The sequence below is a fragment of the Candidatus Bathyarchaeia archaeon genome (assembly GCA_038873195.1).
Lineage (GTDB): Archaea > Thermoproteota > Bathyarchaeia > Bathyarchaeales > Bathycorpusculaceae > DSLH01.
In genome coordinates this window covers 55,824-113,494 of sequence record JAVZEV010000001.1, presented here as the reverse complement: position 1 = coordinate 113,494, position 57,671 = coordinate 55,824, and the positions used below count along the sequence as shown (strand labels likewise).

Sequence of the window (57,671 nt, the reverse complement as noted above, 5' to 3'; positions counted from 1 at the left end):
TAAACTTCCAAAACCTTCGGAAGGTTTGAACCGTCAGTTCTTATGACCCATTCTCCACGCTCTTCCGTAACAAGGACACGCTTTATACCGGATACTCCTTTAATGTGAAAAGCAGAAACTTTACCAAGCAGCCTCTTTAGGGCTTCAGCTTTCTTGGGCTTTATATGTATGTGATTTCCCTTCATCTTCACAGTGGAATTCTGAATCTGCAGTTTTTCCTTCAGTTCCTGTAAAGTCACTCCACGATCTTCCATCATTGTTTTATTAAGCTCAACAACTATTTCCTCATTCACCGGATCTTCATAAATTGCTTGGGCTAAATCCTCTAATGTAGTGTAAATGATACTGCGTGCAATTTTTACGGCGGATTCCTTGCTTTTTCTGTGCACTTCGTCTAAATATATCGTCATTATGGGTGTGGATGGAATTCTCCTAGCATCTACAATCTCTATAAGCCTTGGCAGGCCTAAAGTCACGTTTTGCTCTCTAACTCCAGCGTAGTGGAATGTTCTAAGAGTCATCTGCGTGCCTGGTTCGCCTATTGACTGCGCTGCAACTATTCCTACGGCTTCGCCGGGCTCCATTAAGGCTCGTTTATAGTTTTCAACAGTTAACTTAATCGCTTTATCCACGCACGCCTTGCTAAGTTTCGCTTTAGTTAAACTTTGTTTAAGCTCATCAACAAGTATAGGAGTAAGTTCATTCTCAACTTCCTCTAGTTGCTTCTTAATGTAATCTTCCGGCGCTGGCTTACCTTTTTCTTCAGCTATCCTAAGTTGCTCAACTAGTCGGCTCACGTTCACAGCCTTTCCATGGTCGCTTTTTGCAGGGTCAACTCCATCCTCGCCGTACCTGAACTGAATTATATCGCCTGCAGAGTTTCTTACTGTTCCGTCATACTCCAACCGTATATGTTCAAGTGCGTTAATCAGTCGTCTTTGCATGTATCCGCTTTGCTGTGTTCTAACGGCTGTGTCCACAAGTCCTTCACGACCACCCATAGCATGGAAGAAAAATTCAACCGCGTCAAGCCCGCTTTGATAAGATGAATACACGAACCCTCTCGCTCTTGGTGTCGGGTCGCCAGATTTGAAGTGGGGCAGAGCGCGACCTAGATACCCACGCAGTATTCTTTTGCCACGTACTGATTGTTGCCCTACACATGCGCTCATCTGTCCAATGTTTAGGCTTGAACCTCTCGCGCCAGTTCGAGTCATAACTATGCCAGCATTTTCGATAGTAAAATCTTCGTCAGCGATTTTTCCAGCGTCGTCTCTGGCTTTGGCTAATTCATTCATTACATAAATTTCGAAAGATTCCTCGAGTGTCTGCCCCGGAAGTCTGGGCAGAGTGCCCTTGCGGTAGCCTTCTATTAACTCCTCAACTTTCTTCTGAACCCTTTCCATTGTTTTGTTTATTTTGTTCTCCGCGGTTGGAGATAAAACGAGTTGTTCGTATGAATATGTGAAGCCACGCATTGATATAAAAAGTTTCAACAATCGAGTTATCTTGTTCAGAAATTCGCGTCCTGCTTTTGTTCCATAATCCTTTATTATTCTGTGAAGAAGACTTTCGGATTGTTCAGCACCTATCGAACGTCTATCTATGACACCGCTCACAAGTTCACCATTTCTGACGACCACATAAGCATCATATTTGCAATCTTCCTCTTCGCACTTGGAACACCCTTGACAAATGTTTGCCTTTAAAACATAGTTCATGTCTTTTGGTAGGAACAGACTGAAAATTTGTTTGCCCGTCCAGAGAGGTTGTGGTTCTTTGATTTTTGGCTCTGGTAAAGGTCCATCGTAACCTGCTGCAAGCAGCAACCTGTTGACTTCTTGTTTTGTTAAATAGTTTGATTTTCTTGTAAACAAATATGCGCCGGTTATAAAGTCTCGAATGGCTCCGATTATCGGACCTCCAAATCTTGGAGAGAGTATTTGGTCTTGGACTTGCATTAGCAGAAGTGCTTCTGTCCGTGCTTCTTCACTTTGTGGTATGTGTAAGTTCATCTCGTCTCCGTCAAAGTCCGCGTTGTAAGGCGGACACACGCACAGGTGCAAGCGGAATGTTTTGTAGGGCAAAACGCGCACGTAATGAGCCATTATCGACATGCGGTGAAGTGAAGGTTGACGGTTAAAGATGGCAATATCACCGTTTTTCAGATGCCTCTCAACAATAAAGCCAGGCTCTACAGCTTCAGCAATCTTTGTCCTATCAATTACAAATTCAAGTCTTATGCGTTTGCCGTCATGTCTAATGATGTAAAGGGCGCCAGGGTATTTTTCAGGTCCATTTATGATAAGCTGGCGCATTTCCTCAATGTTCCATTCAGTCACTTTTTCAGGCACAGACAAGCGCATGGCAACTTCAAGTGGAACCCCAACCTCATTTATGTCAAGGTTTGGATCTGGAGAAATAACTGTGCGCGCTGAAAAGTCAACTCTTTTTCCAGAAAGATTGCTTCGGAATCTTCCCTCCTTGCCCTTAAGCCTCTGAGAAAGCGTCTTTAATGCTCTTCCAGAACGATGTCGCGCTGGCGGTATACCAGAAGCCTCATTGTTAAAATAGGTTGTAACATGGTATTGGAGAAGTTCAGACAAGTCTTGAATTATAAGCGTAGGAGCCCCAGCTTCCATGTTCTCTTTCAACCGTTGGTTTATGCGAATTATATCCACAAGCTTGTGAGTGAGGTCGTCTTCTGAGCGAATGCCCGATTCCAAAGTTATTGAAGGGCGAACGTAGACGGGAGGAACCGGCAAGACTTGTAAAACCATCCAAGCTGGACGCGCGGCTTTGGGATTGAAACCCAAAAGTTCAAGGTCTTCGTCGGGTATGCGTTCTAGTCTTTCGCGAACCATGCTTGGTGTTAAAGGTTCAGAACCGCTTTCTGGGATTTGTTCACTAAACTTTGTGGGTTTTTCAAAGACTATTTTATACTGGATGGCACCACAATGAGGGCATTGTTTATTCTTTGTTTCTTGAATGATGACTTTGTAAACTTCGTCTGGAACAACGCCGAGAAGTTGGCGAGTTCTATCAACTCTTGCGTGAACTCTCTTAATGGTCTCATCAGGTAATAGTATGCGTCCACAGTTTCTGCAAGTTGCCCTCAAAAGATCATGTATTATTTTCGTAAATTCAATGTGTATTATTGGAACTGCAAGTTCGATATGCCCGAAATGTCCAGGACAGCGAACTGCAGTGTTACCGCATGTTTTACATCTTTGTCTAGGTTCAAGTGTACCGAGTCTGCCATCCATTAGTCCAGCAGTGATGGGAGCACCGTCTTCGTCGTACGTGTCTGGCGTTTGAATCTCGACAACTGAGAGTTTGCGCATGTCTTGTGGAGAAAGTAAACCAAAATAGATTTCGTCAACAACTTTATGGATTACTTCTTCTGTTGCCATGTTACGCTTTCTCCTTAAGTTTTAATTTGGGCGTTATACAAAGGCTCATTAATTCTTGTAAGAGAAGTTTGAACGCGTAAGAAACTATTACTGGAGAGATCTTAGCTTTGTCTTCGCAAAGTCTGCAAAGATATTTTCTCTGTTTCATATCATAATAGGCTATGTGACCGCAGTTTTCGCAAATGTAAAGCGTGTATTTGTCTGACTCTTCTAATAATCTGTCTTGAAGGAGCATGGCAGCGCCATGTCCTATTAAGCAGTCACGCTCCATCTCGCCGAATCTTAAACCTCCACCTCTTGCTCTTCCCTCAGTTGGCTGTCTTGTAAGCATCTGCACTTGTCCTCTAGCTCTAGCATGTATTTTGTCAGCAACCATATGATGCAATTTTTGATAATACACGATACCAACAAATATGTCGGCAACAAACTTTTCGCCGGTCGCACCATTATAAAAGACTTCACTGCCAGTGTGGCTGAACCCCAACTTAATTAACGCTTTTCTAATTTCGTCTGGTTTTTCGCTGATGAAAGGCGTTCCATCAACTGGTTTTCCTCTCATAGCTGCAACTTTTCCAGCCATCGATTCTATAAATTGTCCAATAGTCATTCTTGATGGAATAGCATGCGGGTTGATTATTATATCGGGGACTATGCCATCTTCGGTGAAGGGCATATCTTCCTGTGGAACGATTAATCCTATGACGCCCTTTTGTCCATGACGAGAAGCAAACTTGTCGCCTAATTCTGGAATGCGCTGGTCGCGAACTCTAACTTTCACAAGTTTACTTCCTTCTCCCGACTCCGTTATGAAAATCGCATCTACAATTCCAGTTTCTGAAGGGCGCATGTCCACAGATGTGTCTCGCATTGATGGTCCTTTTACTTCAAATTCTTTGTATTCCTCAAGAAATCTTGGCGGACTTATCCTGCCGATGAGAACGTCTCCGCCTGCAACGTTTGCTTCGAGGCTTATTATTCCGTCAGGTTCTAACAGTCGATAATATTGTTCTCCTCTGAATCCACGTGTTCCAGGCTCAGGTAAGGTAAACTTGTCTTTTAATCCGCCTAAGTATTGGCGACATTCAGCTTCGTAGATTCTGTAAAATGTTGAACGTCCTAAGCCTCTTTCTATTGACGCTTTATTGAAGATTAAGGCGTCTTCCATGTTATAGCCTTCAAAGGAAAGCACAGCTACAATGCAGTTTTGTCCTGATGGACGCAGTTTATAGCCCATTGTTTCCATTAATGCCGTTTCCAAGAGTGGGACTTGTGGATAGTGTAGAATATGTGACCGTGAGTCTACACGTTGGTTAAAGTTTGTTGCATAAAATCCTAAGGCTTGTTTTGCCATTGCTGCTTGATAAGAATTGCGCGGTGACTGGTTGTGTTCTGCGTATGGTATTGTTGATGCGCAAATTCCAAGGATTGTGTAGGTGGCAATTTCTAAGTGTGTGTGTTCTGGGGTTACTTCTGCAGGGCTTATTGCAACGTAAGCATTTTCTTCTTCTTCAGCGTCTAAATATTCAATTATCCCGTTTTTGACCAGATCTTCCCATGACCATTCTCCAGAAGCTATTTTGTCAATGTGTTCAGGTTGAAGCTTGGGAGAACCTTTTTCAACGATTATGAGGGGTCTTCTTACTCTTCCTTCGTCGCAGTTAACGTATATTTCTTCTCTTTCGCCGTGGATTTTTGAGAAGTGAACTATATTTACTTCTGTTGAGATTTCTCCTCTTCTGCGTCTTTCCCTGAATTCTCGTGTTAACTCTTCTGGGTTGTTGCAGTATCCAATAATGTTGCCGTCAACAAAGACTTTTGCTCCAGAAATCTTCAGTGCTTCGCTTGCTTCGTATACGGACACAACGCCCATGCCGTAAAGTACTTGCTTTACTTTTTCTGCGTTAACGCCAACGGAGATGCATGCAGATAACGCTAAGTTTTTGACCAATCCACAGTTTGAGCCTTCAGGAGTTTCATTTGGACACAAGCGTCCCCAATGAGTCGGATGTAAGTCTCTTGCTTCGAAGTTGGGTTGGCTTCTGCTTAAGGGCGATTGTAATCTGCGTAGGTGACTCAAGGTGGAGATGTGGTTAGTTCGGTCCAGAAGTTGAGTTATGCCAACTCTTCCTCTTCCCCAATTTCCTGTGGCAAGTGCATGTTGGAATCTTTCTGTTATTATTCCAGGGCGGACTGCTGCTGAGACGGTTATTATTGGGCCTTTTACACCTATTCGTTCAAGTTGATATTTTATGTCTCTGCATAGGTTTCTAAAGGCTACACGGAATAAATCAGCAAGTAATGGACCAGCAAGCCTAAGCCTTTTGTTTTTGAAGTGGTCTTTGTCGTCAGTTTGTCTTCTCCCCAGCTTCAGTTCGATAACTCTGCACACCATCTCGCCTAAGAATAGAGCCTTATCTCTTCTGCTTTGGCTTGTCCTGCCGATGTGAGGCAAGAAGTTCTTGTCTAATGCAGTTTCAGCCTTCTGTATTCGATATTCTTCAACTTGTCCGTGAGCCACACGGTTGCCAATAAAGATGATTGCGTCCTTTGCGGTGTCAACGCCTATTGCTTTTTCAAATGAAGGTTCCAGTTCACTTTGGATTTCCTTCTCTAGAGAAACTGCTTCAGCAATTTCTTTATCTGATTCCAAGCCCAAAGCACGCATTATCACAACAAACGGAATTTCTGTGGGCACACCTGGCATCGTAACATAAATGGCTTCATCCGACTTCATCTTTAATTCTGTTCTAGCCCTAAAGCCAACGGTTGTCGAGAATATTTTTGCTTGGTGTACAGGTGCTGCTCCCTTCTCGTCTATGTCAACTATTATGCGGTTAGGCGCTAAGTCTTCCATCGCTACTATTACACGTTCTGAACCGTTGACAACAAAATATCCACCAGGGTCGTCTGGGTCTTCTCCACAAGCTATAAGCTCTTCGCGGGAAAGCTGTGATAAAAAGCACAGTTTTGATTTCAGCATCACTGGAATATTTCCAATGTAGACGAGTTCTGTGTCTTGCTCTCTCCCATCTATCACAGGCGTCATTTCTAGGGCTATTGGCGCAGCGTAAGTCAGGTTTCTTAGTCTAGCTTCCATAGGATAAATTTCGTGTTTTGTGCCATCAACTTCTGTAGTGTAGGGACCAGTGATTCTTGTCTGTGGGTCAATTATCCAGACTTGACCAAGTTTCACTTTATAGGGGCTTTCAGGAACTTCTATTGGAATTTCGCCAACTTCATCTATTACTTCCTGCAAGCCGTGGTCTATAAACTCGTTGTAAGAATCTAAGTGCTGGCGAACTAGGCCTTTTTCTTTAAAGAAGGCTTTTAATAGTAGATTTGTGTCTTCTTTTGAGAATTCAGTCAATTTCAGCTAACCCCCGCAATTTTAAATTTAAACATACGTTAATGAACTTGTGTGATGCGGGTTTTTTCAAACTTTCAATTTCCTCCAATTGTCGGGTCATCCAACCGAAAAATGGTCTCCAATCTTGAAGAGCTAGAAACGTAAACCACACAGCTCTCTAATAAACTTTTTCATGTAATATTACACGTTTCCGCACATCCAATCATTTTTCATTTAGCTTCCGAACTTACTACGGCAACTAGACAGCCACAGTTTCGGGAAATAATTAATAAGAAAGACCCATGGCTTGTATTTGTGTGTGCAGCGGTAGCGAAGCCAGGTCTAACGCGGAGGACTCAAGATCGGAGCTGCTGGCAATAGCAATCCCCTATGAGCCATCCTCTCCCGTAGGGGTTCGCCGGTTCAAATCCGGCCCGCTGCACCATTTTTGTTGCATGAGTAGTGGGATATGCGCCAAGTTTCATGGTCAGTGGAGGAATGGCGTGGGTGTGGTAAAGGTGAGGTTGCTTCCTGGGCAGAGGGAAGTTAGGAAGGTTCTGTTGCGTCATTTTGGTGTTGTTCTGAGTTTTGAGAATGTGAAGGCGTTGCCGAGTGTTGTCTGCGTTTCTGATTTTCATTGTGTTGAAGAGTGGAATTTCCTTCGAAGTTAGAGTTTGGTTATTGGGAAAAGCGGAGTTATAATAATACGGCTGATCCGTGGAAAGAAGATAGATGCGTAAAGTAGTTATGGTTTATTTGTTGTGCGTGGAAAGCTATAGCCCCCCTTATTTATAGGTTGAATTTTTTGGTGAATTGTGTTTGGGTTTGTGTTGTTGTTTTGTTGGACGTTTCTACCACAATGTTTATTAAGACTTGCGATTTAATAGGGTGAAACTTTAAGGTGGATGAAAGAATGAAAAAAAGACCAGACACACATCAAACCGAAAGAAAAGACGACCTAAAATTCGAAGTATTAATAGACGAATTATTAGCATATGAAGCCCTAATCAGAAAAAAGACAGTTTAAAGGAAGAATAGGGCACAAGACGCCTCTAATTTTTTAAGTTGCATTCTTATTTATTCGGAAACAAAAACGAAGGAAAATGTAGAATGATCAACAAGAATCTTGTAGGCAGATGCGGTTTATATTGCGGAGCTTGCGGAATTTACAGAGCTTACAAGGACAATGGTGAATTTTTAAAGAAACTTGCCGAAGGATTCAAATGTCCTCCAGAAAAAGTAAGATGTGAAGGATGTATGGCTTTAACGCCGGAATGTTGGGGAAATGGCTGCAAAATTGTGCAATGTCTCCAAAGTAAAGGTTTGGAATTTTGCTATCAATGTAGTGAGTATGAGAAGGGCTCTTGTGAGAAATTTGGAAAATTGGCTCAACGTTACGCGAAAATTGGTGTAGATGTAAGAGCAAATCTTGAGAGAATAAGGAAAGGCGAAACAAATGAATGGTTAAGGGAAAGCGAGAAAAAATACAAATGCCGTTCGTGTGGAAAGCCATTACCTGTGTATGGAACAGAAGGAAAATGTTACCACTGCAGAAAAGACATTCCAGAGCAGTTCATTTAAGAAAAGCATGATTGAAACGTGCCACTAAGCAAAGAATATATTCTCCCGTTTAGTTAGAAAACTCTACAACGTTCAGATGATAACAGTGCAAAGACAAAATTCAGCAACATTGATCGACAAAATACTCAAGCTGAAGAAAGAGAAGAAAGCTGTAATTTTAGCCCATAATTATCAGAGACCAGAAATACAAGACATAGCAGATTACGTCGGCGACAGCATAGAACTAAGCCGAAAAGCCATGAACGAAAAAGACGCTGAAATAATAGTTTTTTCAGCAGTGGATTTTATGGCGGAATCAGCGGCAATTTTGAATCCAGAAAAGAAAGTGTTGTTGCCAACTCCTGGTGCACGTTGTCCCATGGCGCAGATGCTTACAGTAGATGAGATTAAAAAATGGAAAGCAGTTTACCCGCTCGTGCCAGTAGTTCTGTATGTTAACACCTTAGCTTCGGCTAAAGCTTATGCTGACGTATGCTGCACATCTGCAAACGCCTTAGAAGTTATAGAATCTTTGAACGCTGAAACCGTTCTTTTTGGACCTGACCGTAATTTAGCGGAATATGTGCAAAGAAAGACAGGGAAGACCATCATTCCGATTCCAGAATGGGGTTTCTGTCCAACTCATTTGCTTTTCCAGTCTGAAGATGTGCAAGTTCTTAAAATGAAGCATCCAGATGCGGTTGTCATGGTTCATCCAGAATGCACTCTCGAGATGCAAGAGACAGCTGATTTCGTTGGAAGCACATCGCAAATGTGCCGTTACGCAAAGGAGAGCAACGCCAAAACTTTCATCGTGGCTACTGAAGAGGGACTTTTGCACCGCCTAAGAAAAGACAACCCAGAAAAACAATTCATTTTAGCGTACGAGGAAGCCGTTTGTCCAAACATGAAGTTGAATACACTGGATAGGCTTTACATGGCTTTGAAAGAAGAAAAATATAGGGTTACAGTTCCTGAAACTATAGCGAAAAACGCTCGAAAAGCTCTAGAAAAAATGTTTGAAATAACAAAATGAATGGTTTAAACAGGAACAATCATTGTTTTAAGTATTTTTACTCCTCTCCTAGCAGCTAATTCATCGCTTAATTTTCGAATTTCGGCTGCGTTACCTTTTACAGCTATTGCTTCTAGGCAGTCGTGTTCGCTGAGGTGAGTGTGCATTGTCGAACAAATTATGTGGGCGTGACGGTGTTGAATGTTTGTTAATGCATCTTCAAGTCCTCTAGCGTCATGGTCATAAAGTAACATTAAAACGCCAGCTTGGTTTCCTCTTTCTCTCATAAGCCACTTCTTCTCGGAAACAAACATTCTCACCGCATCCTGAACTGCCTTGGAACGGTTTTCATAACCCATTTTGCGTATGATTTCATCAAAATCTTTGAGCAAGTCTGGAGGAAACGTTACTCCTACACGTACTATTTTTGTCATACAGTTCCCATCTTTAAGATTAAGGAATAGCCATAAAGCTTTTATGTGTGGCGGTAACACTAAATTTCACAAAAGTGTTACGAAGGCGGCATCATGCACATTCCAGACGGATATTTAAGCATGGAAATCTGCGCTTTAACCTATGCAATAGCCATAGTATTCTTAGTTTGGTCATGGAAGAAAGCAAAAGCTACATATTCACAGTCGATTGCGCCTTTATTGGCAATTTCAAGCGCGTTTGTCTTTGCAGCGCAAATGATAAACTTTCCAATAACTTATGGAACAAGCGGGCATTTGGTGGGAGGAATTTTCCTCTCGATGCTTCTTGGACCTTACGCGGCGATTTTAAGCATGACAATTGTCTTGATGATGCAAGCAGTATTTTTTGCGGACGGCGGCATATTCACCTTCGGAGCAAATGTGCTCAACATGGCGATTATAGGCGTGTTAGGCTTTTTCCTAATACAACTGCTTATAAAAAATTCGAAAAGGAAAAGCTGGTTTTTCTCGAGTGTTTTCGTTGCATCATGGCTTTCCGTGGTTTTGGGAGCATTAGCGTGTGGATTAGAGATAGGTTTCTCTCCGGTCTTTTATGATGCAGGCGGCATAGCAGTTACGGTTCCAGCCATGCTTTTTTGGCATGTTCTAATAGGATTAGGAGAGGCAGCGATAACAACAACTCTCATTTCGCAGTTGCATAGGCTGCAAACTCCCCTTCTCACTGGTTTAACATTTCTTAGAGGAAGCAAACAAAATGAAAGGATACCTTAAAGCGTTAATTCTCACTTTGGTCTGTCTTGCAATCCTAATACCATTTGCTTCAAACGCTCCAGACGGACTGGAAAGCGTGGCTGAAACTCTTGGAATAGAAAAACATGAGCCAATCTGGAGCGGACTAATGCCGGATTACAGCATACCAGCAATCGACAATCCATATTTATCAACGCTTCTAGCCGGCATAGCTGGAGTCTTTCTAGTTTTAGGTGTCACTTTTTTGCTTGGCAAAACAATCACTAAAAAGTGAAAGGAAAATGAATAAAGCAAAACATTTTACCACAGTAGATATTGCGTTAGCTGGCGTTTTCAGTGCTTTGTGGGCAACTCTTAGCTTGACATTGGGAAGGTTGAGCTTTGTTTGGTTTCAACTTCCGATACTCTGCGATTTTTCAGCATTCTTAACACTTTTGCTTGTCACGTGGGCAACTGGCAAGTTCGGAATAGCCTCTCTCATTGGTATTCTAGGCTCGTTGATAGTTTTATTATTCAATCCTTCTCCACACATAATCGGTTTTGCAGCTTCAGCAGTGCTTTTTGATGTTTTAATGCTTATGAGCCGTCACAAAATAAATGTGAAAATACGTAGTATGACCATCGCTGCTTTGGTGACTGCAATATCTGCTTATTTTGCTGGTTTGGTTATAGGCATCTTTTTCATGGGAAAACCGCTTGACGGAGCAACGCTGCAATGGGCGTTAACCGTTTGGGGTGCGTGGCATTTAGTAGGCGGCGTAATAGGCATAGTGACAGCATTGCCAATCATAGCTATTCTGGAAAAAGCGCATGTAAGGAGAATTAAAGATGTGTAGTGAAGAAGAGAAACTTAGGTTGCTGATAAGAGACGCAGAGAAATTTCATGGACACTTAGGACCCTTGCTAGTCATAGGAGTTAAAATGGGAAGGTTGGCTGAAAAAATTCTAAAGATAGAAAGAAACAAAAACGCCAAGTTGCAAGTGCACGTAAAGCTCCCGCTATTAGCGCCGTTCTCATGCGTTCTTGACGGAATCCAAACCACAACAAAATGCACGATTGGAAACCAGAAGCTCAAGATAGAAAACTCACAAAAAGAAATAACCGCACATTTTATACTGCAAAGACCGAACAAGTCGCTGAAAGTAACTGTTAACCAAAAAATAATAGAGGAACTAACTAACAAGATTTCAGAAGGCTTCTCCAACGAAGAACTAGCATGGGAAACGGCTCACGCACCCGAAAATCAACTATTCATAATAGAAAGGCAATAGGAATTTATTTTTAAAATACTACATTGAGAAACTGAAGCGGTATGCAAGATTTAGAAATAGCCAAAAAACATCTGAAAGAAAAAAATCTGACACTCTCCATAGTCAAAAATAAAGAAACACTTCTTGAGACAAAATCGCATGGAATTTCCGGCTTTTTAGCAGCCATTGAAACACTTGGAAACAAGCTTGACGGAGCTTCTGTTGCAGACAGAATTGTTGGAAAAGCAATTGCTTTGCTGTGTGTATATGCAAGAGCCAAAGCAGTCTATGCAGTGACTATGAGCAAAGAAGCCAAAAACGTGTTTGAACAGCATTCAATTTTTCACGAATGGACAAACTTGGTTGAAAACATACTAGACGTCAACAAGGCAAAAGCATGCCCATTTGAAAGCCTAGCAAAGGAAATTTCAAATCCAAAAGACGCATACATAAAACTTAAGACTTTACAAAACTCCCTAAAAACAGCCGGAAGAAACTCACATGAATAGTGAACACGAACACTTTATATCAAAGGAAAACGAAGAATTGGAACGTATCAGAAAGAAGAAACTAAGAGAACTCGCAGAAAAGAAGGAGAAAAAACAAGAAATGAAAACAGAACCTGTTCACGTGACAGATTCAAACTTCAACGAAATAGTAAGCAAAAACCAGTTGGCTTTAATTGACTGCTGGGCGCCATGGTGCGGTCCATGTTTAGCTTTAGCGCCTACAATTGAAGAATTAGCCAGAGAGTACGCTGGAAAAGTGCTAATTGGAAAACTTGACGTCGACGAAAACCCGAGAACCGCAGAATGCTTCCAAATTTTCAGCATCCCAACAATGTTGATAATGAAGAACGGAAAAGAAGTTGACAGAATCGTGGGACTGGTTCCAAAGAAACACATCGAAGCCGCATTAAAAAAGCATTTAGGATAGGATACTCATGGACATTTCAGAACGTAGAGTAATAGGCGCGCTACTACTTCTTTTAGGAATATCTTCCTTAGCCGTAGCCATCCACACAAACCAGTTAAACATAATAGTAGAAATGTTAAAAACCGCCTTTAAAACAGTCATCATCTAAAACCCTTAAAAGCTAACGCCTAATAGACTCTTTCTGAATAACTCCTCACCTAAAAGGTAGTGAAGAAAATGAACCCGCCAATAATTGAAAGCCAAAAAGCAGAAAAAGAAGCATTACTAGAAGCAGCCAAACTTATGCTCATATCCTCAAGAACCGCGCCAAAAACAGCCGGCATAGACGACACCTTAACCTTGATTGTCTACGGCAAAGAAAAAGACGCAATAGCCCAAAAAATGGAAGAAATAGCGGAAGAACGAAAAATCGAAGGCTTTCGACGAGACGCAAAAAACGTCAGAGACTCAGAAGCTACAATACTAATTGGTGTTAGAGGAAACAAGAGCGTTGGAATAAACTGTGGAGCCTGCGGCTACGCAAACTGCAAAGAATTTGAAAATGCAACTAAAAAGCTTGGGCAAGATTTTACTGGTCCAACATGCCTCTTCAAAACTTTAGACTTGGGCATAGCGTTAGGCTCAGCCGCAAAAACAGCCAGCATACTAAACGTGGACAACCGCATAATGTACCGCATTGGCGTGGCAGCATTCAAACTAAAAATGTTACCAGAAGCTTCGGTTATTATGGGAATCCCAATTTCAGCTAAAGGCAAAAGCATCTACTTTGACAGAGCCAGATAACTTCCTAAGTCTGGCCTTTCATTTTTTCATACATTTTCTCTAGCGTCCAGCGGATGCTTGATTTGAGTTCTCTTATGCGTTCTTGATCAACATTCTTAACGTTTATTTCACGGATTATGTCGCCTTCTCTAACAATATTATATGAAAACAGTTTTTCGGCAGTTAATTGTCCAGTTCTAACCAGTTCGTTGTCTTTTTCTTGCATTCTTGCAAGAACCTTGTCCACCAGAAAATGAGTAAAAGGCGGCGTGTTAACATTAAAATTTTTGCCTTCCGCTGGCACTACTCGCAAAGAATCTTCACTCACGTAAAGATTTGCTAGAAGTTCACCTGTAACAGTCTTGAGTGGTGTGACATTTTCATATTCAGTCAAAAATTGTGGAGTAGAAGGTTCCGCTATTGCCTCTTCTTTAGGTGGAGAAACCTCCGCTTCCGCAGGTGGCTTGACAATTTCAGCCCGTTTAAATCCTTTCTCTAGCAAAACCGAGTTTACTGCCTCAAGCATTGCTTGCAGTTCTTTAAGTTCAGAATCCAGTTCTTCAACTCTTTTTTCAAGTTTTTTCTTAAACGCTACAAGCCTTTTTATTTTTTCAGAGTCTTGAGACATTGCTCTTTCACAAAGAGATATTTAGAAAGCTTCCCTTTATCAAATCTTTGAAATGTTCAGCAGTGCGAATCATGCGAGTTCTGCAATAGTATAGTCTTCTGTGCTTGTCTTAGAGAGCGAAATTGGTTTGAATTTAACCTTCAACTCTTTCTTCAGAAAACTTTCGAACTCTTGAAAAACAGGACTGTCTGTATAGTTTACTTTAACACACAGGTTTTTTCCTTCTAGTAAGGGACTCAAATCGTAGAGTGCTATCCTTTTAGAAAAGTCAGGGTTTTCGAAAACTGAGTGAACTAAGTCTTCAGAAGGTGTTTCCATTAGAAGACATGCAGTATAGGATGCTTCAACAACACGGTAGGATAAGCCTTCGCGAACAACACATTTTCTATTTGAAGCTATTTTCTTAAAGGATGAAGGGTGAATTTCTCTAGCCCATAGAAAATTGTGATATTTATCGTCAATTTCGACCCAATCTTCGTTTTCAGAAGTTTTCCAACCGCGAAATCTGCAACAATCCTTAAATTTCTTCAGAATTTCCCAAACTCTAGACATTTTCATCTTTTCAAAGCAACTCCTACTGAGAGAATCTTCTAGAACAATATTCTATTACGCGAACATAAATTTAAACTTATTTGTCATTTTACTCGCAAAAGTGTAGGCAGTTGGGCGTTAAAAATGAAAAATTGTAGGTAAAATTATGTTTTGCCGACAAATTTACGGAGAATACGGACCGAAAGATTTAAAGAAAAAATCCCAGATTTTCTACATTTTTCCGATAGCAAACAATAAATCCACTCAAATAGAAAATAATAACAAAGAGGAAAGAGGTTGAAGTTAAAAAACAACACTTTAACCTTAGACACTACAGACTTGAAAATTCTGGAAGCCCTACAAGAAGACGCGAGGCAAACTTACACGGATATAGGCAAACACTTAGGAATAGCCCATTCAACAGTTTACGACAGAATAAAAAGAATGGAAAAATACGGAATAATCACGAAATACACGGCGGTTATCGACGCAGAAAAAGCTGGAACAAAAGGCATAACAGCAATAATGACCGTCTACACAGACCCAAAAGAAAGCGAAAAAGTGGCAGAAAAACTTTGCCAAGCACCACAAGTCATTGAAGTCTACACGTCCCTTTCTGAAGAACTCCAAATAATAGCAAAAGTCATTGCTGAAAACCAAGAAGATTTGCATGCATTTATCGCCAACAGAGTGGCGCCCTTGTCTGGTGTTTTGAGAATTCGCACGTCAATAGTGACGAAGAAATTTAAGGAAACCCAATTTTCAATAATTAATAATCCGAAAAAGTTAACATTTATAAAGGGAACATATAATATAAAGGAAGAATCTAAATGAGTGTGGATGTTTCGAAAATTTTGAGAACCGTCCCGCGGGAAAAAGCATTCTACTTTTTCACATCGATAGGAAATTATACGGGCGTAAGCGCTTCTTCCTTGAAAGAGTTTGTAGAGAAAATAAACGAGGTAAACGTGAAATCCTTAGAGTTTCACCTTTATCGTGGAGACTTCGAAAAATGGATAGATGAAGTTTTGCAAGACAAAGAGCTTGCTGAGGGAATCAGAAGACTCCAAAAAGTTAATTTGGCAGGCGAAGTTCTCCGCAACCAATTACATGCAACAGTTTCTAGACACTTAAAGTGGTTGACAAGCCAAATCTAAAATTTTTCGTTTTAAACACGTAAAGGTCATGCAAAGGACAGGCGCCAACTTAAAAGACGAAATCGCCCCTTGAAGATTCGAGGAGGCTTTTGCTTCCTCGATTAGGTCGGATATTTTCAAATTGCCGATTACATCTGTATGTGGATAAAAGGTCATGTGACTTCCTGGAGGAAATGTCCAATCTGGAGCGACACCGCCAACGGCATCTGCAATTGACTTTTTTTCTTCCAATAACATTCTAAGTAATCTTACAGTCTCTTTATCCGAGTGCCCTATGTCCACCTCTTCTGTCCAACCAATATATGCGGTCGCACCTTTTTGAATGAAAGCATTCGCCATTCCTTCATATTCTGGCTTCAAACTCCAGCAACCCATCGCAATAATTATGCTTTTGGGGAAAGAGCCGTCCAGATGCTTTATGAAGTCAGGAGTTATGGCAAAATAGAATTTACCTGGTTCCCATGTATAATTGCCTCTAGAAACATAGTCGTAGACGCCGTCTCGATATTCTTCAGAAGTAAAAATGTCCACTTCGCTTTCAGAACTTCTCTTCGCATAATGTGCACGTAAAATTATTATTCCATAATCGCGCTTGGCAAGCTCCTTAAAAAAGCTCACTGTCACGGTTTCATGTCTATGATAGGTCACGTTGAACCCAGCTTGTTCTAAAATGCTCGTTGAAGTTTCATTGAATTCTTGAGCCATCGTAGAATTCGAAGGGAAGTTTTCACCTATTTGGTCTATAACCGCCGCGTTTAGAGAGAATTTGTTTGGTTTTTGAAGAAGAATAAAAGATAGCACTAAGCCCAAAATTATTATGGAAGTAAGAACTGTTGAAATCAGCATAAGCTGTTTGTTTGAGAACCGCTGCTTTCCCTTCGAAACAGCAGCCTTGATTTTACTCATTAAACAGCGTCTCCAATTCGCAATAAAAGAAAGATATAAGAAAAAGCTATTTTCTTTTGCGCTTTACAATTATCAGTGCCGCGGCAAACGCAACCAGAAGACCAGTATATGCCACGAAGTAAGATGCTGGAGCCTGTTTGCCAAGCAATAACGAGTAACCTCCGACACCAGGCTTTGTAACAGACACAGTAGCTACATTAGATTTTGCACTCATTCCACCAGAATCTGTCACGTTTACATACACGCTATAAGTGCCAGTAGCTGAGGGAGTGAACGTCCACGTCGAAGAAGTTGCACCGGAAACAGGAACACCATTAAGATACCATTGATAGCTATATGGCGAAGTCCCACCGCTGACTGTAGAAGAGAAGGTTACAGACCCACCTATAGGAATAGATGTGGAAACGGGGATTATTGAGACTGAGATTGAGGGCGGAGTCGGCGCTGACTTAAACACTGCCTTTAAGGTATGGTCACTGTTCATAGTGACAGTGTATGATGTGGCTGAGCTAACGTTTACGCCGTCTAACTGCCAAACATCAAACACATAACCAGTGCTTGGCGAAGCAGTTACTAGAACCATAGAGCCCGCATCATAAGTATACGTGCCTGGCGCAGGATTCGTAGTACCGCCAGCAGTCGTTTGTATTGTTAACGTGTAAGTTACCAGTATGAAAACTGCGCGGAGAGTGTGGCTGCTGCCAACGTGAACAATAATTGGATTTGCCGAGCCTATATTGTTACCGTCAAATTCCCAGTGGTCAAAACGATAGTTCGCGTTTGGAATAGCCGTTACAGTAACGTCTGTTGGATAATCATACACGTAGGTTCCTGGAGCGGGATTGGTTGTGCCGCCCTGCGATACGCTAATTACAAGCGTGTGCGTCTCAGCAAACACTGCCTGCAAATCGTGGTTGGCGCCCATAAACACGTGGATTGTTAAATCTGAACCCGCATTAGAGCCGTCTAAAACCCAATGGTCAAATCTGTAGCCAGCATTAGGAATAGCAGTCACGTCGACAGTTGTTCCACCATTGTATACATATATGCCAGGAGCAGGAACCGTTGTGCCGCCTACCGTTGTAGAAATTGTCAGAGTATAATTGATGCGCGCGAAAATCGGTTGTAAAGTGTGGTCGTCTGTCATTAACACAGAAATTGGGTTGGCTGAGCCGACGTTGATGCCGTCTAACAACCAGTAATCAAGCATGTAATAAGCGTCTGGGATGGCGTCCACGAAAACATTTGTCCCATTAACATACACGTGCGTTCCAGGTCCCGGATTTGTACTGCCGCCTGTTGAGCTTAAAATGGTTAACCTGTAAGTTAGTTGCTGAAAAACAGCATGCAAAATGTAGTTGGCATCTATTGTTAAGGTAATTGGATTCGCTGAGCCTGCGTCGCTGCCGTTAAGCTGCCACTTAACAAACTTGTAGTTAGCATTTGGAATTGCAGTAACAACCATTGAGGAACCGTTGGCATAGACGTATGTTCCGGGCGCTGGGCTTGTAGTGCCGCCTGTTGAAGCTGTTATCGTAAGCGTCCAATTGATTAAAGAGAAAACCGCTTGCAGATTATGGTTGGTGTTCATGTAAACGCTGATGGGATTAGCCGAGCCAGCGTTGGAACCGTCCAGAACCCAATGGTCGAAGAAGTAGTTTGCTGAGGGGACAGCAGTAACTTCCGCGTATGAACCAGAGGGGTACGTGTAGGTTCCTGGCGCTGGGTTAGTTGTTCCGCCTGCCGTTGAGGTTACGGTTAACGTGTATGTTATCAATGCAAAATATGCTTTCAACTCGTAATTATTGTTCATTGTAATGGTGATTGGATTGTTTGAACCAATGTTTGAGCCGTTAAGTTCCCAATATGCAAGTTTATAGTTTACATCTGGAACTGCTGTAACTTGAACGTCTGTTCCTTCATTGTAAGTGTACGTTCCAGGAGCTGGTGTTGTTGTTCCACCACTTGTTGCTGTTATTGTAAGCTTGTATGTTCTTGGGTTAACTGTAACTTCAGCTTCGTTTGAAAGCTGGGTTGCAGATGCAGCGTCAGTCACTTTCAAAGATACTAGATAATAGCCAACAGAAGAAGGCGTAAAAGTCCAAGTTGAAGAATTCGCTCCCTCGACTTCAGTGTCGTTGACATACCATTGATACGTATAAGGAGGAGTGCCCCCGGAGATTGTTGAAGTAAAGTGCACAGAACCCCCTATTATAATGACACTAGATGTAGGCTGGATAGAAACAGAAAGAGCGGGATTAACGGTGACTTGGGCAATGTTTGATTTCGCTCTCTCGCCAACATTATCAGTGACGTTAAGGTATACTTGATAAGTGCCCGTTGATGTCGGCGTAAAAGTCCAAGTGTTAGAATTTGTTCCAACCGGCGTTCCATCAAGATACCATTGATACGTATAAGGTGGAGTGCCGCCAGAAACAGAAGAAGTAAAAATAACTTGTTGACCTAAATCAATAACCGCAGAAACAGGGCTTATAGAAACAGACAGCGGTAATGGTCCCGCTTGGTATAAAACCGTCGAATCTTCCGAATGTGGAGACCAAGTCACCTGAGACCAAGAAATTGGTTCACAAATGTGACCATAAGCATCAAAATGTATTCTCGCGTCTATCGCGCTAGAAAATGTAACGGTAACTTCCAAAGTTTTGTAGCTTTTAGGCAAGATTGTTCCAACATTAATGTAGGTATCGTTAAACCATGTTGGATAAACGCAGCCGTTGGGCCAATATTTTGTGCCGTAAGGTTTAGGTTTGCCATATTGAAATGCCGTCTTTGGTATTGATGTGCCATTTATTGTTAAGCTTAAGAGATTATTGTAAGCGGCGTCATTCAAAGCTACAATCAAATGGGTGTCATCAGATTTTAGGCATTTGCTAGTGTCGTAGATTTTAACTATAAAACTCCAAGAGTTTCCAGTTCTATTCAAAAGCCATCCTTCATCTATCCACGGGTCGCCAGTATACTGTTTTACCCATACTCCTTCAGGCAAAGAAACCCGCAGAATCGCAGGGTCTACCACTTCTATAATTTGCGTCTCAGTATCAGTTAATCCGTCATTGTCTGTAACTGTTAGGGTTACTGTGTAATTGTCATACATTAAATATGTATGTTCAATCGTAGGTGTTGTAACGGTTGTTACATTTCCATCGCCGAAATCCCAAGAATACGTTAAAATTGACCCGTCAAGATCGAAGCTTAGAGAAGCATTAAAAATCACCGAATCATTCGCGACGGGATAAGTAGGTGAATAGGTGAATGATGCTGTTGGCGGCGTGTTCTCATAAGTCACCTCTAAATATGGGTCTTGAGCCGTGCCTACAGATTCTTTGCTGGCGAAATACCTTGCCAAGTTTGGGTTATCTTGGGCCGGATTGTCCAGAAGAAGCTTCACAACTACGCTTAATATTTTGTCTCCTGAATACTGAGCTTCTCCGTAAGGTGTAATGTCCCAACAATAATACTGTCCAGTTCCACCAACAGAAATGCTCGTGATAAACGCGCCTACGGCTGGCGCATTATTCCAAGTTATACTTGCCTCATTCCAGTTGTCACCGGTCTCATGCACGTAAATCTCAACGCTTGGATTAGCATCCATATAGGTGCAGTACAAGTAAAGCTTAACAGAGGTTATTGTCTTACCGGCAGGAACAGAATTTAAGTCAAATTTTAGATAACTTCGTCTAGTCCTAGAATCAGACCTAACACGTAAGCTCGTTTCTGAGCCATGATTATCGTTTGGAAATTCAGCTTCAACCCAAGAATCATGCGTTGGATAAAGCTTTGACGTATAAGAAGATTCAGCTTGAAACACAAGCAAAGGAGAACATAATAGGATTATAATTAAAAGCACAGCTACTACTGAATTAGCGTTAAACTTCACGCTGCCTTCTCCCCTCAGCAAAATAAAATATTACCACAACGCATTTAAAACTTACGGAATTATCTTCTATAATAAATTATTATACTCTCTTGCTTGCATCATACGAAAAATGCAGTAGTAAAAATTTCAAACTTTGAAAATATACAAGATATAAAAATAGATAACAGTTAATAGAATACAAGACCCGGAGATAACACTTCGATTACAAATGGCATATTACAAATCTAAACACGGAATCTCATGCTTATTATATTGTTAATCAATCCTGCTTCATTGAAATAGCGTACTAGGTAATCTTTTATTTCGGTATACTCAACATTTCTACCTACAACTATGCAGCTCAAATCAGGCTTGGGTCTTGAACGAAATTTTGGCTTTATCAAGTTTGGGCTTACATTGTATTTCTTTATTATTTTAATTTCAAATCGTTCAAGTCCATGCTGAGGGCAATGCATTTCAATCTGTATGCTGGTCAAGCATCATGCCCCTTATTATTATTATTGAACAAGAAATATAAATTGTTGTTGTTTTAAAATGTTGCGGAAGAATGTTCTAGAAGGTTAAAGATAAATTAGAGACACCCCTAAAGCAAATAGGAGAATTATAACACCAATTACAACGTAAATAGCCTCTGGTTTGACAGAACCTCCCGTCTTCTTTACGAGTATAAACAAGATTGCATAAACTTGTAGTACTATAAGACCACACATCACCATAGCCATTCCCATAAGTTGAAGCAGTGGATGCAAAGTGTTCACCAAGGTAAGTCTAATGTTTTACATACATATGTGTTTACCCATTTAGTCATTTCAACAACGATTCCTTAGAGTAATCTAATCTTTAAGTAAAATGCATAGACAAGAAATATTATGCCTATTGCTGCTAACACCAGTGCTACAGAACCGTATCTTGGAGTTGCTATGGCCTCTGTCTTGTAACCTGGAATTGCGTACATACGGTTTATGTGTATGGTAGTTGCTTCGGTAACCATCTTAATATCAGTTATTGTATAGACGACTACGGCGCTTGTTAGTAGAATTATTGAAAGTGAAACGCTTATTACGTAGACCTTCTCAATTAACACGCTGTCTCTACCAACCTGTGAATGAGCTAAAAAAGCAGCTATGAAGAAAAAACCTCCTAAAGAAAAGAATATTGTTGATTCAAGAGAAATATAGTTATATGGTCGCATATAGGCAAAGCCTAAAATTTCGCAGATTATTGCAGGTGCCAAACATGCGGCAGTCACCATACTGAGTTTCATTTCGATCCTCTAGAGTTTTTTCCATATCTTAACTAAGATATATTCTTAACTCTGTGGGCATACATGTCTTGAAAGATACATAAAAGAAAAAAATAGGGTTAATTTAGCTTCTTGCGGAATTTTCGCCTTGTTGAGACCATCATGATCGTTGTTGTCATGATCATAAAGAGGAGGATTAGTATGATCGATGAATATTCTGGAATTACGGTATAAGTGAAGTAATCGCCGGCATTATCGTTTACAGCGTAGTTCTCTGCGTTGTCATAGGCTTTTATTGTATATTTTACTTGTATGCCTTGAGCATGTCCTGGAATAGTGGCTTCCCATAGACCACTTGTGGAGTTGTAGACCATTTCAACACTATACCATGAAGTGTCGTTTGTGTAGAATAGTGTAACATTTTTAACTCCGCTAGTCAAATCTGTTACGTTCACTGTGATTTTTACTTGCTGGTTTGGTTGAACATTGTTTTCCGTTGGATTTTGTGCGGGAGCGTTTATAACGGGAGGCGTATTGTCTATAATGAATGATACGGTATCTGAGCCAGTGTTTTCAGCCAAGTCCATGAAACTCACAGTTACTGCAACTAGACCGTCGCCGATAGCAGTGTCATTGCTAAATGCAAAGGCGCCACTCACCGAGTCCCAATATGTTAAACTGAAACGAGTGTCATTGATTGACGGTTCAAGAGTTCCTTTGTTTTCCTCGGTTATGGTGCCATTTATCCATATGGTTGCTCCAGAAATGTACGCTCCTTCGGTCGGGTAAGTTATCTCAACAACAGGAGCTGTATTGTCAATGAATATTGCATGGAGGATATGATCATCATCCATGGTTACGCTTATGGGGTTGTCAGAGCCGGCGTCTGAACCATCAAGCTCCCAATGATCAAACGTGAAGCCAGAATCAGCAATAGCAGTAACTAGTACGTCTGTGTTGATTTCGTATATATGCGTGCCTGGTTCAGGATCCGTCGTTCCGCCTGTTGTTGTTGTTATGGTTAAGTTGCGAGTCTCAAATGGAAAGTTGAATGATGCATGTTCTGCACTATGGGGTATCTGTGTAAAAGAGTCGGACCATAATTCAGTTTCGTTTAATGTTAAAAGTGTAGAGACTGGAGCCTCTGCCTTAACTCTAAAACTTATTGTGCCTATTACTCCGTTCCCGCTTGGGAATGGTTCGTAATATTTGTTATCTGTTCCTGGGAAGATTATTGCTCCCACAAGGACCTTGTTATGGCAGTATGGGAGACCTGGTTCGCCGTGGAAGTCGTGTTGGGAGAAGTATTGTATAGTCTCTTCATTATTTAAAAATGTATCTAGGTAGGTTCCGCTTTGCCACTGGACAAAATCAAAGATTGCTGTGTCATAAACTACTGCGAACTGCACAGCTATCAAGTGCCATTCTTCGTCTAGGTTGTTTATTGTTATGTTTATTTTGACAATTTCTCCGACTCGCAGGGCAGTGTAGGTTGGAGGTTCTATTTTAAGAACTGGTGGTGCCCGGAAAATCGCATGGAGCGTGTGATTGTTATCCATGGTTACGTTTATGGGGTTGTCAGAGCCGGCGTCTGAACCATCAAGCTCCCAATGATCAAACGTAGAACCAGAATCAGCAATAGCAGTAACCGGGACGACTGTGCCTTCAGTGTAAGTGTAGGTTCCAGGTGGCGGTGTTGTTGTTCCACCGGTCGTTGTAGTGATTGTTAAGGTATAAATGTATGGAACATAATTATATTCAAAGTATCCTGTGCCCAATGTGGGAATTTCTGTTCCAGCGGGATGATGATATACTGCAGTCCAGTCTGGATCAAATGTGAACCATGCTACTGCTTGAGGCGTTGATAAGTTTACTTCTTTGATTATTTGGAATTGGATTTGGCAGAGTGTGCCTGAGCCGTTAAAGGTCCATTCTGGTTCGCCCATAATGTAGGTGCAACCCCACATTAGACGCTTATGAGTTTCGTTGAGATCCTCAAAAGTCACTGAAGGAGCAACGATTGTCCAACCCATCTCCTCTACAGGCTTAAAAACATGGTCAGAAGGACGCCAAGCAGAAACATAAGAGAGCTTAAGCTTGTCAAAGATTAATCCAACAGCCCAGCCTTTGACGGCTTCTGCATTGTTTATGGTTATGTTAATGAAGAATCTAGAGTTCACAGCAGTCTCGTTAGAATAGAATATAAAGTCGGAAGTTCCAAAGCCACGGTCAGTGGTCGACGCATTCCATTTGGCAGGATAACCATCCGGTCCAGGATTAACTATAGAAAAAGTCGTTGCCCATTGTGCATTTACTGTGCTCAGTCGAATTAACGGAAAGAGGCTTAGCGTAAGTATTACAATAGCGATACTGCATAATGTCTTTTTCAACATTACCACCATGGCGTATGGTTTTAAATGAACCAATATTTGAAACTTTCTATCCAAAATTAACGCTAAGAAAACCTTTTAGATGTTTTCTGAAAACTTAATAAGTTCTAATTGCAATAGCCATCCTTTTTCTTCAAAGTGGTAAAAAAAGTTACTCTATAAATAATTGCAAAAAGAAAAAATGAAGTTTAAGACGAGTTCCCGCTAGAGTCTACGTTAAAGCCTAGAGTAAAATCTTTTCCACCGCTTAGACAGCATTACCAGCATCATCGAAACAGTGGCCAGAACAAGTATAAGCATCATTGCATACGATGAAAACTCTGGGATAACAGTGTACGTGTAGTAGCTGCCAGCATTGTCCCTTTTGGCATAATTCTCAACATTGTCATAAGCTTCAATATAGTAGGCTATATTCGTGCCGAGCGCATGTCCAGGAATAGTGGCTTCCCAAGAACCGCTGGTAGCATTTAAAGCCATTGGAACACTATACCACACTGTGGTATCATTTCTATAGTAAAGGGTAACGTTCTTCACTCCACTGCCTTGGTCAGTCACGTTGACAAAAACACTCACTGATTGATCTGCTTGAACATTGTTCGCAAGCGGATTCTGTATAGGTGTATCGATAACTGGGAGATCATTGTCTGTGTACTCAAAATGCCCTACGCCCATTATTGGTTTTTCTGAGCCAGCAGGATAATAGTATACATCTGTCCAGTCAGGGTCAAAAACGAACTCAGCAGTTGTCACTTCAGCCGCACAATTAATTATTTTGAACTGAATCTGTCCAAGGACACCTGAGCCGTTAAAAGTCCACGGGGTTTCTCCTTCGGGTATTATGTATGTAAGACCCCACTTGATTATTCCATGCGTTTCATTTACTGCATCCACGGTTGGCGCTGGAGCAACGATTGTCCAACCCATCTCCTCTACAGGCTTAAAAACATGGTCAGAAGGACGCCAAGCAGAGACAAATTTTAGAGTAGTATTATCATAAACGATGCCAGTACCCCAACCCCTGCAGTTCTGTACATCATGGATGGTTATGTTCATGAAGAAGGTCGATCCTATTGCAGTTTCATTAGAATAGAACAAAAAGTCTGATGACCCGAAGCCTCTATCGACTGTGGACGCGTTCCATTTCAAAGGGTATCCGTCAGGACCAGGATTAACAATTTCGATTGACGGTGTTTGTGCACGTGCCACTTTCGTTGGAATCAATGCTAAAGAGCTCAAAGCAAACATTGCGAAAGCCAAAATATACATAGTCTTTTTCATTTATTATCACCTTGGCATTAAGGTTTCCATAAACCAATATTTGAAACTTTCTATTCTAAAAATGGACAAAAACCATGTTTGCAAACCCCAACAAGCTCGGATTTAAAAATTGGATAAGGTGTTAAACTATTTCTTCCGCTTTTTTTTCAAACTGAAGAAATAGATGAAACATACAAACACAACAATCACCGCAACAGACGTGATCAAAACCCACATAAAAAGTGAACCCTCCATCTTAGTTTCACCAAAATATTTGAAGCGCGCAGTCTCTACAAGTGGTTTTTCTTGACCAGAAGGCCAATAATAGACATCTGTCCATTCAAGATCCCAACTCAAATAACATTCAACTGAATAGGGAGTTATTATTTTAAACTGAAGTTGACAAAGAGTCCCAGAACCATTAAATGTCCATTCTGTAGAGTTCATAAAATAAGTAACACCATACTTTAGAATATTATGGGTTGCATTAAAGTTGCCAATTGTTGGGCCGACGATTAGAAGACCATTGCCTACCTCTTCAGCGCCCCTAAACACATGATCAGAAGGAAGCCAGACAGAACCATTTGCAAGGGAGCTTGCATCATAAATGATGCCGACACCCCACCCTCTCATAGCTGCCACATTTCGGACAGTCACATTCACAAAAAATGTGGAGTCGACAGAAGTCTCATTGGAATAAAATATGAAGTCAGAAGTTCCCAAATATCGTATAACATTTGAAGCCGTCCATTTTTGAGGATAACCATCTAAACCTGGATTAACAAATGAAAAGGAGGGTTTTTGGTACACGCCTCTCGCCGGTTCGATAGAGCACACCAAAAATAATAAAACAAGTGAACATATTCTGAGCAAAAGTATTTCTTTACTCTGCACATCACATCCCACTAATAAAGGCATTTTTTGAAAGAATCCATGTTTGCCCAAAGAAAAAAATTATCGCCTTATTCTCCGCATAATAGCAAGCGTCGAAAAAAGTCCAACAGCTAGAACTAAATAAATTATAAAGAACATGCCAAGAGGCGTCGAAAACCAAACCGAGAAAAGCCACATTGCGTATTCAAAACCAACAAGGTTCTTTTCTATGTTTATGGTTAAAATGTAGAGATTGTTCGCTGTCTCAGTTTCAAACTCTAACGGTTCCACATAAACTGTTAAGTTGTATTTCCCAGTATGCATATTTTCGGGCACTGGCCAGTTATAAATAAAATGGTCTTCCTCGCCTGGAGGCAAAGTCATATAACTCCTGACAAGCTGCATGTCACCTACTGATATAGTAAAATTGAAGGATTCAAGGTCATTTCCATAGTTTTTGAAGTAAGCTGTCATGTTCAAGTATTCACCAACATAAATCTTTGAAGTGGATAAAACTACATTCGTAGCTGCTATATCTTGCGTTATCGGGGGTACCGCGTTAAGGCCCAATATCCAAACAACAGCAGGTTCAGCTTTAATTTCTTTCTTTTCTGTTGAGGGATAAACAAAAACAAAGGAGTCCAGAGACTCACCGGAACCAGATATCATCTTTATAATAAAAATGTTAGTAGTATAGTATTCTCCTTCGCCAGGGCTTACAGCAACTGTGAAATTCACTTTACACAATAATTTTGGTTCAGTAATGTTAATAGGATAGAAGGGTGGATCGTTTCCCGTATAAAGAGCAGTAGCACCATATTTTAGGTAACCAGTGTCACCCTCAATCTCTACAGCAGGGGGCACTTTAATGAGTTCGGCACCACTATCAACAGCTTCCTTAAGCATGTTATCATCGGGAATCCATGCCTTCTGATAGTTTATAACACTGTTGTTCCATTTTATATAGAACTGCCAACCGTATGTATTAATAGCCTCAGTAATATAGAAATCCACGGTAATAGTGCTATTTATTGGATATTCAGTCGCATGCAAAATAAATTTGCTACTGCCAGTGAGAGGGTTTACAATCCTCACCGTGGCATATTTAGTTTCCTGAGAAGCAACAGGATACATAGTTATTAGGAACAGTAAGGGAATGAGAAATATTAATGAAACAGAAATTCTGTGGTAAGACTTGGCACTGTGCAATTTCATCACAAACAAATATATTTTTAGCCCAATTTATAAGCTTGTTGAAAAAGAAAAGGAGAATTTAACAAATTTTACCAAAGTTCATTACGACAAAGATTATGTCAGACATTGTGATTCTTCCATTCTGATCCAAGTCAGCATCTGAGTTCCATCGTGGATGACCAGGGAAGGAACCGAAGGCGGACACAACAATGTTTACGTCATCCATATTTACCCGCCCATCCCCAGTGATATCGCCCATTTGCTTTATCTTCACTGTTCCATTCAATAGGTTATTGTCTGCCAAGTTCATTTCATATGGCACTGGTCCAGCTTCTGCTGAAATAGTGTAATCGTGACAAGGAGTAACTCCTGTGGTATTCCAGACAAATATTACGGTTATTTCGGTATCAGGAGGCAAATCAACAACTGTTGTCTGCCCAAACAAGGTTCCATCATATTTACCCTTAACATCAAAGGTCTCAGTTAAGTTACCATTGTTTCTGACAGTCACATTTACGTACACCAACCATCCAGTGTAAGCGGATGTTGAAGAAACATCTATTCTAAGAACAGCTACGTCACGTATGAGTCCAATGAATATTCCATCGTAAACTTCGTGAGCAATCAATCTTCCTTGAGGATCTTTAAGTTCTGTATCTTTAAGATCAATTGGACTGACGCCCATGCCTTCTACATGGAAAATTATCGTCGCAACCGTCACATTCTCATATGTAGTGATCGCATTAGGATAGGTAAGGTTTACCCATATGTAGCCATTCTCATCGTCTACAAGTAACTTCTTTGAAGGAATTTGGCCTAAAACTGCCGGAAAATTGATTTGTAATTCCAGCAGAATTTCGCGATCGTATGTCAAGTTTAAGGTAAGTACCTTCATATTTTCGACATCATCTAACGTAACGTTCACTGTGAAGTTTGTGCACGGAACAAGTGATGGATCTCTGATCTCCGGCGGATCTATACTTACCTTTGCAACTAATATGTTGCTGAAATAGCCGCTACTTTTAGTATGTGTTATTGGCGCACTAGCAGAATCAAAAAGAACATCGTCAAGCAACACTATGGGAGAATCGCCGAGATCAAGTACTTCGAAGGTTATTTTTGCGAGTTCACCATCGCCGAAGACGCCGAACTCTGCGCCTTCAAGATGACAGTTCATTGATATTTGACCATGAGTAGAATTATAGTCTCTTTGAATAGCTACTTCGAAAACGGTTGTTCCCACAGATTTCAAGAAATTCCCTTCAGTGACTTGTGTTACGTTCAAAATTTGATTCTTATAGTAGATTTTCGTTTGCCAATGATACAAGTCTGTAGCGTTTAAGACTTTGAGGCTCATATTGAAGTTAGTTGTAGGAACAAGAGATACGTCGACAACTCTTTTAGGCTCAAAAGTTAGATGAGCAACTTTTGGAACAATTGGATAGAGATATTTATATTGAGCAACGCCAAGAATGGGAGTTACCGTGCCAGCAGGATGTAGATACACAGAAGTCCAGTCAGGGTCAAATGCAAACCATGCAATGGCTTTTGGATAAGTTTCGTTTACTTCTTTGATTATTTTGAATTGGATTTGGCAGAGTGTGCCTGAGCCGTTAAAGGTCCATTCTGGTTCGCCCATAATGTAGGTGCAACCCCACATTAGACGCTTATGAGTTTCGTTGAGATCCTCAAAAGTCACTGAAGGAGCAACGATTGTCCAACCCATCTCCTCTACAGGCTTAAAAACATGGTCAGAAGGACGCCAAGCAGAAACATAAGAGAGCTTAAGCTTGTCAAAGATTAATCCAACAGCCCAGCCTTTGACGGCTTCTGCATTGTTTATGGTTATGTTAATGAAGAACGTGGAGTTCACAGCAGTTTCGTTTGAGTAGAATATGAAGTCAGAAGTTCCTAAGTATCTTGGGGGCCCTGCAGTCCATTTAGAGGGTGAGCCATCTGGACCTGGATTAATTATAGAAACTTCAGGGGTAGATGACGCTTTTGTTGAAAATGGAATTGCTCCAAACATCGCTGATATGATAGAGAACATCGTAAAGGCTATACAAAATAGTTTCATCTTTGATAACATTTCCCCTTTCTCCTATTGCTTTATTTAGTCTTCAAATTTAAAAGGGTTATGGTTAAATCTTCTATAGTAGATTAACTCAATACTTTTCCGAAATTGCTGACTACTATCATAACATCTGTCATGTCTACGCGACCGTTCTGGTCTATGTCTGCACGAGGGTCCCAGTTTGGTTTGCTAGGAGTTGAGCCGAATGCTGACACGACAATTACAACGTCGCTCATACTTACTTTTCCATCGCCATCTACGTCGCCGTTGGCTTGTGGTGGCGGAGGATAAACCGTGACCGTCTTAATTTCAGTGTCTTGCTGTCCTCCTGCATCAGTTACGATCAGAGTGACGGTGTAGTTGCCTGCTGTTGCGTAAGTATGATGAACTGTTGTGGAAGTAACATTTTGAGTGATTGTGTCGCCGAAATTCCAATAATAGCTAACTATTGGAGGACGACCCGTGCCATTCCAGCCTAGTGTTGAAATGCCGCCATCAAAAGTTATGGCTAGACCAGCCCATGGTAGTTGAGGACTCCACGCGAAGTTAGCTGTTGGAGGGATGATTTGAAAAACTTCAACTTGTTTGGAGGTAGTGTTCCATAAACCTTCATTATCCGTTACGTTTAAAGTCACTATATATGTTCCAACGTTCGTGAAAACATGAATCACCTTTGGATTTGGCGGGTTTGCATAAGACCCATTAACGATTACTGGTGGAGTCCCATCGCCAAAGCGCCATTCATATCTGATTATTGTATCGTTGTAACCGAGAGCAAGTGAACCTGACGCATCAAATGTTAATGTCATGTTAACCCCAGCAGGCGATGGATAATAAGTAAAGTAGGCCACAGGAGGCAATGCTTGTGGCACAACACCAAATGTCATTGAATTTGAAACTTGGTCTCCTTGGTATTTCGTTGTCGCATAAACATAATAAGTTCCAGGCTGAGCAAAAACTCCAGAAAATTCTATGCCAAAGTTTGGTGAGTTAAAAATTGTTGGAGGGTTAGATGTTCCTGAGCCTCCTCCACTACTTGTTATTATGAATGTCGCATTCTTTTCCAAGCAGTAGGGATATCCATCTTCCTTAGGTTCTCGCGTGAAAATATTTGCGTAAATCGTGGTCGTTCCAAGAGGCGCGTTTGCTGGAATCTGGAAGGAAGTGATTACACTTTCTTCCAGACCTGCCTCGATTGTTTCGTTAACTGGGAAGTACGCTTTGTATGGGGCTCTATTGGAATATTCTATGTAGATGGCAATTACGATAGATTTTGGGTTGTTGCTGTAATTTTTCCATTTTATTTTGTAATAAGCTAGAGAGTCGAGGGTGAACGTACTTTTGGGATTTCCTTGCGAATCGCATGCGTAGAGCTCTGTTATGTTTACTTCCCAATTAGTGATTGATATTGCACCTGTTTGAGTTGTTCTCACAACGTATGGCTTGTTTTCTGGAGAATCAACTTGTATTGCGACCATAGCATCTGTTATTGGAGAATCGTCGAGTGTAACATTACCGGTTATTACTATGGTATCTCCCACCTTGTAGACTTGTTTATTTGTGTATAGGTTTAATCGTAGGGTAGGAGCAAAGACTGTTGTTACAAAGCTATTTACTAATAGTATAGTCGCAATAAGCGTAGCCAAATATGCAAAGGATCTTCTTAATTTTTTGGCCGAATTCATAGATGCCCCCTCTCCTTGTTTATAGTTATAGTTGGAATGATTGATAAACATTGTGGAATTTAATTCTTGCGCATTTAAAAAATAAAAGGGGGAAATTGGGTGGAAAGTGCCTTATTTTATGGACCGCCAGGCTTCTTGATTAAGAAGGTACTGGAGGCCTCTGGACAGTATGGAACTCCACCATTCCAGGGTAGATCGTCGTAGGCGTTTCCGTAGACTGTTGCTACTCCAACCACAGCGTTAGACGGAATGTGTATTTCAAATGTCTTTGTGTAGTTCTTGAATTCGCACCAGTGGTATTCGCCCCATCCTACTGTTGTTGTGAATGTAGCGTATCCCACAAAGAATCCTAATTCGTCGTAAACTGTCACTGTCAGTACTACTGGTATGGTTTGCATTCTGTATGTTCTATATTCAATCACGAAGGTCGCATCAAAGCCTTGTTTACTCTGGATGTAGAAATCTTCTGTAGATTTGACGCTTGTTATTTCTGCCAACCACCAGACTTTGAAGCTTAGTGTGTCATTCACTTTTTGCTCTGCGACTTCAACGGTTGCTATGACGTCCCAAACACCGAAGACTCGTCCAACCGGATCAACACACGGCCAAGGTATTCTGACTTTAACCATGGCTATGCCATCTTCGTTGGTGTAGGCTTCTCTGTAGATGTAGAATTCGCCGTGGCGAATTTCAAAGGCAACAAGCTTCATTTGCACTGGCCATTCGTTGTAGACAACTCTTGCAAAGAGAATCACTTCGGCTTGTGGTCCGAACATGTCGCTTGGGTTGCCTTTTCCTTGTCCGCCGTATGGGAAGGTGTACTGTGTATAGAGGTCTATGTCTAATCCTAGCGTCCTAACGGGGGCTCTGTATTGGCAGTATTCGGATATACCTATTGGAACGTGTAATCCGAACATGTCCCAAACTTCTTCTTCTTTCACTTGGAGGGTTGTCCAGTCTTCCACGGGGAAGGTTGTTTGGTAGATGGCTTTGAAGTGTATTCGGAAGAGCATTCCTTCGCCGCTTGGGAAGGGTGGGACATATTGCCCGGTATCTGGGTCAGGTATTATGACTGCACCTAAGAACCACTTATTATAGCAGTAAGGAAGTGCAGGGTCACCGTGGAAGTCATTTTGAGCTACATACAATATGCCTTCGTTGCCGTTTACGAAGCCATTAAGCCATGTTCCAGTTTCGTAGGTGGTGGGCTCCAGGAATGTTGTGTTGAACCACACTGCAAGTTGGAAGGCTATGATGTTCCAGTCTGCACTTACGCTTCTAACCCAGACTTCAATGGCTACATCTTCATCTATTGCGTTTGCCTTGTACGTTGCAGGTTTCAAGTAGAAGGTTGGTTTTTCTGTTGGCGGAACCCATTCGATTTTTACGTAACCTGGTCTGCATGTAGGCACCTCTGTTCCAGATGGATGATAATAGACGCTTGTCCAATCTGGATCCCAGCCGAAGGAGGTTGTTAGCAATGGACTCAACCTGTTCACTTGTTTCAATACTTCAAATTGAATTTGGCAGAGGACGCCAGAACCTGAGAAACTCCATTCGGGTTCACCCATAATGTAGGTGCAACCCCACTGAATTTCCTTGTGGGTAGCGTCGACATCCGCAATCACCACGGCTGGCTGAACTAACGTCCAGCCCGCGTCTGCAGCTGGTTTGAAAACATGATCTGTTGGTAGCCACGCTGATTTATACTTCAAAGTAGTATTATCGTAGATTATGCCAATAGCCCAGCCCTTCATATTTGCGACATCTTGAACTGTCACATTAATAAAGAAGGTCTTGCCCAATTGGTCTCCAGTAAAGTTAAAGTGCTCTGTTCCAATGGACGCAGGATCAACATTCGTTGCAGTCCATTTTGCTGGATAGCCATCTGGACCTGGATTAATTATTTTGAATTCTACGGGACTTGCTTGTGCTGGAAGAATTCGAAGTCCTAAGAGCATCGATGCTACTAGTAGAGCAACAATCGTAGTCGATATTGCTTTAAGAATGTCTTTTCTCATACTCCCCTTTCTCCTTTCTTTTTCAGCAAGATTACTAAGACTACTTGAGAATTTAAGCATTCCGGAATTATCTTCTATTCATTAATAAAATATAACTAAAAAAGAAAAAGATGAAAAATCAGCCGGTCACAGCATAGCAAGCCACGTAATGAGAGCGCCCAACATCCACTAGCGTTGGTTCCTCCCTTCGACAAACATCCATAGCTAATGGACAACGTGGGTGGAATCTACAACCAGAAGGCGGATTTATTGGACTAGGAACTTCTCCCTTTAAAGGTGCTCTTTCTTTACGCCTTGAGGGGTCTGGAATAGGTACGGATCCTATTAAAGCTTGGGAGTAGGGATGTAGTGCGTTCTTAAAAACTTCTTCGGTTGGAGCATATTCCACAATCTTGCCCAGATACATAACTGCTACTCTATTGCTAATCACTTCAACAATACTGAGGTCATGACTCACGAAAAGATATGTCAAGTCCAGATCCTTCTGCAACTCTTTAAAAAGATTGAGAAGTTGAGCCCTAACAGACACGTCAACCGCAGATGTAGGCTCATCCAAAATAACAAATTCTGGATGCGTAACAATTGCCCTTGCAACGGCTATACGCTGTCTCTGACCACCACTAAACTCGTGCGGGTATCTAAATAACTGGTTTGCACTTAGCCCTACACTTTCCAAGGTTTTAATTACCCGTTCGCGTGCTTCAGCACCTTTTGCTATACCTTGTACTATCAAAGGTTCAGCAACTATATCTTTCACGAGCATTCTAGGGTCAAGCGATGTGGTAGGATCTTGATAGACAATTTGCATTCGCCGACGCAGATTTTTAAGTTTATTACCTTTAAAAGTTACTAAATCATACTCTCCACAAAGGTTTTTCAACTTTCTCTTGAGCAACGATAGCTCTTTTCGTGGCGCCTTCTTCTTTTTTGCCTCGTTCAGTTGCATTTCCAAAGCATTTATTTCTTTAATTACGCTTTCTGGCGCGTTTAAGTATATGTGTCCAGCGTTAGCCTCAAGCAGCCGCAATATTGTTTTTCCAAGTGTTGTCTTTCCACAACCAGATTCGCCTACTAATCCGAAGCATTCACCTTTGTGTATACTTAGTGTGACATTATCTACAGCTTTAACCTCAGCAACTTTTCTCTTAAATACACCGCCCAAAACAGGATAATATTTTTTAAGTCTTTCTACATGAATAAACGTGCTCACTTGTCATACCCTCCATAAAGATGACATGCAACATAATGATCTTTCTTAACTTCAATGAACAATGGCTTCTTATTTTCACATATTGGCATCGCATATTGGCATCGTGTATGGAAACGGCAACCTCTTGGCGGGCTAATCAAGCTTGGCACAGTTCCGGGAATGGATCTGAGTTCTTGTCCCGGTCGTGGAATGGATTCAAGCAAGGCCTTAGCATATGGGTGAAGCGGTTCTCTGAAAAGCGAATTAACATCTGCCAATTCCACAACGTTACCAGCGTACATGACTGCTACACGTTCACAAAGTTGAGCGACTACTCCTAAATCGTGGGTTATGTAGAGTATGGACGACTTGAATTGTTCTCTTAATGCTCGAATCAGTTCGAGAATCTGTGCTTGGACAGTAACATCAAGGTTTGTTGTTGGCTCGTCGCAAATTAGAAGTGTCGGATTGCATACGAGAGCCATAGCGATCATAACACGTTGAGCCATTCCGCCACTAAGTTCATGAGGGTACATGTCTACAACTCTTTCTGGATCAGCTATTTGCATTCCCCGTAATATATTGATAACTTCTTTTCTGACTGCAAACTTTAGCCATTTTTTAAATCTATTGACTATTGGTATTCTGAACAAAATTCTAATGGACCAAGCGTTTGGATTGCGCAGCATTTTTTCATAAATCCTTACTGTGAAACTTCGAGGATGTTCTTTCTTCAGTTTCTCAATTTTTCTTGTTAATTCTTCAATCTTTGCCTTGTTTTCTTTTTCTCCTTTCATCTTCAAACTCTCAATGTTTTCTTCAATTTTCTTTATTTTTATTTCCAATTTTTTAGCATGGTTAGCTTTTATTTCTTCCAACGCACTTTTTATAAGTTCGTTCTTTCGGTGCTGCAGCAGAACCTCGCCTATTTGATATTCTACTGAATATACTGGGTTTAGGTATGCTCGCGGTTCCTGGAAAACCATGGAAATTTCATCACCACGTATGCGTCTTAGAAAGTCATCCTTTTGTTTTGCTAGGTCAACTATTTGCCCATTCAAGTTATATAGTATTTTTCCTCCTTCAATTACGCCTGGGTTTGGAACAAGTTGCATTACAGAGAGACTTGTTACACTCTTTCCGCATCCAGTTTCCCCTACAAGTCCTAATATTTCTCCTGGTTTGATCTCCAAGTTTACGCCGTCTAATGCTTCAACTACACCTTCATAGGTGTAGAATCTTAACAACAGATTCTCAATTTTCAGAGTAGTTTCTGCTTTTCCCGCCATTTTTATCTTCTCCTCAAGGTTGGGTCTAGTATGTCTCTTATCGCGTCTCCAAGTAGATTCCATCCTAGAGAAAACCCGAATATGAAAGCGCCTGGTATTACCCAGATATACCATATGGGAAGCAGGTTTCCTGAACTAATCCAATCTTGAGATTTTTGTACAAGCTGCCCCCAATCAGCAAAGTTTGGATCAGAACCAATGCCTAAAAAGCTTAAGGCCGCTGCTGTTAACACGATGGAGCCAATGTCAAGTGATGCCAAAATCAAGACCGGATAAACCGCGTTTGGTAAAATGTGCCTCATTATTATTCTAAAGTCTGAACATCCTGCAGCTTTTGCGGCTTCTATGTAGTCTTCTGTTCGTACTCTTAAAACTTCACCGCGTATCACTCTTGTGTAGCCTGGCCAGCCGACGAGAACTAGTGCTATCAAGGTTTTATCAAGTTTTGTAAGTTCAAAAGATAACAGTGTAATGTTTGGCAAGTTGTTGGTAAAAAGCAATATTGAAATAGCAAGAGTTAGGATTGTTGCATCTTGTAATATTATCCATGTCCAGCGTATTCCCTTGCGTGATAGGAGTGGTGTAATAGTTAAAAGAAGGAGTATGATAGAAGCGATTGGTAATACTTCTCTAAGTGTAATTGCAAGTGATGGAGGTAGAGCTATTGCAAAAGCCATTGCCAATATGAGCCCTGGAAATACGATAATAATATCTGTGAACCGCATCAGAATTTCGTCTATTATCCCACCGTAATATCCTGCAACTAGACCTATTGATAAACCAGCTATAAGAGATAAAGCTACAACATATACGCCCACACGGAACGCAGTAATTGATCCCCATACGCAGCCGTAGTAAATGTCATAGCCCTCAGGAGTTAGCCCAAACGGGTTTTGTGGTGTTGGAGGTTGAGGTTGCATCGTATAGGTAACACGTGGAATAATAAAAGGACTCTTTCCCGGATAGCCTTGTATATCCCAAGATGGGTTAGGAGGTGCAAGCACCGGAGCCATAAGCGCCATAACCCCATAGAATATTATTATTGCGCTGCCTAGAAGAGATAAGGGGCTCTTAACCACACGACTTAACATGAACTTCAATTCTTTAATTCTTGGTGAAGGCGTCTTAACTGCATCTTTCTTTGATCTCTTAAAGACCATAGCTTATCCCAGCCTGATTCTTGGATCTATATAAGCATATAAAACATCTACTATAAGGTTTGAGAAGATAAAGAGGAACGCGGTGAAAAAGGTGAATCCCACAATTGAGGGTACATCAGGTGCTCCGCCGACTCCTGTTGCTGCCGCCGCTGCCCATTGGCCTATACCACTAAAATTGAAGACAGTTTCTGTGATTACAAGGCCGCTCATTAATCCTGCGACCATCATACCAGAAACTGTTACCACAGGGATTAGAGCATTTCTTCGCGCGTGTCTATTGATTACTTCACTTCTTTTCAGGCCTTTTGCTCTGGCAGTAATTATATAGCCCTTAGTAAGGGCTTCAAGCATACTTGAACGCATTAGTCGAATTAAACCGGCAACATTAATTGTGGTTACTACAATCACTGGAAGAATCATGTGTTTTATTGCGTCTAATGTTACCTCGTAACCATATGGTCTTCCATTAACTAGCCCATTCAATATTCCGTCAACTGTATAGAATCCGGTATAAATTGTAAACTTGGAGGAGTCAGAAACTATGTTTTTATATTCTGTTGAAACGCGATGTATTGGCATCCAACCAGTTAATGCGACTGTTATAGCGATAAGGATCATGCCAAGCCAAAATGATGGCACAGAGTAACCGCTTATGGATAACAGGCGGGTTGCGTGGTCGAACGGTTTATCTCTGTATACGGCGGATTTTACTCCCAAAAAAACTCCTAATAGTATAGTTATAGGTGCAATACAGATCGCTAATTCGATTGTGGCAGGCCATTTCTGCAACATTACTTGGAGAACAGGTCCTCTTCCATATGGGTTTCGTGAATACCCAAAATTTCCCTGAAGAACTTCCGAGAACCAGTTAGCGAACTGGTCGAGGGCTGAGGCATTTAGATGGTACTTAGCAACGAACTCGTCAAGTCTTCCAATGTCTCTTTCGCTTCTTACGTATAATGCGGCTCTTTGACCAGCTGGGAACATTTGTGTAATTGCAAAAACGAGCAGTATTGCGCCTAAAACTATGGGAAATACTAGGATTAGTCGCCTTATCACATATTCTTTTAATCCCATGCTTGACCCTTTCTCCTATGATGACTTAGAAACTTCAACTTATAACTTTGTCGAAATATATTTCCAAAATTTTTGTAAAAAATTCTGTGGATACCAGCATAATCTTCAAACAGGAATATTTTCAACTCTCCGAGCATTCTGCATGATAACAATTAAAGATTTGCTGAAAATGCAAAGTGCATTACAGATGCCCAGAATTTGTTCAAAACCAAGAAAAAGGGGGGAATGAAAGGTGCTGATTACTAATTTACGTGTGCCATGGAACGCTTGTTTTGCCGAAGTTGGCGAGGATTCCTACAATGTCACCCATGTCGATTTTTCTGTCGCGCCATCTGTATCTTGGTTGGTCATCTACATCTGCGCGGAAGTTCCATCTTATGTGGAAGGTTGGCATTCCGCTCTTGCCTGCATATGCACCGAATGAGTTCACTGCATGTATTGCATCATCCATCTTTACTCTGCCATCAAAGTCTACGTCACCTACAAAGTAGCCTTCAGCGCCCGGCGTTGTTGTCATTTCCCACTTCCACTTGTTTGCTGCATATAAGCCTGGATATATCGGGTTGTAGTACATTCCTTGTATCCAGTCTCTCATGTAGCCTCTTCCCCATGCTACTGACAGCGGCACTGTTGGAACGTCTTGCGCGAACATTATTTCTGCATCGTGATAGAGTGCGCCCCTAGCAGGACCGTCAGGAGTATAGATTGCTTCGTTCAGTTTAGCGGTTATTGTGGCGTTATTGTAGTTCTGCGCTAAGGCGAATGTTCCGCCTGTACCGTGAGCATATGGGGTTAGGAAGTTGTGGACATCGCCGTAGTCTGCCAGCCAACCGATTAGGAAGACTGGAAGTTTGTGGGCGTCCATTGCAGAGAGATATTCACCCCATGCTGGTGCTGCAGTTGTTCCATGGAACGGCCAGCCATGGTCGCCTGCCACTTTGTTTAATGAGGCAGCTACTTGTTCGGCGATAGCTTGCCTGTTGGTGTTTCCAGAGTTGTAGAGAATAGTTAATGTGAATCCAACACTGGTAAGTTTAGTTGCGCCAAAGTATGCTGCATCTAAGTATTGTGCGGCTTTTTCTTCGCTGTAATAGTATTGTGGAATGTCAGTGTATACGTATGGCAAGCCTGTTGGCGCCACAGTATACGGTTGATAGCCTTCAGTCAAGTAGATGTTATTGACTATCATTGTGAAGTTTATCAGATGTGCAAGGGCTTTTCGGACGTTTATGTTGCTGAAGAAGTTCTTTGGGATACCATCTTCATGAAGCTCGTCTGCCGGATAGATTTTTCCGTAGCGGTTATCGTCTGTGGGTACAAGGTCAACGGTCATGTGGAAGCTGTCCACAGCCAAGCCGAACACTGGATAGTTTAATCTAATACCAGACAGTGTTGGACCGTTCCTATCGCCACCTACGTGCAATTCGCCAGCACGTGCACGTGGAATTGCCGAGAAGTCACATGCGCCAGATTGCAGTTCAGCGATTCTGGTCGCTGTTGCTGCTTGTCTAACAGTGTATCTGTCAACATAGCCTTTCGGCTTTATACCGGAAGGTGGCAATGTGCTATCTGGATATGGTGGATTTGGCCAATCAAGCGGCCAGCCTCGCCAGTAATCAGCGTATCTGACGGCTGACCATTCGGTTCCTGGGTCAGCTCTCTGTAGGATGAATGGCCCTGTTCCGCATGTCAGTCCTGGGTTAGCTGCAGTGCCTGGAATGGAGTCGATTGTTGGCAAGTCGTTGTAGGGGTCGATGAGTGGACTGGTTGGCCAGTGGTAGAGTGTCCAGTTGTCCCATGTTCCAGGCCATTCTCCAACTGGGTGACCTGCAGCCTCAGCCATCGGGTCAACAACCTCAAGCAACCAACGCTTACTCATAACTGAAGCCCATGACTGAGACAGAACCTGGAAGAGCACTCTCAACGGATAGCCTATAGGCAAAGCAGCAGCTTCAGTCCAGAATGCTGGGCGTTGACGATTATACCATGGACTCGCTGGATTAGTCTCAAACAATGGAACTGGCGTGAATGATGTAGGAGTGCCAGTGGCACGACCACTGTTAGCAACGTTTAGCCATACATGAGTTGAGTTACTTTCGACAGCTTGATCAATCATAGTTCCAAACTCTGCTGTTGGCTCTCCACCCATGCAGCTTAGCAAAGCCTCATAGATCATCCATTGTGGTCCACCAATGTAATCGTTGACCATCCAACGTTCAAGGCTGTGCTCAACATCCTCAGTCGTCAAGTAAAACTGATCCCAATGGTAGTCGCCAAGGTCTGATCTGCTCCATGTGTGGAATGGCACACCAACACGAATCTCAAAGTAAAGCGTATAGTTCGTGTACGCTGGTGCACCAACAGCTGGAGGACCAACCACCACTTGCGTTGCTAACTGTGGTATGAAGTAGTCGTATCTTTCGCCGTCGAAGAAAATCAAAGTTTCGTAAACGTTGAAGAGCAGTTCAGCGCTTGCCGTATCATAACAGTTTGCAGGATCCATTGTGTAATAGCCACCGCCAGGAATCGTGTCCGCGACAATCTCCATGGGGTTTGTTATGGCAGCAAATGCTATTTTCGGCGAAATCACAAGAGGCATCAAAGCAAATAATGCCAAACTAACTATCAAAAGTTTTTTGTACATTTTCCTCTCTCCCTTCTCATTTTTTCTGCACGAAATACTTACTCTCTGGACTATTTAATTTTTACGGAAGATTGTTTCAGTTCTTTTTTCTATTTCAAAACGCAGAAAATCCGCGTGACGCTTGCGCTTTTAATCTTCCCACGCTTTTCAACTTTCTTATGTCTAAACCCATACCATAAAACAACCATACTTAAAGAAACAAAAACACATCCCACAGGCAAAAACAGAATACCAGGATATTCAACACCGCGAATATACCCCCGAAGAGTTAACTTACGAGGCGGACGCTCACTAGGATAGAAATTCTCTTTAATGGACGCTTCATCAACAACAACCGTAAAATTACCACTCACCTTCACGTCTCCAATAAACAAAACACCAGCAACCTCATCAGTAGTATAAAAAGAACTAAACTCCAAACACGTCGTGTTCACTTCGACAATGCTAAAGTTGACCGGAGACAGAATAATCGAAGGAAGAAGACCTGATTGAACATAAGTAACAGTATAAATGGAGGAAAGATTTGCCATTCCATAATCAGGAGTTAAAACACTCATGTTAATAACAACTGGATACTCTTCCTCCGACGGAACAAGAAAACTCCATTGAGAATCAGGAAAAATCATGAAAGCCAATGACTCTCCCACATCCAAAGTACCGGAAACACTCCATGTGCCAGCTCGGTCAAAACTCTTGACGAGATTAAATTTTGTAACTGTTTGAAAAGCAATAACAATCGAAGACAAACCAAGAAGAAGAAGCAAAAGAGTCACAGCCAGCGTTTCAGTCTTTTTCAAACCAAACACCCAACACTATAGTAAACCTACACATTCAAACACTTAATCTTTATTCCCATGATAAGCAAAATGCAAAACATAAACAAAACCGTCAAAACAGAAAACTCAGTAACAACCCATGTTCCATTTATCTGAATTTTGCTAGACGTAGATTGCACATAACTATAATACAAATATGTAAAATATTCGTCTTCATACGGATACAAATAGGGCACGTTTTCCCCATCGCACAAAACACTCCAGTCACCCAGAGAACCAGAAGACAGCAATTCTTTGGGAATTACCACTCTACAAGAACCACTACTTCCTGCAACGCCATTTAGAATCAAAACTAACGATTTTTCAGAGACATTGAGATTGTAGGAATTTAAAGTTGCATTCGAAGAAATATACACTTCAAAACTCTTATCCTCAACATCCACATCAAACATCAAGAAAGGATGTGCCAATGGATATCTATCCAACGGGTCATCAAATGATGGATATGCCTCATCAAAAATGCCATCACTTCCAATCAAATTCTGCTCGACCCCATGATTAAAATCCACAGCAAAGTGATTGCTCCAATAATTACCACCTAACGGATATCCACCATCAAAGAAGCTCGTCGCAGCAAAGACTGTTAGATTCGTGCTCACAAAATTATTATGAAATACTTTAGTATACTGAGAATTAGAATCGGCAATGTAAATAACCATAGAGACATTTTCAAAGGTATTACCAACAATAGTGCTGTTACAACTTGAATCTCGAATAAAAACGCCACGATTACATTCCATAAAATGATTATTTAAAATCTGAGAAAAATTCGATCTTACAAGCTGAAGCCCATGCAAAACATTCTTGACTATCAAATTATCTACCGTCACGTTCATAACATTGTACAGATAAACAGCAGAAGCAACCTCCCCAGTCAGAATCGTGTTTTGTAATGTCAAATTCTCTATCACAGCATTATGAGCATTGATCTTAAATATAAAATCGCTTGTTCCACCACCATTAACTATAACTCCCTCACGGTCCATCCCAATTATCTTTACTGTTCTATTCACCTCCATACGATATTCATTATATGTACCGGGCTCAACAATAATTGTATCACCATCCAAGGCATGAGCCAAAGCCTCAGTTATACTCGAGTAGTCACTTGGAACACGTATAACTACACCGCTTGCGAGAGAAAGCACATTCATATGCAAATTCCCAATACGCAACGACCCAAAATAGAACATACCCAAAAAAAAGACGACCAACGGAAGAATTTTCCAATTAATCATATCTTGAAACCTCACCAACATTATTTTGCATCTTTTAAGGTATACATCAAATATATAAAGTTGAACACGACTCTATTAAAAATACTGAAACATTTAAAACACAGGTTATCGTAATGCAAAAAAGCTGGACGGATAGAAACGTAAACTTAGAATTACTCGTTGACCAAATAGGCGAATTCTTTAAAGAAAAAGACTTTAACGCAGTAAAAGGCACAACAGATAAAGGCTATCAAATATTTGCAGATGACTCAAAGTACTATAAAATAGACGGATACGTTTCCGTAAGCATAGAAGGAAAACCAGAAAAATTCTCTATAACATTCGAATTATGCAAAGAAGAACATAAGAGAAAACTGCCTGCATCAATTATGCTAGTCACAATGTTTGGCGGCGGATATTTTCTTAGAAAACAATTAAAATCTGACGAAGAATGGCTTAAACTTAAACGCGATTTCTGGATTTACGTTGACAAAACAGTTTCAAACTTAACTAACACTATGCAAGACAGGTAAAAAATAGACCAACATTACAATAGCAACGATAACCCTTCTGAGAAACACTCAAGACAAAGAAAACATTCGCCGATTTAAGCAACCTTAATGCGCCATTCTTTTGCAATTATAACTCAAATGTCTACTTTTCATATTTAATTTTCATTGTGTATTAAAAAAAGAAAAAAGGGGAGTTGCGCTTTCTGTATTTAGTAGACTTTCCCAAAGTTTGTCACAACTTCAATTATGTCGCCCATTGAAACTCTTCCATCTAAAGTTATATCTGCGATTGGATTCCATCTTGGATGCCCAGGATAAGCGCCAAAAGCGTTTACAATTATCATCAGATCATCCATGTTGATTCTTCGGTCAAAGTTTACATCTGCAATGTGAACTGGCAGAATTTCGTAGTATCCATGTTGAACGCTGTGAGTAATTCGTTCTCCTTCACTACTCATTATTAAAGTGTCATCAAGTTTCAAATCGCAAGTGGACTTTGGCTTGTCTAGCCCTCTAGGCTGATACTTCGCTCGAAATGTTATAGTAGCTATTGTTCCTGTACCGCTAGGCCACTCCGTCCATTCACCTTCTTCTTGAGGTAGTAGAACGACACCTACAATTATATTGTCTCCATAGAAAGGATCTCCATATTCAACGTAGTAAAAGAATAGTGTTTCACCATGTTGTTTCATGAAAGGTCCTTCGATTACGCTTACGACTTCTAGTAATGTGCTATTGAACTGTAGCCTAAACTGAACACCCGCCGTTCTCCAACCTACACTTAGGTTGCTTAAGGTTACATTAATATTGAAAGTTTCGTTCAACCTAAGAGCTTGATAGCTGCTTGGTTCCACTCGCATTGTGGGTTGTGGAAGCGGCACGTAATACTCAAGCCATGGGTCGTACAGGACGTAGTCGCTTACGTTGTCTCCCAAACCGAAATGTGGACCATAAGGCTCACCCATGTACTCCCAGCTTGTTTCATGATAAGGACCTGTGGAGTCGCCCCACCAGTTGAAGCGTGCGTCAAGAACGCCTGTTCCGCCGTTCAAAATGCCGTATTCATCATTGCTTTGTATGTTATTGAGGTTAACGTAGACGCCAGCAACATCTACAGCTGATTCGACGTAGATGCCGTGTCCGAGATTATTGAAAATAGTATTGCCCTTAATAATTGCAGCAGTTATCGAGCTTACCAAACGGATGCCGTGCTGCCATCCAGAAACGATATTGTTCGTTATTGTGGCGGTTATTTCACCAGCAGGCTCGTATTCTGGAAAGTCCCCGATAAAAATGCCGTCAGCAGATGTTAGTCTGTCGCCTGAAAGCTGGTTATTTTCTATTTTTACAGTGATAAACGCATTTTCAGCCCAGCTTTGAACACCTGTTGCTGCGTTTTCATATCCTGACGTATCATGAACTCCGTTTATAGTATTGCTTGTAAAAGTCACCAGCCAAGTTCCTGCTTTAGTGTACTGTGCCCATATGCCTAATAGCCCGACGCTTCCACCGTTCACGATGTTTCCGTCTGCTGAACCGCTACTGTCTTGATAGATAATTCCAATTTGGCAGTTAGTTATGATGTTTTTAGTGGCTGAACCACTGCTATCCATAAACAGGATTCCAGCACCCCACCAAGTTTCGGGAGTGTAAATGTGGTCACTTATCCTATTACGGTTTATAGTTCCTTTCGCACCGTCCATAACAACAATGCCATTTTGGACTTCGTCTCCGGAAGGCAAAGGTCCTCGACCGGTAAAGTTGTTGTCATGAATGTTAATTGTGAGTTTGCTACCGTGGACATCGATGCCGTTTTTGTCGTAGTTTGTTAGCGTGGAGCCTTTTATTTCAACAGCGACGGTATTAGCTACCGCAGAAAGATAGATGCCGTAACCTCTTACTGCAGTACCCGCATCGGTAACGGTTATCCCTGTAATATTGACTGAGTCGATCAAACCGCCAGTTTCGCGATAAAAGATTCCAGCGACGAAATCTGCGCCTGTTGGTCGAGTAGTCACGCTTTCCCCGTCTATTTTCAGTTTTTTCACGATGACACCGCTTCCTGTGGCAACGTTTGCAACAATAATGCCGGCTACTTGTTTAGATGTGCCCCACCAATGCCCATCAAGCACTGTGGCAAGCTTCCCTGCGGAAGAAGGCTTTACAATCGTACTGTCGCCCATGCCTTGAAGAGTCAAACTCTTAGCAATTACTACTTGTTCATCGTATGTTCCAGAGTGGACTATCACGGTGTCTCCTGAACTTGCTTCACTGACAGCCTCTTGAATAGTACCCGTTGGGTTTACATGATAAGTTCTTGGAGTAGTTGCAAACGATGCTCCAAGCCATGGACTATATTTAACATTATCACCAATTTCGCCTCCAAGTCCAGACGGGTTTGTTGTGGAATGGTAAGGTCCGCTTGTGTCGCCCCACCAGTTGAAACGCGCATCAAATGTTGCATTGTCTGCATTGTAATTGGCGCCCCAGTTGAAGATGCCATATGGGTTGTTGTAAATATTGTTATAATGGGCATGAGATAACATGCCTTTTGTTATTTCAATTGCTTCGTAGTTGTTGTAAATTTCGTTGTTTTCTATGGTAACTGTGGAGGGCATCATGCTGCCTTGATTGTAATACATCCAAATATCAACAATTATTGCTGCGGATGACCAAAGCGGACTTGGATGAGTGTTGTTACAATCGTATATTTTATTTCTGACTATCTCAGCTACAGAGGGGCCGGTGTAGTCTTCGATCTCAATTCCATAGTTAACTTGATTGTCTAGACTGTAGACCTGTCCAATTATTTCGTTATCTTGTATTATAGAAGTAGCATTGTTTGAGTATATGCCAATTCTTCCAAAATTTCTGATTAAGCACTTCTCAATTGTTACAACAGAATTATCCCAGAAAGCCACCGCTGCTGAATACATATCGCCTATTGTGTTTGGAGACGCTATGCAGTTTCTGATCGATCCACTGGAATTTTCATATAATATTGCATAGCTTTTAGTACCAGAAGGTATGCCTAATCCTTGACCCTCTATATCTAAGCCTTCCAAAACAACATTTAAGGCGTTCTCAACAAATATTGTAGCTTGTCTGTTTCCATAATTAGTAGCACGCATTTGCGCGCCAGTGATGACTGGATTGCTTGCGGCTTTCAAAGTGAGGCTTTTGTTAATGTACAAGGCTTCATTGTATGTTCCATCATAGACAAAAATTGTCTGCCCCGTGCTTGCAGCGTCTATTGCTGCTTTAATTGTGTCGTAAAACAGTCCTTGATCTTCAATTTCAGTCGTCCACCAAATCCAGATGTCAAGCTTCACTGGAAAATCTCCACTAGAGACAACAATGTCTACATCAGATAGCTTACGGTCACCATTAACGTCTTTAAATATCACCACCAAAAACTCAACCTGATTGCTTACGTCTCTATTGAACCGAACTTTTCCATACTGTGTCATAAAAGCCCCGACAGGTAAAGTGACTCCTCCAACAGGACCAGTGATAACTTCCACTTGATAGTCCAAGTATGAAGAAACTTCAAGTGGCGGAGCAAGATACCATATCACACCATCAAGAGACCACCAGCCAGTGCCATCTCCTGGAGTAAGTGTCCCGCCTATCTCTTTAGCGAAGACGCCTAGAAGCAGTCCATTTAGCTCTTCGCTACCAACATTGGTTGCTGTGGCTTTATCTGTAAAATTTGACCCACTTTTGGCACCGATCATAGCGTTGATTTTGTTTTGTGTGTCATCTACCATCAGACTTGGTCCACTAGGGGTTGCTTCAGCAGATTTTGTCGTTAGCATAATCGGTATAGCGCTTAAAAGGAGTATCAGAAGCAACGCTACTACTGCTATTTGGTTTTTCATTTTCCTTTCTCCTATCCTTTTTAGCATAAACGCAAGTGTAACATAGCGTTTACGCAAAATATTTTTAAAACTCTCAGAAGTTTATAAGATTTGTGAAACTTTTTTCCATATTTCCTTCATCTAATGGATTTTTGTATTTTAGATGATACACATACATGAGCAAAATAAGCAAAATACAACATTCCAAAGTCTATAAATCATCAGCATTCCTAACTTCTCAACAATCTTTATACGCCTAAAAACTCAATAAGGGCTCATTAGTCAATATTTTGAGCACCCAATAATTTTAAAGAAAAAAGGGAAATTAACAGCTTCCAAAGTTCAAAAGGACCAGAACTATGTCACCCATAGTGATTCTTCCGTCTTGGTCAAGGTCTGCGTCGAAAAGCCATCTTAGATGTGCAGGATAAGAACCGAAAGAATCTACGATAAGCATTATGTCTTCCATAGAAACTTTTTCGTCGCCGTTAACATCGCCCATCATTTTAACCTTTACTGAGCCATAAACAAGAGTGTTATTGTCTACATCGATTTCTCCAGAAAGTGCACTGGCAACAGCTTTTATGGTGTAGTTGTGACAGTATGGCACATGTGTAGTATTCCAGCTGAAAATAAGCTGAGTGGACGCGTTAGGCTCCAAGTTATATACTGTTTCAGTTGATATGCTTACGCTATCATAGTATAATGTGACTGTGAAGTTTTCAGTTGCGTTTCCTAAATTCGCAACAGTCACAGTTATGTTAACAACCCATCCCTGATACACTTTGTTTGATGGAACTACTATGTCAATTATTGCTATATCGCGAATTACACCTGGCACAACAACAATTATTCCGTCATAATAGACATTGTCTTCTGGATCTTCATCGTACACAACACCTGTTGCCTCTGCTAGCAACATATAGTTTCTAGGCATAATATCTGAAGTGTTCCATAGGAAAGAAAGAATTATCCTTTCTCCTGGCTCTAAGCCATACATAGTAACGATTCCTATCACGTATTTTGGTGGTGGCGGAGCGGTAGGCAATGAATATTCAAAGTATCCAGATTTCATCTGCGGTGTTATTACTCCTAATGGATGTTGGTATAGAGATGTCCATTCAGGGTCAAAGGAGAGCCATGCATTTGCTATTGGATAGGTTTCGTTTACTTCTTTGATTATTTTGAATTGAATTTGGCTTAGCTGACCTGTTCCGTTGAAACTCCATTCTTCCCCTTCAGGCATGAGATAAGTACAACCCCATTTTAGAATTTTGTGAGTTGCATTGAAATAGTCGTCTGCAGGTGGTGGAGCGATTAAAGGCCAGCCCATCTCCTCTACAGGCTTAAAAACATGGTCAGAAGGACGCCAAGCAGAAACGTATTCGAGTATACTACTATCATAAATTATTCCTATCTGCCAGGCTTTTATACGTTCAACATCGTAAACAGTCACGTTGATAAAGAACATAGCGTCTACAGAAGTTTCATTTGAGTAAAATATGAAATCAGAAGTGCCAAGATATCTAGGTGGTCCAGCAGTCCATTCACTCGGATAGCCATCAGGGCCCGGATTAATTACTGAAATCGTTGGATAGCCAGAAAGAGTTGTGTGAGTAGTTGATGTTGAAAGTAATTGTTCAAGTGCGTATAGAGTTACTGTGAAATCTTCGGTGAAGTTCCCTTGATTTTCAACAACAACGTCAATGTTAACGCTCTCACCAGCCCTTACTTCATTAGCGAATGGCACAACATCTACAACAGCCACATCGTGTCTGCTTGGATAAGGCAAGAAAATTATTGTGTGTATAAAATCAAGATCTGTTACGTCTTCTGCAATTATGTGGCCTGCACCATTTGAAATGCCTATCGTGGCCGTGACAAGTCCATCGCATGATGCGTAGTTACACTGTATTATGCCTTCTCTGCTCAGTATTGCCTCAAAATTAGCAGTTGTGGTTGAGCCATAGGCGCGCACAAACCAGCGGATACCCACATGCGTGGAATTTTTCCATACACAAATGTCATAAGGATCATTCGTTATCCAGTCGTCCCATGCAACTGCTATTGCCAATTTGCGGCTCAGATCAGTTACACTGTTACTAGGACTAGCATCAGGACTAGTGAATGTTATCAGCCCGTTGCTCGAAATATAGATTGTTTTATAGTTCATTTCGTAGTATGGAAAGTTAAAAGGTAAAGTATACTGCCAGCTCATATCGTCTCCGTGCCATCCCATAGAACTGCCGCCGCCAACCCACTGATGTGAAATATAAGAGCGTCTATAGAAGAATACATGAGTCCATCGAGTTACAACATTGTTTGCTATATTCGTTTCTCCTGGTATAGGTGACGCATAAACTGTCACGTTATGATTTCCAGTTTCTGAAGGAGCCCACAGATAATTAATGGAATAAGAATTACCTACAGGCAACTCCTCAATTAGGGTAGTGTATACTACTGTGCCATTGATTAGCATGGAGAATTCTATGTTAATTTCGTTGTTTAGACCTCTGTTTTGAACGGTCGCATTAAGTAGTGTTGAATTACCAAGTTCAAGAAATGTGGGGGCTGTTAAGGAAACTTTTAAGTCGTGTTCTGAAGGCGTTAACCAACCTACAGAGTTAATTATCAACATGTCTCTTTCTGACTGCCAAAGGCAATAAATTGGAAAAGCGTAGTAAACAACCGAGCCATAACCTGTTTCTGTTCCATCGAATACTGTGACAGCTGTCCATAAAGTATCTGCGTATCTGATGACTTCAAATCCCCCGTTTGTCGGGAATACGCCATCATCGTATGGAGGGTCTTGAAGCCATGTGAAGGTCGTTGGCAATCCTTGTGTAACTGGATGAGTCGGGTCTGTGACAGTTAATCCGTACGCTCCGGTGTTATCGACTTGATAGATCGCATGAGCAACATTAACCATGAACCTATCCATGTAATGGTCATAACCTATGTCTTCACCCTCCAACAAAATGTTTCCACCCATTGCAAGATAAGCCTCTAGCGTTTCAGCATCCACTGAGTCAACCGCCCAACCCCAGTAGTCGCCACAAGTCCATATTACAAGTTTGAACTTCAGCAAAAATTCCAGTGGTGGACGTCCCATGCTGGATTCTTGCCATACGAAATACTCGTAGCCGTTGATCGTTAATGCGTATTCAAATTCCGGCAGACTTGTACCTCGTATCTTGTATGATGCGTCATCATCAGCAACGATTAGAATGTCAGGTAGAATCTTTACCTCAACAATTCTGCTTATTACATTGTTTTTTGTGAATTCTTCGCCAGGCACTGGACGCGCATATACGGTGATGTTGTACCCACCTTCAGCTGTTGGAATCCATGAATAACTAAACGTAAAAGATGTGCCAGTCGCAAGCTCAGGAATCAAAACAAAGTCGACAAGCGTGCCGTTTACGAATAGTTGCAATTCCACATTGATTTCGTTGTTAGCGCCACGATTTTGGACAGTTGCGTTCAGCAGAGTTGAGTCGCCAAGTTCAAGAACCTTTGGAACATCTAAGGATACAGCGAGGTCATGCTCGTAGCCTTTTGCTAAGTAAACGATAGCGTTTTCCCACAATTCGATAGCGTCAAGTTTTCCGTCACCATCCTGGTCGTAACGAAACTCGTCCAGTATATAAGTGAAAAGCACTGTTGGGTAAGTGTTCCCTACGACAATAGCTGCATAACTTCCTATAGGCGACATTGTGAAGCCAGCAATTGATGTGCCCGTGGTCGCTATTACGTGATCTCCATCGTCCGCATATCCTTCAATGTAAGAGGTGAGGTCGCCTACAGTGTTTGGAAAAGTAAAAATTGAATGCGAAGGATCCCACCGATATACAGATTCTGGTGACCACATGTCTGAAACCCATTGAACCCCAAGGGTATTCCACAAAGTCGTTGGCTCAGAGTTGGATCCGTCGATGTCGAAAGTGCTTAAGACTAAGAGCCCACCATTGCGTACATATTCTTCAATTTCTGTCCAATAAGAGCCTAATGCGTAGTAGTTGCAGTGGTCAACGATAACGAGATCCCAAGGTTGGCTCGTTAATGCAACGCCAAATCCCCAAGGATCATCAGCGTAGTGAGTATAATTGATTCCCAGGTTGTCGAGAGCAACAATCGCGTATCGCAAAGAAGGTGTAAAGTAATAGTCGTCTGTGTAGACAAGAACGTTTTTCACAGCAATGGATAATACTATTACTGATCTTTTGGCTAAGTTGTTTGTTGTAAGCTCTTCTCCAAGCACGGGTGGCGCGTAGGCTGTGATGTTGTACATGCCTTGTGTGGTTGGAGTCCATAGATAGCTTAGAGTGTAGGAAGAGCCAACAGGTAATTCGGGTATGGTTATGGAGTCAACTGATGCGCCATCGATAAATAGTTGTAGTTCGACATTTGTCTCGTTGTTCAGTCCTTTGTTGGAAACCGTTGCGTTTAGTAGCGTTGGCTCGTTTGGTTTAAGATGTTTTGGAGTTTCGAGAGAAACGGTAAGTTCGTGTTCTGGTTTTGGGTAACGTGACCATAATATCGCGTTGTAAAGTAGTTGCAAGTGATGACGATAATAGGCGGGTATGATTTCGAGCCAAGGAGAAATATAAACTAAACCTTTGTAGGTTACTATGGCACTTTCTTGATAATGCCCAAGAGCAAGATATTTACCTTCTATTAATTCGTTTGAGTCCCATCGCCCATCGGAAGGAATAGCTGTTCCAACATATGCAAAGACGAAGGGATTTGGAACGTTCTTGAAGAGTGGATGAGTGGTGTTTAACAAATGTAGCAAATCAGTTCCAGTTGCTGTCCATGATGTAGTTTCGTTTATTCCAATGAGTCTTGCCAGTTTGTTGTTATTTGGAACTGCGTAATAGAGTGTTCCAGCGGTGATGATTAACCCGTGGCCCTCATGAATGTACAGTGTTATTGCCTCGATTTCAGCGTCTGTAAATTGCCAGCCAGAATATGGATTATAAGCGCATGAAATGATTAGAACGTCTGCTTCTGTGGCTGCGATGTCCTCGTATGTTATTCCTTCTTTGTTTAGGGTTGTGTAGTCAACGTAAACCATTTTGTCGCCAAATAGGTACCATTCGCTGCTTAGTACTTGCCAATTGGTGATGATTTCTCCATATACATTACCGGCAGAATGTAATACGACAGCCTTGACCGGCGTTCCTACGTAGATGCTCTTTGAGAACATGTTGTTGTCTACGTTTGTTTCTCCTGGCACTGGTGTTATGTAGAGCGTAACATTGTATAATCCCTCAATAACCGGGCTCCATGTAAGAGTAATTGTTGTTGCGTTTCCAGAAGCCAAATAATCTATCATTGTTGAATTTACAAGGGTATCGTTTGCAAAAAGTTGCGCAATTACGTCTGTTTCGTTGTATTCTCCAAAATTAAGTATAGTTGCGTTTATGGTTTCTGAAGTTCCAGGCTTAACGTATGGTGGTGTTTGCCATGCATAGGCAATAAGTTCATGTTCTGGCGGGGTCTGCCCAACGGCTTTTCTTGCATTTATTCTACCATAACCATAATAAACGTCAAAGCCCGGGCTACCTAAGTCGTCAGCTGTATATCGTAGCCACAGTCTTAACCAGTCTCTCGACTTTTCAAGATGCAAACTCAATACTAAAGCGGCTAATCCGGACACGTGGGGGCATGCCATTGAAGTGCCGCTCATATAAGCGTAATTCATTGGAAAGCCATAGTTGTTCATGGTTACCCAGTAAGTGGGCATTGTTGAGTATATGTCGACGCCTGGCGCTGCTAGTTCAATCCAGTCGCCCCAGTTGGAGAAGTATGCTTTGTTGTCGTATTGGTCTGTTGCTGCTACAGCGATTACTTCGTCGTAGCCAGCAGGGTATGATTTCATGTTGGTGTTGTCGTTTCCTGCGGCGGCGACTATGAGGACTCCTGAATCATAGGCGTATTTGACTGCTGAGTGGACTAGTTCGCTGTCGCCATAACCGCCCAAGCTCATGCTGATTATGTCGGCTCCACTGTCAGTTGCGTGAATTATTCCGTTTGCAACCCAATCCCAGTAGCCGTAACCTCCACTGTCGAGAACTTTTTCTGACATTATGCGTACTTGCGCTAAACCCGCCACGCCAATGCTATTGTTCAGTACTGCTGCAACTATGCCTGCACAGTGAGTCCCGTGTCCAAAATCGTCCTTCGGGTCTGCATCCATGTTTACCCAGTCAAAGCCTAAAGGCGCGTAGTTTGCTACAAGGTCTGGATGTGTATAGTCAATGCCAGTGTCGACAATAGCTACGAGGACTTCTGAACTGCCGGTGGTGATGTTCCATGCCCAGTCTGCCTCTATTTTCTGTGGACCCCACTGATTTGTCCAGTATGGGTCGTTGGGAACCCATTGGGTTTGAACTTTCATGTTGGGTTCCACGTAGCTGGCTAGTTCCATGATTTTTGCGTCTTGGGCAAATGTTGCTACTGATGCGAAAGAGAGCTCAACAACAGCGGCTTTAACTCTTCCTCTTATTGAAATGGTGTTGACGATTTCTGCTTGATATTTTGCGGCTATTTCCGCTAATTCATTGAGACTTTCAGGGTTTTCATCTTCTAACCCAACTATTAGGCGAGTCTTATCGCCATTTGTGTAAGTGAAGTTTTTCCAAGCGTTTGTATCGTTAAAATTCCATCCATCTGTGGTTCCACGTGAAGCTTTGGAGTCTTTGCTTTTTTGGGTGTTTGAGTTAACGGTTTTCTCGTTAACTGTTTTTATAAAATCTTCATCAGAAAGGGTATTTTCGTTTTCTTTTGCCAAAGAAGGGTTTATGATTAATGTTGTTCCTAGTGTGCTTATTAGTAGTAAGGTTAACATTAGAAAAGTGATTATTTTCTTTTTCATTTTCCTTTCTCCTTTCAATTTCGCAACATAGAACCAACTAAACAGGGTTCTATGCCAAATTATATTTTAAGGTTTCCTTGCTTTAAAATCTTGCGAAAATCTCCAAATAACCTAAAAAATGTATCATTTAAAAATTGCATAAACTATCAGAATAACTCTTGCCTATTATTCTGTGATTGTTTTGAGTTGACTTTTATACATCTCAACAATCTCTTCAGTTGTGGTCGCATCTTCTGCTGCCTTGTCAAGTCTATAATTTCCCGTGAACCGCGGAAACCGTATTGCCAGCCCGCTTCCTTTTCTTATCGAGTCCATAGCACACGTGTGGATTGGACTAAGGGTTATTTCTGCGCCTAAAATTTCAATCACCACGACGGGCTCGAACCAAACATCAGCTTCAAGCAACGAATTGACTCTTGAATGTTTATGTTGCACAATGTGTTTTTGCATTGTTTTTGGCAGTTTTTCCAAATCTTCGTCTGTAAAGCCTGTCCCGCATTTTGTTACGGTTTCGAAAGTGTCGCTTTCGGGGTTGTAAGCTGCTAAGAGTAGGGCGCCGTAGGTTCCGGCGCGTTTTCCTCTGCCGTGGAATGCGCCGACGATGACTAGGTCGACGGTGTCTGTCATTTCGCTTTTGTAGTCGCGTTTGTATTTTATCCATAGCCATCCTCTTGCGCCGGCTTGATAAACGGAGTCTGCAGCGATGGATTTGCACATGAGTCCTTCGCAGCCGTTTTCGATGGCTTCTAGGAAGAATTTTTCTAGTTCTTTCACGTTGCTGGTGATTAGGCTTTTGGCTGTTTGTACTCTTTCGCTTTCTTGTATTGTTTCTTCGAGTGTTTTTCGGCGGATTGGGTAGGGTTCTAGTGTTAGGTCTTTGCCGTCAACGTAAAGCGCGTCGAACATGAAAAGCGAGACTGGGTAGGCTTCCATGGCTTTTTCGATTTCGTATTTGCGTCTGCGGTGCATTAGTTCTTGGAAGGGGCGCATTTCGCCTGTTTCGAGGTCTATAGCGACGCATTCAGCTTCGAGAATGGCGTCTTTTGCTTTTACGTGTTTTTTGATTAGTTCGACGGCATCTGGGTATTGGTTGGAGATATTTTCTAAGCGTCTGGAATAGAGGATAACTTGGTCGCCTTTTTTGTGGGCTTGAATTCTTTCGCCGTCATATTTGTATTCGGCTATGCATTTCCCGCCAAGTTTGTCCAGTATTTCTTCGGGCGAGGAGAGTCTTTCGGCCAGCATGGGTCGGATTGGCTCGAAAACTATGACTTGGAATTTTTTGATGCCTTCTAATCCTTTTTCGGCTGCGACTTGGGCGACTCTTCCGAGGTCTGAGGAAATGTTGTAGGCGCGTTCTATGTGTTCGCGGGTTTCTTTTCCGCCTCCGTAGGCTATTGCTAAAGCGTCGAGAACTGTCATGTCAGCTATGCCTAAGCGTAGGTTTCCCGTGACGGTGCGCATTATGTATTTTGCTTCTTTTGGAGTTGCGTCTGCCAGAAGCCCAGCCAAAAGAGACATTTTAGTATCAACAGCGCCTGAGCCAGAAGCCTTAGCCATTTTATCTAGTGTTTCGTAAACCCTTTGAACTGTTAAGGGCTGTTGGAAAAAGGTTACTTGCTTCTTTTTTGCAATAAGTTTCTGGGCGGTCTCGCCTATGTCTCCGCTTATTTTCAAGTCTTCTTCAATTTCGCTTTCGCTTCTTCCAGAAGCCCTTGCGAGAGCTTTTACTGCAAGCTTTTCTGCCACACCTATTTCGAGACCGACAAAGTCTGGGTATAATTTGCCTTGGGTTAGGTATACGACTTTGTCGATTATGCCTTTTGGCGTGTTTTTAAGAAGGTCAACTAGAAGGTCGGTCATTTCTAAGCGTTTAGTTGTAGCTTCGATTTTTTCGTAAGCATCAGCAATTACGGCATACCGCAATAATTAACCTCACAAACTAAAGTGTACATGCAGAGATATTAAAATTTCATTTTTGTTTAGAAAGTTTCGTAGTGGACTATTTGACTTATTGGTCTTCTGTTTCTCGGCGGAGGAGTTTCGGCTGGATAGCCAACGGGAATTATAGCTACTGGTCTTATTCCCTGCGGAGCCTTCAAAATTTCTTTTGCTTTTTCTTCTTTGAAAGCGCCAACCCAACACGTGCCCAGTCCAAGAGAATAAGCAGTTAAGTGAATGTTTTGGATAGCAGCCGCCGTGTCTTGTATGCAATATAGAGTTTTGCCGCGGACGCCGTAGCCCTGCATGGAACGATTCTCATTTGCACAAACAACAATCACAACGGGCGCTTCTTCAATAAACGATTGGTTAAGCGCAGCTTCAGCAAGCATTCTTTTGATTTCTGACTTGCGAACAACAACGAATTCCCACGGTTGAATGTTTCCAGCCGAAGGCGCCCAACGAGCCGCATCAATCAGCTTTTCAACAAGCTCGTCTGGCACGTTTCGACTTTCGAAAGCGCGAATGCTCCTTCTTCCCTTAATAGCCTCTAACACATCCATAATCTCACACACCACATTACTACACATAAAAGTTTACAACACAAAAACCTTAAGTCTTATCGCACCTTCACTTTCAGTTTGGATGATGAAGCAGAGAGTCAACAGAGCCAAAGCAGTGATGTGACTCGACGGGCGAACTGACACCTTTTTCTAAGGAAAATTTATCAGCTAAAACAACGAATCACAGAAGATACGCGATTCAAGAATTGTTGGAGTGAAGTTTAGGCGGAGAAAGCTTGCATAAACGCAAAATCACAGAAGCACTAGATAGGATTTCATCAAAAAAAAGCGTCAAGTACACAGTATACTTAACTGCTGTAATTCTATTTTTCGCATTGATACTGCTGCCTCCACTTCTTGGAATAATCGTAAAATGGAACGCAATGCAAACGGTTCTAGACCAGCCAGACCTCATGTCACGCTCGCTGAACGCTGTTCAAAACTCGTTCCTAGTAGCCTTACTCGTTTCAGCCTTAGACGTGGTTACTGGAATTCCAATGGCGTGGCTCATCACACGCGGAAAATCAAAATGGCTAAACGTTCTTGACACGTTAGCAGACATTCCATTCGTAGTGCCCACGGCTGCGCTTGGCTATTCGCTATTGCTGTTCTGGAGCGAACCAAACGGAATATCCGGCCTTTTCGGAAACCCGCTTGCTTCGCCAGGCTGGCTTCTCGTCATCCTACTCCACTTCACATTCTCCTATCCAGTAGTAGTACGAGTAATCGTCGGAGCATTACTTGACTACAAAATTGAATATGAACAGGCTTCTAGAACGCTTGGCGCGCCGCCCTTCACAGCGTCAAGAACCGTCACCTTCGCAATCATTAAGCCTTCATTAATAGCAGCCTTCATACTAGCTTTTGCAAGATCACTTTCGGAAACTGGCGCAACCTTCATGGTTGCCGGAGCATTCGAAAACGGTCCAGTCTTCATACAAAACGTTACAAACGATTTCAAAGCAGGCACAGTTGGCAAATCCACATATGAAGGCTCTTTAGCATTCGCAAGCTTCATACTTATCGCCATCGCCGTAGCCATCTTTGCAGTAATCCGCATCTTAGGACCAAGACTAAAAATTCCAGCAAAAAAGATATGGCCCTCATGGGAGAGAAAACTGAGCTATTCAAAAGCGACAACTTCCAGAAACAGTGTTACGCTTTTGATATTTCTTGCAA

42 protein-coding genes and 1 tRNA gene (2 of these 43 cut by a window edge) are annotated in these 57,671 nt (G+C 41.7%); 16 read left to right on the top strand and 27 right to left on the bottom strand.

Annotated elements, in window-relative coordinates:
* Positions 1-3,413 carry the 5' portion of a DNA-directed RNA polymerase subunit A' gene (locus tag QXW63_00565; GenBank protein ID MEM3460393.1) on the bottom strand. The gene continues 412 nt to the left of window position 1, outside the view, so the window shows 3,413 of its 3,825 coding nt (coding positions 1-3,413); the start codon lies at positions 3,411-3,413; its stop codon lies beyond the left edge, outside the window.
* A gap of 1 nt (position 3,414) precedes the next feature.
* Positions 3,415-6,780 (bottom strand): DNA-directed RNA polymerase subunit B, encoded by a 3,366-nt coding sequence (locus tag QXW63_00560; GenBank protein ID MEM3460392.1) that lies wholly within the window; start codon positions 6,778-6,780, stop codon positions 3,415-3,417.
* A 300-nt stretch (positions 6,781-7,080) separates the two neighbouring features.
* On the opposite strand from QXW63_00560, the gene QXW63_00555 reads away from it, so the two are divergent.
* The 4 genes from QXW63_00555 (at position 7,081) to nadA (ending at position 9,355) form a co-directional block, all read left to right on the top strand.
* Positions 7,081-7,204, top strand: a tRNA-Leu gene (locus tag QXW63_00555).
* A 58-nt stretch (positions 7,205-7,262) separates the two neighbouring features.
* Entirely contained in the window at positions 7,263-7,430 is a 168-nt protein-coding gene (locus tag QXW63_00550; GenBank protein ID MEM3460391.1) for a hypothetical protein, read from the top strand.
* Between the two features lie 439 nt (positions 7,431-7,869).
* Complete coding sequence (locus QXW63_00545; protein MEM3460390.1) at positions 7,870-8,340, top strand: DUF3795 domain-containing protein; 471 nt, start codon at positions 7,870-7,872, stop codon at positions 8,338-8,340.
* 85 nt (positions 8,341-8,425) lie between these two features.
* Positions 8,426-9,355, top strand: a complete 930-nt coding sequence (gene nadA, locus QXW63_00540) for a quinolinate synthase NadA (GenBank protein ID MEM3460389.1) — start codon at positions 8,426-8,428, stop codon at positions 9,353-9,355.
* A gap of 5 nt (positions 9,356-9,360) precedes the next feature.
* Here the strand turns inward: nadA and nikR are convergent, their stop codons facing one another.
* Complete coding sequence (gene nikR, locus QXW63_00535) at positions 9,361-9,768, bottom strand: nickel-responsive transcriptional regulator NikR (protein MEM3460388.1); 408 nt, start codon at positions 9,766-9,768, stop codon at positions 9,361-9,363.
* A gap of 93 nt (positions 9,769-9,861) precedes the next feature.
* On the opposite strand from nikR, the gene QXW63_00530 reads away from it, so the two are divergent.
* From QXW63_00530 to QXW63_00495, 8 genes are all read left to right on the top strand, one after another.
* Positions 9,862-10,539, top strand: a complete 678-nt coding sequence (locus QXW63_00530) for an energy-coupling factor ABC transporter permease (GenBank protein MEM3460387.1) — start codon at positions 9,862-9,864, stop codon at positions 10,537-10,539.
* Positions 10,523-10,792, top strand: a complete 270-nt coding sequence (locus QXW63_00525) for a PDGLE domain-containing protein (protein ID MEM3460386.1) — start codon at positions 10,523-10,525, stop codon at positions 10,790-10,792. The genes QXW63_00530 and QXW63_00525 overlap by 17 nt, the downstream gene beginning before the upstream one ends.
* A 7-nt stretch (positions 10,793-10,799) precedes the next feature.
* A complete protein-coding gene (locus QXW63_00520; protein MEM3460385.1) occupies positions 10,800-11,354 on the top strand; it encodes a hypothetical protein in 555 nt (184 codons plus the stop codon).
* Positions 11,347-11,790 carry a formylmethanofuran dehydrogenase subunit E family protein gene (locus tag QXW63_00515; GenBank protein ID MEM3460384.1) on the top strand — a complete coding sequence of 148 codons (444 nt, stop codon included), beginning with the start codon at positions 11,347-11,349 and terminating at the stop codon, positions 11,788-11,790. The genes QXW63_00520 and QXW63_00515 overlap by 8 nt, the downstream gene beginning before the upstream one ends.
* A gap of 41 nt (positions 11,791-11,831) precedes the next feature.
* Positions 11,832-12,278: a DUF1893 domain-containing protein gene (locus tag QXW63_00510; protein ID MEM3460383.1), complete on the top strand. Its 447-nt coding sequence runs from the start codon at positions 11,832-11,834 to the stop codon at positions 12,276-12,278.
* On the top strand, positions 12,271-12,705 hold the full coding sequence (gene trxA / locus QXW63_00505) for a thioredoxin (protein MEM3460382.1): 435 nt from the start codon (positions 12,271-12,273) through the stop codon (positions 12,703-12,705). Before QXW63_00510 ends, trxA begins: the two co-directional genes overlap by 8 nt.
* Positions 12,706-12,712: 7 nt before the next feature.
* Complete coding sequence (locus tag QXW63_00500) at positions 12,713-12,853, top strand: hypothetical protein (protein MEM3460381.1); 141 nt, start codon at positions 12,713-12,715, stop codon at positions 12,851-12,853.
* A 68-nt stretch (positions 12,854-12,921) separates the two neighbouring features.
* Entirely contained in the window at positions 12,922-13,488 is a 567-nt protein-coding gene (locus tag QXW63_00495) for a DUF2148 domain-containing protein (GenBank protein ID MEM3460380.1), read from the top strand.
* 4 nt (positions 13,489-13,492) lie between these two features.
* On the opposite strand, the gene QXW63_00490 is transcribed toward QXW63_00495, so the two are convergent.
* Both QXW63_00490 and QXW63_00485 read right to left on the bottom strand, forming a co-directional pair.
* Positions 13,493-14,095 (bottom strand): hypothetical protein, encoded by a 603-nt coding sequence (locus tag QXW63_00490; GenBank protein MEM3460379.1) that lies wholly within the window; start codon positions 14,093-14,095, stop codon positions 13,493-13,495.
* 69 nt (positions 14,096-14,164) lie between these two features.
* A complete protein-coding gene (locus tag QXW63_00485; GenBank protein MEM3460378.1) occupies positions 14,165-14,647 on the bottom strand; it encodes a hypothetical protein in 483 nt (160 codons plus the stop codon).
* Positions 14,648-14,923: 276 nt separating this feature from the next.
* Between QXW63_00485 and QXW63_00480 the strand changes: the two genes are divergently transcribed.
* Positions 14,924-15,460: an Lrp/AsnC family transcriptional regulator gene (locus QXW63_00480; protein MEM3460377.1), complete on the top strand. Its 537-nt coding sequence runs from the start codon at positions 14,924-14,926 to the stop codon at positions 15,458-15,460.
* A complete protein-coding gene (locus tag QXW63_00475; GenBank protein MEM3460376.1) occupies positions 15,457-15,783 on the top strand; it encodes a DUF5752 family protein in 327 nt (108 codons plus the stop codon). The genes QXW63_00480 and QXW63_00475 overlap by 4 nt, the downstream gene beginning before the upstream one ends.
* Here the strand turns inward: QXW63_00475 and QXW63_00470 are convergent.
* From QXW63_00470 to QXW63_00385, 18 genes are all read right to left on the bottom strand, one after another.
* A complete protein-coding gene (locus tag QXW63_00470) occupies positions 15,757-16,689 on the bottom strand; it encodes a hypothetical protein (GenBank protein MEM3460375.1) in 933 nt (310 codons plus the stop codon). The two genes, QXW63_00475 and QXW63_00470, sit on opposite strands and share 27 nt — an antisense overlap.
* 46 nt (positions 16,690-16,735) lie before the next feature.
* A complete protein-coding gene (locus QXW63_00465) occupies positions 16,736-20,587 on the bottom strand; it encodes a PKD domain-containing protein (protein ID MEM3460374.1) in 3,852 nt (1,283 codons plus the stop codon).
* A gap of 224 nt (positions 20,588-20,811) precedes the next feature.
* The gene (locus tag QXW63_00460; GenBank protein MEM3460373.1) at positions 20,812-21,063 is read right to left on the bottom strand and encodes a hypothetical protein; all 252 of its coding nucleotides are present in this window, start codon (positions 21,061-21,063) and stop codon (positions 20,812-20,814) included.
* A 347-nt stretch (positions 21,064-21,410) separates the two neighbouring features.
* Positions 21,411-21,851 (bottom strand): hypothetical protein, encoded by a 441-nt coding sequence (locus QXW63_00455; protein MEM3460372.1) that lies wholly within the window; start codon positions 21,849-21,851, stop codon positions 21,411-21,413.
* A 98-nt stretch (positions 21,852-21,949) separates the two neighbouring features.
* Complete coding sequence (locus QXW63_00450; GenBank protein ID MEM3460371.1) at positions 21,950-24,220, bottom strand: cohesin domain-containing protein; 2,271 nt, start codon at positions 24,218-24,220, stop codon at positions 21,950-21,952.
* 216 nt (positions 24,221-24,436) lie between these two features.
* Complete coding sequence (locus tag QXW63_00445; GenBank protein MEM3460370.1) at positions 24,437-25,498, bottom strand: hypothetical protein; 1,062 nt, start codon at positions 25,496-25,498, stop codon at positions 24,437-24,439.
* Between the two features lie 126 nt (positions 25,499-25,624).
* On the bottom strand, positions 25,625-26,371 hold the full coding sequence (locus QXW63_00440; GenBank protein ID MEM3460369.1) for a hypothetical protein: 747 nt from the start codon (positions 26,369-26,371) through the stop codon (positions 25,625-25,627).
* 60 nt (positions 26,372-26,431) lie between these two features.
* Positions 26,432-27,559: a hypothetical protein gene (locus QXW63_00435; protein MEM3460368.1), complete on the bottom strand. Its 1,128-nt coding sequence runs from the start codon at positions 27,557-27,559 to the stop codon at positions 26,432-26,434.
* A 64-nt stretch (positions 27,560-27,623) separates the two neighbouring features.
* Positions 27,624-29,633: a CARDB domain-containing protein gene (locus tag QXW63_00430; GenBank protein ID MEM3460367.1), complete on the bottom strand. Its 2,010-nt coding sequence runs from the start codon at positions 29,631-29,633 to the stop codon at positions 27,624-27,626.
* Between the two features lie 71 nt (positions 29,634-29,704).
* Complete coding sequence (locus tag QXW63_00425; GenBank protein ID MEM3460366.1) at positions 29,705-31,303, bottom strand: PKD domain-containing protein; 1,599 nt, start codon at positions 31,301-31,303, stop codon at positions 29,705-29,707.
* A 116-nt stretch (positions 31,304-31,419) separates the two neighbouring features.
* Positions 31,420-33,324 carry a hypothetical protein gene (locus tag QXW63_00420; GenBank protein ID MEM3460365.1) on the bottom strand — a complete coding sequence of 635 codons (1,905 nt, stop codon included), beginning with the start codon at positions 33,322-33,324 and terminating at the stop codon, positions 31,420-31,422.
* Between the two features lie 118 nt (positions 33,325-33,442).
* On the bottom strand, positions 33,443-34,534 hold the full coding sequence (locus QXW63_00415) for an ABC transporter ATP-binding protein (GenBank protein MEM3460364.1): 1,092 nt from the start codon (positions 34,532-34,534) through the stop codon (positions 33,443-33,445).
* A complete protein-coding gene (locus QXW63_00410) occupies positions 34,531-35,802 on the bottom strand; it encodes an ABC transporter ATP-binding protein (protein MEM3460363.1) in 1,272 nt (423 codons plus the stop codon). The genes QXW63_00415 and QXW63_00410 overlap by 4 nt, the downstream gene beginning before the upstream one ends.
* A gap of 2 nt (positions 35,803-35,804) precedes the next feature.
* Positions 35,805-36,962 carry an ABC transporter permease gene (locus tag QXW63_00405; GenBank protein MEM3460362.1) on the bottom strand — a complete coding sequence of 386 codons (1,158 nt, stop codon included), beginning with the start codon at positions 36,960-36,962 and terminating at the stop codon, positions 35,805-35,807.
* A 3-nt stretch (positions 36,963-36,965) separates the two neighbouring features.
* Entirely contained in the window at positions 36,966-38,039 is a 1,074-nt protein-coding gene (locus QXW63_00400; GenBank protein MEM3460361.1) for an ABC transporter permease, read from the bottom strand.
* 247 nt (positions 38,040-38,286) lie between these two features.
* Positions 38,287-40,683 carry an ABC transporter substrate-binding protein gene (locus QXW63_00395; GenBank protein ID MEM3460360.1) on the bottom strand — a complete coding sequence of 799 codons (2,397 nt, stop codon included), beginning with the start codon at positions 40,681-40,683 and terminating at the stop codon, positions 38,287-38,289.
* An 89-nt stretch (positions 40,684-40,772) separates the two neighbouring features.
* Positions 40,773-41,480 (bottom strand): hypothetical protein, encoded by a 708-nt coding sequence (locus QXW63_00390; protein MEM3460359.1) that lies wholly within the window; start codon positions 41,478-41,480, stop codon positions 40,773-40,775.
* Between the two features lie 26 nt (positions 41,481-41,506).
* A complete protein-coding gene (locus QXW63_00385; protein ID MEM3460358.1) occupies positions 41,507-42,757 on the bottom strand; it encodes a NosD domain-containing protein in 1,251 nt (416 codons plus the stop codon).
* A 113-nt stretch (positions 42,758-42,870) separates the two neighbouring features.
* Here QXW63_00385 and QXW63_00380 point away from each other — a divergent pair, with 113 nt between their 5' ends.
* The gene (locus tag QXW63_00380; GenBank protein MEM3460357.1) at positions 42,871-43,269 is read left to right on the top strand and encodes a hypothetical protein; all 399 of its coding nucleotides are present in this window, start codon (positions 42,871-42,873) and stop codon (positions 43,267-43,269) included.
* A 188-nt stretch (positions 43,270-43,457) separates the two neighbouring features.
* On the opposite strand, the gene QXW63_00375 is transcribed toward QXW63_00380, so the two are convergent.
* The 4 genes from QXW63_00375 to QXW63_00360 form a co-directional block, all read right to left on the bottom strand.
* Positions 43,458-47,129 carry a right-handed parallel beta-helix repeat-containing protein gene (locus tag QXW63_00375; GenBank protein ID MEM3460356.1) on the bottom strand — a complete coding sequence of 1,224 codons (3,672 nt, stop codon included), beginning with the start codon at positions 47,127-47,129 and terminating at the stop codon, positions 43,458-43,460.
* A 304-nt stretch (positions 47,130-47,433) separates the two neighbouring features.
* Positions 47,434-53,988 carry a S8 family serine peptidase gene (locus tag QXW63_00370; protein ID MEM3460355.1) on the bottom strand — a complete coding sequence of 2,185 codons (6,555 nt, stop codon included), beginning with the start codon at positions 53,986-53,988 and terminating at the stop codon, positions 47,434-47,436.
* 165 nt (positions 53,989-54,153) lie between these two features.
* Complete coding sequence (locus QXW63_00365) at positions 54,154-55,914, bottom strand: ATP-dependent DNA ligase (protein ID MEM3460354.1); 1,761 nt, start codon at positions 55,912-55,914, stop codon at positions 54,154-54,156.
* Between the two features lie 56 nt (positions 55,915-55,970).
* Positions 55,971-56,492 carry a nitroreductase family protein gene (locus QXW63_00360; protein MEM3460353.1) on the bottom strand — a complete coding sequence of 174 codons (522 nt, stop codon included), beginning with the start codon at positions 56,490-56,492 and terminating at the stop codon, positions 55,971-55,973.
* Between the two features lie 236 nt (positions 56,493-56,728).
* Here QXW63_00360 and QXW63_00355 point away from each other — a divergent pair, with 236 nt between their 5' ends.
* Positions 56,729-57,671 carry the 5' portion of an ABC transporter permease subunit gene (locus QXW63_00355; GenBank protein MEM3460352.1) on the top strand. It continues 740 nt past the right edge of the window, so the window shows 943 of its 1,683 coding nt (coding positions 1-943); the start codon lies at positions 56,729-56,731; the stop codon falls past the right edge of the window.

Excerpts from the sequence above, each read along its gene's own strand:
- QXW63_00545 (MEM3460390.1), top strand. The coding sequence starts at position 7,870 with ATGATCAACAAGAATCTTGTAGGCAGATGCGGTTTATATTGCGGAGCT.
- nikR (MEM3460388.1), bottom strand. The coding sequence starts at position 9,768 with ATGACAAAAATAGTACGTGTAGGAGTAACGTTTCCTCCAGACTTGCTC.
- QXW63_00530 (MEM3460387.1), top strand. The coding sequence starts at position 9,862 with ATGCACATTCCAGACGGATATTTAAGCATGGAAATCTGCGCTTTAACC.
- QXW63_00525 (MEM3460386.1), top strand. The coding sequence starts at position 10,523 with ATGAAAGGATACCTTAAAGCGTTAATTCTCACTTTGGTCTGTCTTGCA.
- QXW63_00520 (MEM3460385.1), top strand. The coding sequence starts at position 10,800 with ATGAATAAAGCAAAACATTTTACCACAGTAGATATTGCGTTAGCTGGC.
- QXW63_00515 (MEM3460384.1), top strand. The coding sequence starts at position 11,347 with ATGTGTAGTGAAGAAGAGAAACTTAGGTTGCTGATAAGAGACGCAGAG.
- QXW63_00510 (MEM3460383.1), top strand. The coding sequence starts at position 11,832 with ATGCAAGATTTAGAAATAGCCAAAAAACATCTGAAAGAAAAAAATCTG.
- trxA (MEM3460382.1), top strand. The coding sequence starts at position 12,271 with ATGAATAGTGAACACGAACACTTTATATCAAAGGAAAACGAAGAATTG.
- QXW63_00500 (MEM3460381.1), top strand. The coding sequence starts at position 12,713 with ATGGACATTTCAGAACGTAGAGTAATAGGCGCGCTACTACTTCTTTTA.
- QXW63_00495 (MEM3460380.1), top strand. The coding sequence starts at position 12,922 with ATGAACCCGCCAATAATTGAAAGCCAAAAAGCAGAAAAAGAAGCATTA.
- QXW63_00490 (MEM3460379.1), bottom strand. The coding sequence starts at position 14,095 with ATGTCTCAAGACTCTGAAAAAATAAAAAGGCTTGTAGCGTTTAAGAAA.
- QXW63_00485 (MEM3460378.1), bottom strand. The coding sequence starts at position 14,647 with ATGTCTAGAGTTTGGGAAATTCTGAAGAAATTTAAGGATTGTTGCAGA.
- QXW63_00475 (MEM3460376.1), top strand. The coding sequence starts at position 15,457 with ATGAGTGTGGATGTTTCGAAAATTTTGAGAACCGTCCCGCGGGAAAAA.
- QXW63_00470 (MEM3460375.1), bottom strand. The coding sequence starts at position 16,689 with ATGAGTAAAATCAAGGCTGCTGTTTCGAAGGGAAAGCAGCGGTTCTCA.
- QXW63_00455 (MEM3460372.1), bottom strand. The coding sequence starts at position 21,851 with ATGAAACTCAGTATGGTGACTGCCGCATGTTTGGCACCTGCAATAATC.
- QXW63_00445 (MEM3460370.1), bottom strand. The coding sequence starts at position 25,498 with ATGAAAAAGACTATGTATATTTTGGCTTTCGCAATGTTTGCTTTGAGC.
- QXW63_00430 (MEM3460367.1), bottom strand. The coding sequence starts at position 29,633 with ATGTTATCAAAGATGAAACTATTTTGTATAGCCTTTACGATGTTCTCT.
- QXW63_00425 (MEM3460366.1), bottom strand. The coding sequence starts at position 31,303 with ATGAATTCGGCCAAAAAATTAAGAAGATCCTTTGCATATTTGGCTACG.
- QXW63_00420 (MEM3460365.1), bottom strand. The coding sequence starts at position 33,324 with ATGAGAAAAGACATTCTTAAAGCAATATCGACTACGATTGTTGCTCTA.
- QXW63_00410 (MEM3460363.1), bottom strand. The coding sequence starts at position 35,802 with ATGGCGGGAAAAGCAGAAACTACTCTGAAAATTGAGAATCTGTTGTTA.
- QXW63_00405 (MEM3460362.1), bottom strand. The coding sequence starts at position 36,962 with ATGGTCTTTAAGAGATCAAAGAAAGATGCAGTTAAGACGCCTTCACCA.
- QXW63_00400 (MEM3460361.1), bottom strand. The coding sequence starts at position 38,039 with ATGGGATTAAAAGAATATGTGATAAGGCGACTAATCCTAGTATTTCCC.
- QXW63_00395 (MEM3460360.1), bottom strand. The coding sequence starts at position 40,683 with ATGTACAAAAAACTTTTGATAGTTAGTTTGGCATTATTTGCTTTGATG.
- QXW63_00385 (MEM3460358.1), bottom strand. The coding sequence starts at position 42,757 with ATGATTAATTGGAAAATTCTTCCGTTGGTCGTCTTTTTTTTGGGTATG.
- QXW63_00380 (MEM3460357.1), top strand. The coding sequence starts at position 42,871 with ATGCAAAAAAGCTGGACGGATAGAAACGTAAACTTAGAATTACTCGTT.
- QXW63_00375 (MEM3460356.1), bottom strand. The coding sequence starts at position 47,129 with ATGAAAAACCAAATAGCAGTAGTAGCGTTGCTTCTGATACTCCTTTTA.
- QXW63_00370 (MEM3460355.1), bottom strand. The coding sequence starts at position 53,988 with ATGAAAAAGAAAATAATCACTTTTCTAATGTTAACCTTACTACTAATA.
- QXW63_00360 (MEM3460353.1), bottom strand. The coding sequence starts at position 56,492 with ATGGATGTGTTAGAGGCTATTAAGGGAAGAAGGAGCATTCGCGCTTTC.